The organism is Bacillus sp. AFS012607, from assembly GCF_002558005.1.
In the GTDB taxonomy this organism is placed as follows: domain Bacteria; phylum Bacillota; class Bacilli; order Bacillales; family Bacillaceae_G; genus Bacillus_A; species Bacillus_A thuringiensis_S.
In genome coordinates, this window is the sequence record NZ_NTVM01000045.1 from 1 (window position 1) to 57,671 (window position 57,671).

Consider the following 57,671-nt stretch of genomic DNA (forward strand, 5'->3'; position numbering starts at 1 on the left):
CGGGCCTGTTATCCCGGTTATTCCAGTTGCTCCCGTTGGACCTATTGGGCCTGTTATTCCAGTTACTCCCGTTGGGCCTGTCGGACCTGTTGCTCCACTTGCTCCCGTTGGTAGAGTAAATGAGGAAATCGGTGGCAATGTCGGTCCTATTAAACTCGAATCCAGTGAACTAGCAGATAGATTTTTAGAGTTTAATCCTTCCCATTTCTTTTTCCTCTCCATATATCTCACTCCAAATAAAAATCATTTCTTAATTAAGAAAATATTAATTGTACAAAATATGATATATACAAGATGTACTATTCCAAATAAAATATTTTAAATAAAAATATTTCCTTAAATATACAAAATTCTTTTATAAAATTAACTTTTGTAAAAAACAACCAATATATTAAATAATCAATTCTGTTCATATATGGTAAAATATATCCATCGCTGATATGTCCACCTATGTAATTTTCATAGCAGCAAAATTACAACCAGACTTATACAACATGATTCAAAACAAATGAAGGAGTGTTTTAAGTGAAAGGACATATTCGAAAAAGAGGAAATAAATACTGTATCGTTATTGATATCGGTCCTGATCCAGAGACAGGAAAAAGAAGACAGAAGTGGTTTTCTGGATATAAGACAAAAAAGGAAGCACAAGCCGATGTGGCAAAGAAGATTACAGAGTTGAATGAAGGAACTTTTATAGAACCATCTAAAGTTACGTTAAAGGATTATCTAAATCATTGGCTAGAAATTAAAAGTATGAGCATAGAAAAGAGTACCTTTGCTGGCTATAAGGCATTTATCAACCAACATGTTATACCTAGTATAGGAATGGTTGCGCTCCATAAATTAAATGTTATACACATTCAAAAATGTTATAAGACTGCGATAGATAAAGGGATTGCAAATAATTCTATTCTTCTTATGCATAGAATTTTAAAGAGCGCTTTAAACCTTGCCGTAAAACAAAATGTTATCTCTCGAAATCCAGCAGATTTTGCTGAGATACCTAAAAAAGAAAAAACCCCTATCCAGACTTGGACAGAGGAAGAAGTAAAAAAGTTTTTAGCTCATTCACAAGAATCACGATATCACATTGGGTATCTACTTGCAATAACTACAGGTATGCGTCTGGGAGAAGTTCTAGGTTTACGATGGCAGGACATTGATTTTGAAAAACATACTGTTACAATAAATCAAACATCTGGTCATGATAATAAAATCAAAAAAACTGCAAAAACAAATTCATCAAAACGCACAATTCCTGTACCTAATGAAACAATAGCAGCCTTAAAAAAACATAAAATTTTAATCAATAAAGAGAAATTAAGGTTTGGTTCTGCCTATCTAGATCAAGATTTAATAAATTGTAATGAGTTTGGAAGAATAATAAAAAGAGCACATTTCAGAAAAAGTTTCATTAGGATGACACACAAAGTAGGTATAAAAGAAATTAAATTCCATGATTTAAGACATACACACGCAACTCTACTATTGAAACAAGGAGTTAACCCTAAAATCATCAGTGAGCGATTAGGTCATACAGATATTTCAATGACATTAAGTGTCTATTCTCATGTTCTACCGAATATGCAAGAAGAAGCTGTAAAAAACTTCGGTAAAAGTATCTTTGGATAACTCATGTTTGCAAAATGTTTGCATTTCATCAAAAAAAGTCAAACAAACATTGTCATATCAAGGTTTGTTTGACCTATCATCTTATATTCTTGATAAAATCTCCGAATCCCTATTGAAATATTTAATAATGGAGCGTTCTCACCACCACGGGTTATGCATTCGAATCGATATACATAGGAGAAAAAATCTTGTGTTTTTTCATCTTTTATTGGCCCTGACATCGCCTCACAAATATTTTGTGATCTAAGAGGAGAAAAATAGATTTCTTCTGCATTTGTATTTTCTAAATATATAGGACGCTCACAAAAAATATGTGAGATTAAAGCGGGCACCCACTTAGAATACGTTTCATTATCATGTAGTACTGGCAAATTAGAAATCAAATCGGATTGCCATTCATATTTTGGTGGCTCTACTAATTTATTTGGTTTCCAATCATGAATAATCTCATACCAACTTTGAAAAATATAATTGAGCTGCTCTTGTTTAATAGGTTCTTTTGATACAATCCATGGTGTATTTTCATTTAATACGTACGGATTATGCTGAATAAACAATATATCAGAAAACATATCATACAGTCTTTCATTCAAACGTTTCAACTTACTCGTTAATAAAAACGTCTTATAATGTATCTCTACGATGTCCAGCCATTCAATAGGAAAGTATATAAATGATACCTTTTCATTTAAAAGAGGTTCTACTATATTTTCAAATGTTAACAACCTTAATTTTTTCATAAAATGATTCTTTCCTTTCTTCAGTTGTCTTGATTATCAAAAAGCTAGAACAAAAGTTACTTAATCTAATCCATTTAAACAAAGTATTTAAAAGAAAAGTAAAAACTATCTACATAAAACATTATCAAACCGACTCTTTTAAAAATTAAAAGTAATTATTATCTACAACACCTCTTAGTATTCGTAATTTAATACATTTGAATTATATAATATATATAATATATTGTACTTATCATTTACAATAACTTTACAGAAAAACCAAAAAAGAACACCTTAAATCGGTGCTCTTTTTACAAATATCAAGCGTTATGTAGTTGAACATATAGATAACATGAACCCTCCAAATGAAATTACTCCTAGTAAACCTACTATAAATCCTGTTAAACAAATACAATCAGCAAGACAAATAGAAGACTGCGATAATGGAACGAATGACCTACTTGTACTCGACCCATATTGTTTTATTTTTTCATAATTCATATCTAACATTAAATGTAGACATGTTACACCATCCTCAATAGTATGTAGAGATTCTTTTTCTAATCGCCCCAATAATTTACTATCAAAAGAAACTGATAGAGGATACTGCTTATCTAATTTTATATTTTGATAAATTAGTTGCAAACGAGATAATATATTATTTTTCTTCTTTTCAGATGTTACTGTACATTTCATATTATTAAATTCATTTAATAACAGTGTCAATTCATCTCTTTTTCCGTATAAATCTTTAGCTATTTTTCTCTTTACTTTATACGAATGGAAAATAGATTTTAGTTCAACCATATTCATACACTTCCTAATTACATATTATTTACCCAATTATTTTATAGATAAACAGTACTTTTTAATCTTATTTAAAATACACTCAAGCAACTTATTTTACTATCGATTAACATTACATTAACCTTACACGGTTGTAATAAAATCATTAGCTAGAAGGAAGCAATGCCCAAACTAGACAGATATTTAATGATAAAACCATAAGAAAAAAACAATGATTAGATTTTAAATCTAGTCATTGCTTTATCCATCACATCTTGATTACACCTATATATCTTATTGTTACTCTTTCACTTGAATGATTGAATATATCCATTAATAATGACTATATTCTTTGTCGGCACGTACATATATAAAACTAATGTTTTTTAATTGATAAGGTGAAACTTTAATTAGCCCTCATCCATCGGGCTTTTATGGGCAGCCGGCCACCTAACTTCTCTTTGCTCTCGCTGAATTTTTTTAGGGTCTTACTGCCCGGCAAATAGCAGGATAAATGCAATCAATATTCATACGTTATAATAGTACCAGTAGTATCAGTAGTACCACTAAAACCATTAAAACAGTTAGAGCAACCGCCACAACCTCCGCAACCAAAACAACCGAAGCAACCAATACAACGGAATCCGCCACAACGACCTCCGCCACAACCGCCACAGCGACCACAACCCCCACAGCGACGAGCAGCATCTTCAATATAGTAATATGGATATTGATTTTGCTGGTCCCAATAGACAATATTTCCAGATCGGTAATCATTAAGGCTTAACGCTTGTATTTCTTGTTGAAACTGATTCATTTTCATAACCTCCGTTTATAAAATACAACCTCATTGATGCTTCCCTATATTTCTGTTCGTTACATCTAAGTAGAAATAGCGCTATAAACTAAGTTCAATACGTACACCAACAAAGTATGACTTATCACTAGATGATGCACCTTGTTCATATACCTATTTTTACTATGGGCTCATTTTTATAAATAGAAATTATAAAATATAAATTCTAGCGTCATATCTTCATACTTACTAAGCTCAATTAATTTCTCAATAATCACGCGGACAAATCCTATATATTTCCATATATCACTTAGATTTTCTTGTACTGTAAATGCCTTTGCTATAACACCTCTAAGTAACCGGTTTCTATGACGGTTAAGAAATTCCTATAAAGAAAAAAGCCCTAATTAGGGCTTTTTATTCTATTTCTCCAGCAAAGCTCTCTATGAAATTTCTAATTGAAAAAAGACACACTTAGATTGATGCGTCTTTTTGTGATGCCTCTTTTGTGAAATCATATAATGCAATTGCGCCTAAAAGAACAAGTATACCTTGAGGAACATCTAGTAAAATAGTTTTCCAAATTTCTGGAATTACCCATTTAATATCTGCTGCTGTTTCAAGATATGTTTGGAAATAGCTGATTGTAAAATTAATTATCCCTAAAAATACAAACAACGATAAACCAAATCGAATTAATTTCTTATTTGTAAACATATAACACCTCTCAAAATTCATTGGATATTCCTGCTTTTGCTTCTTTATATTTACATATCTCTATATTTGATTTTAACACACAAAGAACTCAAAAAAATACAATATGCAAATTTGCATATTGTATGAACAGCACTTCATGTTAACTTAGAAATTCCTGCAAAGAAAAAACAACTCCGTTACAGCTAACAGCTCGGGTTTCTTTTCTTATTTAACTTCATACCACCAACATTTACGTTCTTTAATTGTAAAATAAATGTGACAGAAGTTTATCCAGTTAATGCGTAGACAATTAAATGAGCTAAATTATCGATATTCTATTTCACCATATCCGTAGCACTAATGACTTTACGCAAATTTGACAAGAAAAAATATAGAGATAGGTATGATCCATACCTATCTCTAACATTACTTCTATTCTTTATCCAATTACGTCTTTTACGTCTGTATCCACTGGCCACTTTTCTAATGTATAAGCCATTTCCCAAAATGAATATTCATATTGACTGCTAATAATAAAATGCTGTTTCATACGCTTGCGGTCTGCCTCTGTTACTTTTTCAGCAATAGTATCTAACCGTGTAATTTGTTCTTCAACTAGCGTACGGAACCAATCAGATCCATAAGCAGAAATCCATTCGTTATAAATTGGCTCTTCCGGCTGACATTCTTTTAAACGTTCCCCAATTTCGTAATACAACCAATAGCAAGGTAAAATTGCTGCAATGATATCTCCTAAATGCCCTTCATACGCAGCACGATACATATGTGAAGTATACGCATATGCAGTTGGCGCAGGAATAAAATTATCTTTTTCTTCTTTTGTTATCCCTAGCTTTTTAGCAAAATTCTCATGTAAAGATAACTCGGCCTCATATGTATTTTGAGCATGATGTGCCATACGAGCTGTCGTCTCTAATTCAAGAGCTTTTGCAGCTCCTAAAGTTTGTACTCTAGCAAAATGACTCAAATAATATGAATCTTGAAGCACATAATAGCGAAAACTAGCTAAATCTAACGTTCCTTCACCAAGTTTTTTTACAAAAGGATGGTTAAAACTCGCTTCCCAAATTGAATCTACTTCTTTACGTAATGATTGTGAAAAAGTCATTTAAATCCCTCCAATAATGTATAAAATATAAGTATTTATCCACAATTATTAAAGCTGTAAAATAAAAAAACTTTCTTTACAGGCGTAAAGAAAGTGAAATTGACAGTATTTATTTACTCATTAAATAGCAACGTCTTTCCCACTTCCCTACGCTGGCATTAACCAGATCAGGTACTAAGAGTCTCAAAATCACATTTGATCTCAGCCTATAAAAGGCCCCCCTAGTGGATAAATATTTTGTTTTTATAATGTATTCATCATAGCATACTTCGTGAAACTGTCAAAAGAATTAGTTATATAATCCCCTTAAAACCCTTCTTCTTTTCTAACTTTTAATGATGTTTCAATAATCATATCTAATAGTTTGCTATAACTAATTCCCGCTGCTTCTGCACTTTTTGGCAATAAACTTGATTGTGTCATCCCTGGTAATGTATTAATTTCCATTACATATGGAATTCCATCCTTCACCATCATATCAACTCTTGCATAAACACTACATTTTAATGCTTTATAACAAGCCAGTGACGCTTTATTTACACGTTCATTAATTTCCGCTGGAAGTTCGATAACTTCCTCAACTGTACTAGTATCATCATATTTTGCATTGTAGTCAAAGAACTCGGCTGCATGTCGAATTGAAACTATAGGTAACTGTTTTCCATCCAGAATGGAACATGTAATTTCATCACCTTTTATATACTTCTCAATTACTACTTCAGAATCCCATTCAAATACAGTTTCTAGCATTGAGATCAATTCATTTTTATTGTAAACGATTTTCACCCCGACACTCGATCCGCCAGAGTTTGGTTTTACCACTAATGGAAATCCTAACTTATCTAACTCATCAAGCTTTAGATCCTCCATTTTTGTAAGTTCAATCCAATCTGGTGTTTCTACACCTTCATAACGTAAAATCTTTTTCGAAATATTCTTATCCATACATATACTACTAGATAACATATTACTTCCGCTATAAGGAATCCCTAAACTCTCCAGTGTTCCTTGAACTGTCCCATCTTCTCCATATTTCCCGTGTAATGCGAGCAACGCAAAGTCAATGTCTTTCGCTTTTTCAATTAAATCCATTTTTTCATTTAATGTAATTGGGACTATTTCATACTTATTTTTATCTAAATGAGCAATCATTTCATTCCCTGTCATAATTGAAACTTGTTTTTCAGACGATACCCCGCCCATAATAACACCGATTTTCATTTTCTCAACTCCAAATTTCATTTTTTAATGTATCACCAATTATTTTAATTCCCCGAACTATTTCTTCTTCTTTCAAGCGCGAAAACCCTAATCGGAAAGTGTTCGCCCCTTCTCCATCAGAGTAAAAAACATCTCCAGGTGAAAACGTAACGCCTTTCTCATAACACTTTTGTAAAAGTGTGCGGGCATTCATATGCTCTTCTAGCTCTATAAATAAATGAAGTCCACCATCTCCAGTCATTCTTTTGAAAGGAATGAACTGATTACACGCGCCGACAGCTAACTCATATTTTTTCTTATAAACCGATCTTGCCTTTTTTAAATATTTCTCAAAATATCCCTCATGTAAATATTGAAATAGAACCGCTTGATCTAACGTAGATGTGTGGATTGTTCTTGCTCTTTTTACGCTTTCTAAATAATGAATCAGCTCTTTATCTGCAATAATCCAACCTACACGTAAACCAGGGAAAAGTACCTTTGAAAAGCTACTAATATAAATCACATTATTGCCAGCTCCAGCAAAAGTTAATAAGGGAGCTAAATGTGAACCTGAATAACGTAATTCTTCATTAAATCCGTCCTCTATAATAGGAACCTTATATTTCGAGAATAACCTCATCAATTCCGTTCTTTTCTCTGAACTCGTAACAATACCGGTTGGATTATGATAAGAAGGAATTAAATAAGCAAAATCAAAATCTTTTTCACGTAAGCTTTTTTCAACTTCATTCGTATCAATACCATCCTCATTCATATCAATCCCATGAACTTCAAGTCCATGTAAACGGAACAGCTTTAGTGCAGCGTGGTGAGTTGGATTCTCACAAATGACACGACCGGATTTTTTTGATAAAGAAGAAAGTACAATATCCAATCCTTCTGTAAATCCATTTGTAATTAGAATATCTTTATTCGAAATGTCTACACCTTTCATTTCCATGTAATGAAGTAAATAATTCATTAACGGTTTATATCCCTTTGCATATCCGTAGTTCAATACGATGTCCCCTTCAATGGACATACGAGTAAGAAAAGCTCTTTTGAAGTTTTCAACATCAAATAGCTTCTCATCCGGGGCTATACTATTAAAAACAATCATTCCCTTTTCCCAACGAACACCATGTTTCATTAAATCTAATTCATCCGCTAATGCGGTCACTGTATTAAGTTTATTTTTCCAATCTATTTCAACAGACGAAGTGTTAGATATATCTACCTTCGCAACAAAGTTCCCTTTTCCTTTAACTGCATAAATGAGTCCTTCTTGCTCTAAATCTGCATAAGCAGCAAGTACAGTGTTTCTACTCACACTTAGTAATTCACTTAGTTCCCTTGTTGATGGGATTTTTTGATTCCCGAGCAAGTGCCCTTTCATAATCATCTTCTTCAAATAATCTTTCAATTGAATATAAACGGGACGATCTTTAACAACTTTAAAATCCTTAAACAATTCCTTACCCCCTGCAATCATTTTTGCATATTTATTTCATTCACAAAAGGTCCACGACATATGTATTTTTTATAAAGGGCGGTACGGTCTTACAAGTCTTTTCGATATAAGTTAATTACATCTTTTAAAGCTGCAGCTGCAGCGCCTCGTGGATTAGAAGCCCCACCAATTGTAGTAACTTGTCCCATCGTATCTGTAAAGAACGTAATTCCTTTTTCGGTCCCATTTACTTTTGCTAACGGATGATCTTTTTCTATTTCGCACGGTTCAACATTTAAATTCACATTGCCACCCTCATCCTTATATATTGATGCTATTAATTTAATAATTTTATGTTGTTCCTTAGCATTTTGTATTTGTTGTTTTGTAACGTGCTCGATTCCTTTTATATGTATATCAGTAAGTGTTTTCTCTGTTTCCATTAAGCTGTTTGTCAAAAGTAACAATTTACACGCACTATCTGAACCACTTATATCTAATATAGGGTTTGTCTCAGCAATTCCTTTATTTTGCGCTTCTTTCAGTGCTTCTTCAAATGTCATATCTTCCTCATACATTTTCGTAAGAATATAATTAGTTGTTCCATTTAATATTCCTTCTATTTTTTCAATACTGCAACCGGCTAAACTAAATTGTCCGATATCTAGCGTCGGTAGTGCAGCGGCTGTTGCACCGCTATATCGAATTCGTACATTTACGCCTCTTGCTGCTTCATTTATTTCTCTCCAGTTTGTAACGAGTGCACCTTTTGAAATTGCTACTATATCCATCTGTTTCTCAATCGCTTGTTTCATATATTGTTTCCCTGGATTTCCATCTTTAAGATTTGTAACTGTTGATTCTACCAATACAGTACCACTTATGCTAGTTGTTGCACGTTCCTTCGGATGATACTCTAAATATTTTTCAATTGCAGCGGTACCGCCACCATACATCAATAAATGATGAAGAGATAAGCCGTCTTCATTATGTATTGCAATATTTCTTCCTAATACGCCACTTACAACTAATTGAATCCCATATGTTTCATATATATATGAATACTTTTCATTTAATAATTTTATAAACTCTCTGCCTACTGTTCCGTATCCTGATAATACAACTTGAATCTTCATAATATCCCCCCATATTTTTCTACCAAACCCCTCTTTCAATATAATATAAAGCGCTCTCGAATTCCATCGAGAGCGCTTTATTATTACTTATTTCGGTAAACGTGATAGCTTTTCAGCAATTGTTCTATAAAACTCTTGAATGCTAGAAAAACCTAACGAGTCTGAAACACTTAATCCTACCATGTCGAGATGATCCCAATTCGCTTTCGTTTCGATATGATTCCATTTTCCAACCTGTAATGACTCATGATTATTTACAGCAACATTAGAAATTGGTGCAATCATAGAATTGGTATTTACTACACCATCATTTTGCCACCAAGAAGTATCAACTAACGGACGGTTTTCTTCATATCTCGCATAAGAACCTAAGAAAAATGCATTCCCCATCAACACTTTATTCATCGTTATATGAGGCAAATGTAAACCTGTAATAGGTGCTGCTTGTGATGCATGTCCACTATAAGATAAGTAATAAACATCCGGTTGCGTCTTTACCCAATTATTTAACTCCTTTGCACCATCTGTACTTAAATCCCATTGACTTATATCTTTTGTATTTTTCCAAAGTGAACTATTTAGAATACGATTACTATATTGGAAAAAGGACTCTCCAGCAATCTTCTTTATACCCCATTGATCCAATTTAAAATCATATAAAGATAAATTATTGTTTCCTCCAAAGCTCGCAGCTGTAATGAGTAAATCTTTAACGAACGGCAGCAGAAGACTACCATCCGCAAGTGTTGTACCGTTGTGAGGGGTTGCTAATGTTGTAACACTATGAACATATGATTTTCCGCCTTCAAATAGTGGTGATATTTTGGTGTCTGGGTGATTTTTCGCATAATTCTTTTCTTCAAAACTACCTTCTTTTAATAGCTGTACTAATGTTCTAATCGTTTGTCCACCCATGCTATGCCCAACTAAATGAACTTTATTTGTTTCACTCCAATTCGGCGTAAAACCACTATAAGTTCTGCCAAAACGATTATGTCCATGTTTCTCAGCATGCGAGGCACCATAGTCTACTGTGCCACCGCTAATTTGCGCATACAATTCACATGCACGATCCCAGTTACTAGAAACAGGTCCAACAGCTGCGGTATGTACCGTATAACCATTTCGTTTCAAATCTTCCTGTATATCATGAACACCACCCCAATACTTTACGCCAAGCATTTCTTCTCTACCCCATCCAGCAAATCCATTCACCAATATGATAGGATAATTATTTGGTTGCCTCTCTTCAGCATATGATATTTTCGCTACGAATGAACATAAGGTCACTAATGCGAAAAAACATATTTTTAAAAATAACTTCCCCATACTTTCTCCCCCTAATAAAACGTTTACATTTTTCTTCTAAAAATTAACACAATGTTTTAACAACTTAAACATAATGTAAAGTATTTTATATACGTTGTATATATAGAAAACATATACAATTGTTGATAAATATTAATTCAAGTGAACATTTACTTTTTACAATACAACTTGTAAATCTGTTTATTCGAATTTATAATTAGATATAGTTTCCTCATGTTAAAAAGATTTAAAAACCATAAGAAAACTAATCTCATTGCTTGAAAAGGAGGAAAAAGCATGCAAATCGGATCAAATATTCATACATTATCTCAACCTACTAAAATAACTCCATCTACTCTTGAGCATAATACTATCTCTTCTACTAAACTGGAAAGTAAGAAAGTAAATGATCCTATCAAGTTTGATATTCGTTCATCTGAAAAAGAAATGAAACAGCCTGAGCATAAATTTAATGAATTAGATTTATGGAAGATGTTAAAGGATAAAGGTGTTCCTTTATGGATCATCCTTGAAATGCTACAAAAGGCTCGTAAAGAAAAAGAAGCCCAAAATAATTCAGTTCAAAATTCAAATGCGATTGAGGAAACAAACGAGACTCGATTAAATGAAGTAATGTAAAGCATAATATTTGATTGGTCTACAAACTAAAAAGAGTTCGGGGGTGATAAAGTTTCTATCAACCTCGAACTCTTTTTTTATGATTTTTCTCCAATCGTTACAAACTGGAAAGATACTTTTCCTTCCAAACCTTTAATTAGTTTTTTTACTTTAACATTTTCATTAACCAATGTATTATCTGTCGACATTTTAGGTTTTTCGTCACCTAGAGATTTTTTCAAATGAAGAAGATGCATTTTCATTTCATTTGCCTTTATTTCTTTATACACACTATTTTTTGCTACAATCATATACCATTCCGTTGAATATTTACGATTGTTACCTATCCAGGCATCACTATCGTATGTAACAGGAATCTCTTCCCCTCCTATTTTAATACTTTTCATAGTCTTATCGTCTTCACTTGTAAATAATAGTGACCCTTCTTTTGGGAATTTCGGTAACGTATCTATAATATAATTGGAGCCATTATCTTGTTTTCGAAAAAGTTTTTCTTTAATCAATGCTTGTGCTGTAGATTCATTTAAAATTAAGACATTTCCATTTCCAACTTCCCCTTTTTTCACAGAAAACACTTCATTTTCTTCCGTAATTTCCTGATAACGATTAATAATTGGTGAAATATTATTTTCATCTCCAATAATTAATACACCGTTTGCAGGAAATGAGTTGTCCTTTTTAGAACATGCACTAAAGCTTATTAAAAGTATTATAGTTAACATAAAAATAGTTAATATTCTTTTCATCACGATTCCTTTCATCATACAGTTCATTTTTCCACATACTTTAGTGTAGTCTTACAAGCTAATAAATTCTATTGCTCCATAACCTTATAAAGCTTTTGCAGGTAACGCCAACGGGTTATAAAGAAATATAAAACTTGTATACATATAAATGAAATTAAAATAACGATAGAGCTATTTATGATAGAAAAATCGACTAATTGCTGTAATGCTATATAAGCAACTACAGTATGAATCACTGCAACGAAAATTGGTAAAAAGAACATTAATAATAACTGCCTCGTTACAACTTTTTTCAACTCACCTTTACTTAATCCCATTTTCGAAATCATTTTATATTGCTGTTGGTCGCGATCCAAATCTGTATATAATCGGAAATAAATAAAACTAGCGGCGAATGTAAAGAAGACGATTCCAACTAAAATACTTACCATAAGTAATAAACCATTCTTTTGCTTTGCTTCCAACAAGTTTAATGTTAAAGCTTCAAAGTAGAAATCTCTGTCCCTAAGATTTTTATCGAATATACTCTTTAATTGATTTGAAATCTCTTTCGTTTTTATCCAATCATCTACAACAAATCCGTAAGTACGATATGGAATTTCTTTATTAACTGGATCACTAGTAAGAGGTATTCCATCATATACCTGATCTTGAACAGCGATATAAATAGTTCTAGAATCATGTGGTAAAACTAAATTTTCTACAGCTTTTTTCACATGAAATGTCTTTGTCCAGTCACCTTGAATGACTTCTATATTCTTTTTATACTCGCCATTTTTAAATTCTTGTTTTTGTGATACGACTCCAGGAATTAATAAAATTTCATCTTCTTTTTCAATTGTTTCTTGTTGATAGCCTAGTGCTTTAGCAAGATCGTTGTATTCACTTAACTTCATTACATTTACGCCATTTTCTGTGTATATATATGAAGATGAAGCCATTCGATACGGAATATTAGCATCAGAAAGGTGTTTTTTTATAATAGAAAGATTTTTATTCAATACTTTGTCATTTTCAAAACTTCCATACAAAAATGTATACGGATTTGTCATCCTTACCAAATCCCTATTTCCAATTGCGGCTGTTGTACCAATTGCTGTAAATGCAACTGCTGAAACTATAGATACTATAAAAAACATCGTTGCATTATCTTTCATACGGTAAATTAATTCAGAAAATGTTAATATATTTGTTCTCTTTAAAAAGAAAGATTCTCTCCTTTTAGCAAGATGCAGTATATACACGCTACACTGTGTATATAAAAAGTACGTTCCTATAATTACTAGAAGCACACCTATTCCAAGCGTAATAAAATTGGTACTTGGTATGAAGCGAAATACTGAAAAATATCCATACCCTATACTAATTAAAGAAAGTATCGATAATAAAACTGAAGATTTCGGTTCAGGTTTTGGCTTTTCCTCTGCTCGAATAAGTTCCACAAGTTCCGTTACTTTTATCATTTTAAATGTAAATAATGAAACAATTAAAAACAAGAAAAGAAATGTAATAACTGTTAATAATACAGCCTGCACTGGTATATAAAAAGGTAAACCATTATTAATCATTAATACACTTGCACTTATCAATAAGACTAGTTTAGAAAATATGAGTCCAATGAAAATCCCTATACAAATTGAACCAAGTCCAATCAACATATTTTCAATTAATAATAATTTCTTAAGCTGTCTCATTGACATACCTTGCATCATTAAAATACCAAATTCTTTCTTACGCGTCTTTAAAAACGAACTAACTGAATATAGAATGAAGAAAAATGAAAATACAAAAATCAATCCTTGCGAAACTGAAAATCCCAATGTACCAAATGCACTTATTGTTGCACTTGTCGATTTCAACTCACCTTGTAAATCAGGATGAAATAATAAAAGAGCATACGTAAAGAAAATCATAATAGAAAATGCACTACTTAAAAAATGGCCAGCATATGTACGCTTATTGCGAAAAATATTATTAAATGCGAACTGACGAAAAGTCATGCCTTTTCCCTCCTAACAAAGAAAGGACATCCATAATCTTTTGATAAAAAGTTTGCCTACTTTCACCACAATAAATTTCGTTATATAGTTGACCATCTTTAATAAAGATTACTCGGCTGCAAAAGCTCGCTGCATACGGATCATGTGTAACTAACATCATCGTTGCTTTTTCTTCTTTATTTAGAGTATCAAGCATCTCCATTACATCATTTGAAGATTTAGAGTCTAAATTCCCTGTTGGTTCATCTGCAAGTAACAATTGCGGCTTATGAACGATCGCACGAGCAATTGCTGTTCTTTGAGCTTGTCCCCCTGATATTTCAAACGTTCTTTTACTCAATATATCTGTAATGTTTAATTTCTGTGCAATCTCTTCCACTCGTTTGTTCATATCTTGCACAGAAACACCATCTAAAGTCATCGGCAATACGATGTTTTCTTTTACAGTAAGTGTGCTAAGAAGATTAAATGATTGGAAAACAAATCCTAATTGTTTTCTGCGGAATAACGCTAATTCTTCTGATGATAATTGGAAAGGATTTGTACCATTAATAAATATTTCTCCCGATGATGGAGAATCAATAGTAGATACCATATTTAATAACGTTGTTTTCCCACTACCTGACGGGCCCATAATTCCTACAAATTCACCTTCTTGAATTGATAAATCAATATCTACTAATGCTTTAAAAGGTACTTTCCCTCTATATACTTTACTAATACTATTTGCCTGCAAAATTTCCATTTATATTCTCCCTTCATTTCCACCGCTCACTATAGAGTGTAAATGAATTGTCTTACAGCTCATATTGATTCATCTTTCATTTATCTTACACGCTTGTAAGATTTCTAAAAAAACTGATAATAAACCTATTTTCAATCTATAAACAAAGCATATCTATCTTATAATATTTGCATATTGGTTTGAATTACAATGCTATTTTCTAATCTTAATTTTATTAATATGAAAAGACCGATTTTTATCGGTCTTTTTACTTTCAAATATTATATTTTAACTGCTGTATGTAGTTAAAGCATATTTGAGTTACCCATTAAATACTATTTCACTTTATAATAACCTCTGCAAAAAAAATGAGTGCTTCGGTTTCATTGCAATCAAAAACGAATTGTAAATATCTGAGGCGGAAATGAATGTGTTTATCCAACATATAAATAATAAAATTGATTTAATATTTCCTGATACAAAGAACGACATCATGGCAGGTACTACTGATAATACAATAATAGGCAAGCTCATAAAGACCCAAAATCTCGTTTTGGATAAGACTGCATTTGTATTTAGCCCAAAAAACCTTTTACTAAATGTTAAGCTAATATCCCCTTTTTTACTTATTACTAAAATGTGTAAACATTCGTGAATGATAAAGATTAAGGTACCTATGCGGGATAAAATGAATATAAAAAAGCTTAGAGTTTTAGCTCTAAGCTTTTTTATGATTTCGTATTAATTCCTTTTACTGCACAATATTTTTTATCCATTCAGATTTACTCAATACATAATGATTATATAGTTGATTTGCTATCTTGTGTTCACTCAAATAAGTAAACCCGCATTTTTTAATAACTTTATTTGATGGTACATTGTTAATTAAAGTAATTGCGTTAAGGACAATTAAATTTGTTTCTTTAAACAAATAGTCAATTAAGCCTTTAGTCGCTTTTGTAGCATAGCCATGATTTTGATGTTTATTTGAGATAGCATACATTATCTCTCTGTTTGGTGAAGGGAGTTCTTCTTTCATGCCTGTGCAGCACCATCCAATGCATTCATTTGTAGCTTCCTTAAATATTCCTAGCTTTAACATATGATTATCTATGTTATTCGTAGTTTTCACTGCCTCAAGAAATGCTTTGTTTGCTGGTATTTCATAATTTGCAATCCAATCCACCCTTTGTTCTTTCGTCGATTTCCAGTCTGGTAAAAACTTTTCTATTTCCGGTTGATTGGCTATTTTATAAATACTTTCTGCATCTTTGACCATAAACCCTTGCAAGTATATATCTCCACAATCTATTCTAAATAACTTAGTTGAACTCTCTTCTCCCATGTTAATTCCCCTTACTTACGTTATAACGCCTTTATCTGCTTCGTAAGTTCTATAAATCGTTCATCAAGTTCTTTATATTCTTTGTCGTTAGAAGTTAAAAAGCTTAATTTCCCTAATACTTCTTGTCTCTCTGTTTCTAACGTTAAACGTAGCTCTTCAATATTATCTCTTGTTTTAGTAGGTTCTTCTAGCTGCTTTTGTATCGTATTGTTTAAAAACACGAGTTTTATGTTAGTTGTTTTCTCTAGAAAATATCGATCGTGAGAAACAATTATTAATGTTCCGTTATACTCAGCTAATGTATTTTCAAGTTGTTCACGTGAAGGTAGATCCAAGTGATTCGTCGGTTCATCTAAAATGAGTACATCTTTTTTATCTAAAATATAAGCCATTAGCTTACATTTTACTCTTTCTCCCATACTCATATGCTCAATCGGCTCTTTCCATTGAGAAGCTTGGAACCCTAAATGTTTCATTAAATTTTGGACTTTTCCTCTTTCTTCAAACGTCTCTTTAAAAAATAAATCTTCTGGCGTTTTGTCCAGTGGCAAATCAAAAACCTCTTGTGTTAAATAACCGATGTTTGCAGATGGTGAAATCCATATTTCTCCTTCAGCAGTTTCCGCTCCCATAATCATCTTCAGTAATGTTGTTTTCCCGCTACCGTTTGGTCCAACAATTGCAACTTTCTCACCGTGCTGAATTGTAAAATTAACGTTTTCAAATAATGCTTTTCCATTAAATTCTTTTTTTAATTGCTTTACTTCTAAAAAGCGTTTTCCTACTTTTTTACTCGCTTGAATAGAGAACTCAATTGAATACTCTTCTTTCACACGTTCTACTTTCGTTTTCTCCAGCTCTTTTTCGAGACGTTTTCTTTTTGACTTCACTTGCGCATCCATTCGTTTCGCTTTTACACGATAAAACTCTTTAAAACTTTCTTGTTTTGTAGACTGCGCGTGTGCCTTTTGTGACCATGAACTTAATTCTTTTATATGTGTTTCTACTTGTTCTATCTTTTTTTGCTGCTTTTCATATTCTCGCTGCTGCGACTTCCTTCTTTGCTCACGTGCTTTCATGTAGCTTGTATAATTACCACTATGGTCAATTAATTTTTTGTCCTCAATTGACCATATTTTTGTTGCAACAACATCTAAAAAATATCGATCATGCGATACAACGATAACTGTACCTTTCATATTTTTTATTTGTTTAATGAGAAATTCCGTACTCATTTCATCTAAATGATTTGTCGGTTCGTCTAATATTAAGACATTAGGATTTTTAGCAAATCCTTTTGCTAATCGAATTTTTAACTTTTCACCACCACTTAAAGTATGAAAATCGTTCGTTGGCACGCCCCATTTCGCAAGCAGTTCTGCTTCTTTTGCAATTACATCGTTACTAATAAAAGATTCTATTTCTTGCTCAACATATGCGGTTGTCATATTCATTTGCTGCCATTCAACAATCCCTTTTGAAGGCTCAATCTTTCCATTTATTAATTGAAGTAACGTTGATTTACCAGCACCGTTTTTACCAATTAGTCCGATAACATCCCCTTGTTTTACTGTCACATTCATTTTCTCTAACAACATATTTTCTTTTATTTCAACATAAACATCATTTAATTTTAATAGTTCTTTCATAATACCGATCCCTTTCATTAAGGGAGAATAAAAAAATCCTCCCAAATAAATTTGGCAGGATTAGTCGTTAAAATATTTACACCCAAATAAGCTATTACGCAACATAAATAGCAATACCGTTGTATGGAAATCGGGCAGACTAATCCTATTTTTTAGAAATTGAAATTTATTGAATTTCAACATTTAAAAATAAGATTAGTTAATCATTGTCCACCCATCATTCCTTTCCCTCATTAGTAACCATATTGTACCATAATAGTACTGTATGAGTAAATGCAATTATTTGTGCTGCTAAAAAAGATTGCTTTCTTTTAAGGTCTATTCATTATTTCTTCACTTCATATCGAACAAGTATCAGCCACATTTGTTGTACTACTTGCTTTAGCTTTCCCTAGCAATAAAATTGTAAGCATTCCCTCTTATATAAATTTTATATAAATTCATCATAAATCATATATTATACATACTAAATTTCAGTTCTTATAATAAAGGTATCATTTTTAAGGGGTGGTTCTACAATGGAATTTAGTAAACTAGGAAACAGTGGATTAACAGTAAGTAAAATCGCATACGGGAACTGGATAAACCATGGTGGAAAAGTAAACGAAGATACTGCAAATGATTGTGTAAAAGCCGCACTAGATGTTGGAATTACAACGTTCGATACTGCTGATGTTTATTCGGACACGATAGCTGAGGAAGTACTTGGCCGATCTTTGCAAGGTATACGCCGAGAAAGTATAGAACTATGTACAAAAGTATGCCATCCGACCGGTCCTGGAAAAAATGATCGTGGATTATCAAGAAAACATATTATAGAAAATTGTAATGCATCGTTAAAACGATTACAGACAGACTATATCGATATTTATTATGCACATAGATTTGATATAACAACTCCTCTTGAGGAAACAATGTTAGCTTTCTCAGATCTTGTAAGACAAGGTAAGGTTCTCTATTTAGGCGTAAGCGAATGGACATCAGAACAAATTACCCGTGGTGCAGCACTTGCACGCGAATTGAACATTCCATTTATCGCTAGCCAACCTCAATATTCGATGTTATGGCGAGTTATTGAAACTGATGTGATTCCAACATGTCAACGTGAGGGACTTGGCCAAATCGTATGGTCGCCACTTGCACAAGGTATTCTTACAGGAAAATATCAACCTGGTAAACCATTACCGAATCAATCGCGTGCTAACTCCGATGCTGGAAAACCGTTTTTTGACAAACTCGTGCAACGTTGGATGAGTGATGATGTGCTTACCGCTATCCAGGAAATTAAACCTATCGCACAAGAAATTAACCTTACCTTATCTCAACTCGCAGTTGCTTGGGTATTACAAAATCCAGCTGTTTCTTCTGCAATTATTGGTGCTTCAAATCCGGAACAAATAAGAGAAAATGTAATTGCTTCTAGTGTTAAATTGCAACCTGAAATTATGGATCAGATTGACAGTGTATTAAAAGGTTTCGCTGAGTATGATACTAGTAAAACAGGTTGAATCATGAGTAAGTTTTATCTATAAATAAACACCCCTTGCCAACTTCCCACAGCCCATCCTATAAAGATGGGCTGTGGGAAGTCATATAAACCTCTCTAACAACTGTTAAAAAGTTCTTTAACACGACAGACTTTTCATCCTTCCTCCATCCAGCATATAAATTTATTTCCGGTGTATTTTCTAGAATATCTTTATACATCACTCCTGATTTTTTATAGCTTTCCACCGAGGATGGAACGACAGAAATCCCCATTCCAGCTGCAACTAAGTTTACAATCGTTTGCATTTGAACTGCTTCTTGAACAATATTTAAACTTACCCCATATTTCCAAAAGTAACTAATAATTAAATCATAAAAATTTGTACCGAAATGACGAGGAAATAAAATGAATGGTTCCTCCACTAATGATTTGATTGAAATATTAGGTAACGAAACGAAAGGGTGATTTTCATGCAAAACCAACTTTAAACACTCTTCAGAACAAACTTCAGAAGATAATATTTCATTATTTTGCTCCGAACGAATAAATCCAATATGAATTTGTTTTTCGTAAAGCGCTTTTATTTGTTGGTCTGTTGTCATCTCACGTAATATGAGCTGAATTTTTGGAAAACGTTCTCGAAATGTTTTTAATATGCCTATAACTGTTTCTGTAGAATCGACAAAACCGATGATTAAATGCCCGATTTTCCCTTCATCTGCAAGCTGTGTTTCTTTAATCGTTCTATCTACTTGAAGTAATGTTTGCCTAGCACCTTCTAAAAAGACTTTCCCCGCCTCGGTAAGCTCAACCATCCTTTTTGTCCGGTGAAAAAGTTGAACTCCTAATTCTTCTTCCAATTTTCGAATTTCTTGACTTAAAGGCGGTTGTGCCATCATAAGACGCTCTGCTGCACGACTAAAGTTTAATTCTTCTGCCACCGTTATGAAATATTTCATTTTACGAATATCCATTTCAAGCCTCCTATCATTCGCAACTTCTATAAGATTCTATTTTTATTATAAAAAATGGTTCATGTATGTAGTCTTACATTTATTCTTATTGGGTTCATTTTGCCTCTCTTATCTATAGAATATTTCATTCTCCAATGTTATCAAGGGTACAAAACAAGGCTAAAAAACTTATCTCCAAAGTTCTTTAGCCTTGATTACTTTTTACACATTAAAAAATATTACTCGCACTACCGTACCTTTACCAACTTCTGAATGGATTTCCACACTATGTCCTAATTGTTTTGTAATTTCATATACAAGATATAGCCCCATTCCTGTTGATTCTTTAAAATCTCTACCGTTTTCTCCTGTAAAGAAAGGTTTGAATACTCTTGGTAAATCTTGCTTCGGTATACCTACGCCATTATCAGCAATTTCAAGTATAACGGTATTACCTTCCTTACAAGCTTTCATTTTAATCTTTTCTCTACTACCTGATGAATACTTAATCGCATTCGATAGTATTTGTCCGATTAAAAACTTTAACCATTTCACATCACTTTCTACAGTAATGTCCTTATCAATTTCAAGCTCTGGATATACAAAATTCCGTATAAAGAAACGTTTATGTTCATGTACCGAATCATTCACTATTTTATGTAGTTGTACCCTTTCTACATAAAAATCTTGTGTGAACGCTTCTAATCGTGCGACATATAGAGCCATTTCCAATCCCTTTTTTAATCGGTCTGTTTCCTCATTTATACTTTCAAAACGTGAATCTACTTCATCCTGTGTAATTAATTCTATTACAGATAAAGGTGTTTTCATTTGATGGATCCACTGATTCATAAAGGTTAAATGGTCATTATTTTTTCTCTCTTGTATTTGCAGCTGATTTTGATAATGTCGATATTGCACCTCAAGTAGTTCTTGAAGAGCAGCCGATACAGCTGCAAAATCAGATTTTTGAACAGATTCATCTAAAGATTGCATCGGGTTTGCTAGGCGCTCATAAAAAGAACGATGTGTAAAATAACGAAACACTAAATAACTTCCCATAAAGAAAACACCTAGAAACATTGCGTATAACGCCGTTGTAATATGATTATGCCCATCAAACCAATATACGAGAAATATAGCTAGTAGTTGAATTATGGTAAAGCAAATAACTGGTATATGATCACGTATAAACAACCTTATCATTTTTCTATACCATTATCCCAAGTAATGTGCAATCTATATCCAACACTACGAATCGTTTCAATCGCACCTTCTATATGTAACGTTTGTAACTTTTTACGCACACGTGTTGTATTTACACTTAATGTATTATCATCAACATAAGATTCACTATCCCATAATTTATTAAGTAACACTTCTCTACTCACAACACGCGGATAATTTTTCATTAATGTCTCTAATAAAATAGCTTCGTTTCTCGTTATATCAATTTCGTCGTTTCTAAGTTTCAATACAAGCCTTTCAGGATATAAACAAAGGCCTTGTTGCTCAATCATTCGCTCTTCTAGTTTCGGTGCATAATCTCCATATGCACGTCTTAAATGACTACGAATTTTCGCCACTACAACTTCATAATGAAAAGGCTTCGGAATAAAATCATCGCCACCGTTTTCTAACGCCATAACTTGATCCATCGTGCCTTCACGGGCCGAAATGAATAGTATCGGACATGTTGAAACTCCGCGAATTTGACGACACCAAAAGTACCCATCAAAACTCGGTAAATTAATATCTAATAAAACTAACTCTGGTTGTTCTTCTAAAAAAATGTTTAATACATTTTGAAAGTCCGATACAATAACTCCTTGATAACCATATTTCGCAACATGTGTCGATAATAGTTCTGCAATTTTCATATCGTCTTCTACAATCATAATTTTGACCATTATTGAACTCCTTTTTAATCCACAATCTCAAATATACTTATATAAAATAAATACTACCTCTTTTCACAAAATCAGTAAATTAAAAAAAGGATGCTTTTATACGAAAGTATCCTTTTTCGTCCCTTATCTATTTAATATGAAATTTACTAAAAGTAAATCCTAGTTTCTCCACATAATCCATTCCTAGTTCCATACGCGCTGTTTTCAGCGGATCCACAACTTGGCAAACTTTTAAATTACCTGCTGCCGATAATAAAAGCGTTGCATCAGCTTTAGACATTGCTAATTCTTCATGTAAAAATGTCACCATATTACGTACAGCACGATTTGCTGCATCATCTAACAATTTCTCTGAAGCAATCGTCATCATTTTTTCTTTTTGAATAGCCATTGGTAATGGCCATTGTTTTCCTTTTATCGTTTGAACTGTTACCGTTACCTCACCAGCAACCTCTACACCACTAACACCAATTTCACCATCACCCATTGCTGCGTGTAAATCACCTAATGCTAATAGTGCTCCTGGGACATTAACTGGTAGTAGTAGTGTTGTTCCTTCTTTAATTTCTTTACAGTCCATATTCCCGCCGTGATCATGCGGTGTGCCACATGAAATGCTCTCTTCTTTCGGTGCAGTACCAATTACCCCAATCATTGGATTAATCGGGATTTGTAGTTCACTTGAAAACAAAACATATTCATTATGTATTGGGACAATTTTCACTGTATTTTCATTTAACTCATCACCCATTACACCAAGGTTTGCACCTGTAGTTAAAACGCCCTGCTCTGCAATTTCAATTTTTTCAATCGTTACGACTAATATATCGCCAGGTTCTGCTCCTTTAACATATACAGGTCCAGTCGCTGGATTAATTCGGTTCCAATCTAATTCTTGTAACACAACATCTTCAGAATCGATTTGATTTTCAAAGCAATCATATGTTTCAAATACAAGACTGCTCCCAATTTCTACTTCCATACACGGCTTATTTTCTGGTGACATTGAGTAAATGATATGGTCTTTATGAATTCGATACATAATACCTCTCCCTTTTATATTTATCTACTATTACTAATTAGCTTTTTTTATACAAGCTCCTCTTAAAATTAAATGTTATTTTCATGTAAAAAAGCACGCAGATTGTTTTATAACATACACTCTTTACTATAACAGAAAGGTGGTATCACTATGCCCCTTATTCCATACAACGAAAGTGATGTTGATTTACTAGCTCGATTAATTCGTGCTGAAGCTGAAGGCGAAGGTCGCCAAGGTGAGGAGTTAGTTGGATGCGTTGTAGTAAACCGTGTATTTTGTGATTGCTTAGATTTTAAACAACTCCGTACCGTACGAGACGCTGTATATCAAAGCCCCGGCGGATTTGAAGCAGTACAATATGGATATTTTTATCAACGCGCTCGTGAATCAGAAAAAGAAATCGCACGAAAAGTTTTACAAGGTCAATGGCGCTGGCCTGCACGATGGGCTCTTTGGTATTTCCGTCCAGTTGGAGCTTGTCCGCCTGAATGGTATAATCAGCCATTTGTAGGACAGTTTAAAAGCCATTGTTTTTATGAACCAAGTGGTGATGAATGTCCGAAAATGTATTCACGATAGTAAAATTTGCAACGCAAGTACTTAGAAATTTTGGTACTTGCGTTGCTTTTAACTGTGTTTTAGAAATCTAATAGTGTGATGAAATTTTCTATGCCTACTACATGTATTAATAATGGTATACGAGGACCATTTGATTGATTCATAATGAGCTTATATATAATAGTGAATAATTGTTTTTGATTTTCTTTCATTATTTTTTTATTTTCATGATGACAAATCGCATATAATTGCTCCATTAAGTGAGAGTAATCTTTGTTAGAACGAAGTATATCGCAAACTTCTACTAACCATTCTTTCTGTCTTTCATCCAATGTGTTGTAAAACTCTGTATTTCTCTCTTGATTTACCGCAATTAATTTTTCAGATTGAAAATTTCTTATCCAATACTCTGTGCGATTACTCACCGCTCTCATTTCATCTAATGCATAGCTCCTATCTATTTTCTTTAATATCCCCTGTAAAATAGTTGAATCAAAATTTAATAATGGTAACGTTCCTGCTACTTGATTAAATTTCGGATATTCTTTAAACCCGATAGTAACTCTAGAAAGTTTAATTGCATCAAGTAAATCTTCATTTTTGAGCGTTTTATTTTCATAACTATCTTTCAATCGCTCATATTCTGTATAATTGCGAATCACATCTTCATCAAGACCGATATGAAAAGCTGCGTTTGGTCTATATTTTGCAAACATAAACAGAATTACTTCTGGTAAATACACTTTTAACAACTCACTAGGTGTAATACTATTTCCTGAAGAACTAGACATTTTTTCATGATTGCCTTTAATTCCAATAAAATCATAAGCAACATAATGAGGAGCTTCACGATTGAATATTTTCCTTGCAATTTCTTTTGATACATTATAACTACCCGTTTCTGATGAATGGTCTCTGCCACCCGGCTCAAAAACAACCTCCTCTATCATCCATCTCATCGGCCAATCGATTTTCCAATTTAGTTTCATTTTATTTGTATTTAATACGGATAACTCTTTTTCATTTCCGCATTCACATTCATACCGGATTGTTTTTAATACTTCATCAAAATGTGTAATAGTTGTTGTATCTTTCCCGCACCTCTCACAATATAATGTAGCTGGATAAAAGCTCTCTCGCTCTTCTTCACTACACTCTCCAGTTTTAAAATCCATTAAAATATCATATATATCTTTTCGTTTATACAAAGCCTCTAATATATTTTCGTTATACCTTCCGCTTCTATATTCATCATGTTGATAAATAAATTCCACTCCAATTCCAAATGCTTGAAGCGATTTTTCAAACTCTTTTTCAAAATGCTCCGCATACGAGTTATGACATCCATACGGATCTGGAATATCACAGTATGGCATACCAATATACTTTGCAAAAGATGGATCAATATTTTTTGGAACTTTTCTAAACCTATCATAATCATCCCACGAAAATATAAAACGAGTCTTTTTCCCTAAATCTTGAAGTGCTCTTACTACGAAATAAGTCGTTACGATTTCACGAAAGTTCCCAATATGAACAGAACCTGACGGACTAATTCCAGATGCACAAACAAACGTTTCTTTATTTGGATGTTTCCTAATTAATTCATGTGCTACTTCATACGCCCAATGCATATATTACTCACCTCAATTATTTTTTTGTTTTCTAATTTCCAGTTTTATGCAACAAAAAAAACTCTCACCCCCAAGATTATTCATCTTGAGGACGAGAGTTGTTAGCTTCGCGGTACCACCTCAGTTTGTTAATATGTCACCATACTAACCTCTTCAGGTACGGCAAAATATGCTTATACCCTATCTCTATAACGGGAGAACCCGTCGCACCATCCCTAAATAAATTAGTTCCTTGCGCAGCTCCAAGTCTTTTTTCGTTAAGATGTATACCGCTCTTTCTCAGCTACCAGAGCTCTCTGTACGTATTCTTTCTTAACTACTCTTCTCTTCTATGCCTTAAATATTAGTTTTTTAATATGATAATTTATAACACTTTTATTGTCAAACTTTTCCCAATCGAAATCGTAAAATTATCTAAAAAAATTCTTTATCGCTTCTAATTGAATTTTGTGGCTACACTCATCACAACAATATGCCCCTTTTGGTTTCTCTTTAAATCGCTTATATTTTTCACTACCTTCGTAAACACGAAATATATTCTTACAAGAAAAGCAAACAATTTCATAAAACATCATATGCATTTTCCTCTCCTTGTTTATACACTTTTTTAATCACTTGTGAGAAGGTCATTTTTCTACATTATAAATTTTAATATCCTTTGACTAAAAGGTTTACCTCTATTCTTATCGAATTATATTAATATCTTATAACGCGAGGTGAACATCTTGTTCAGTAATATAGAATTAGTTTTAGATGCTAAAGCAAGTTTAGCTGAAGGACCATGTTGGAATGAAAAAAAGCAACTTTTATATTGGGTTGATATTATGGAGAGAAAATTATGCATATACAATCCTACCGCTAATACGAACCGAGTAATTGCTCTCAATCAACAAATTGGCTGTGTTGTTCCATATTTAGAGGATGTACTACTCTTAGCTATGGAAAACGGCTTTTATTCTATTAATGTAAATACAGAAAAACTGACACATATTTTTGACCCCGAACAACATTTAATAGAAAATCGTTTTAACGATGGAAAATGTGATCCCGCTGGTCGTTTCTGGGCAGGTACTACAGATACATACGGTATTAATGCTGCAGGTTCCTTATATTGTTTACATAATAATTTGAGTGTAGAGAAAAAAATTTCACATGTAAATACTTCAAACGGAATGGCTTGGTCACCTAATCATACATACCTTTACTTTATAGATACACCTACTAAAAAAGTGGTTCGCTATCAATATAATATACGTACTGGAGAAATTCATAATCCAAGTGATGTAATCATTTTCTCTGAAAATGACGGTCTACCTGATGGTATGACAATTGACGAAGAAGGTTGTTTATGGATTGCACATTGGGGAGGTTCAAAAATAACTAGATGGAATCCCTCTACTGGAGAACAAATATTAAGTATTCCAATTCCTGCGTTATATGTAACATCATGTACGTTTGGTGGGCCTAACTTAACTGATTTATATGTTACAACAGCCAGAACAAGAATGACGGATGACGAATTAAAACAGTATCCACATGCTGGTGGTATTTTTCGAATTCAAACAAATGTTAAAGGCTGCCCCACCTATTCATTTTGTAATGAAAATATTGGAACTGACACAATATGAACCGTATCGATTACATAAGACAAGAAGAAAAGGAATATCACGATCTTTGCTATGAACAATATAAACTATTTGAAACTGGATCTTGGCTTCACAAGCCGGTTAAAACAGTTATGGATTTAATGGACTACTTTGAAGAGAAAAACAAATTACAAGTGCTTGATCTTGGCTCTGGCGTCGGTAGAAATAGCATTCCAATTGCACAAAAGATTAAAAATGCTAGCGGAACTGTTACATGTGTTGATTTACTTGATTCCGCTTTAACAAAGCTACAAATTTATAGCAAAGAACATGACGTATTCGAGGTTATAAAAACAGAACAAGCAGCAATTGAAAACTATCATATTAGATCTAATACTTATGACTATATCGTTGCAGTATCAAGTTTGGAACATGTCAAATCAGAAGAAGATTTTAAAAATGTACTCCAATCTATGAAAAGAGGTACAAAAAACGGCGGTATTAATTGTTTAATTATTAACTCTAACATACAAGAAATTGATTCAATAACGAATGAAGAATTAGAAGCTTTAATTGAAATTAATCTTTCAACCGAAGAAATGATAAGTGCTTTAAAAAGCATTTATAAAGAATGGAAAAAACTAAAAGTTGAAATAAAGGAATTAGCTTATAATATAGTTCGTAATGAAAGACACGTTCAATTAAAAACAAATGCCATTACGTTTGTCGTTCAGAAATAACACTATAAAAAGTAAGAATATTTCCTCATATATTCATAGGAATACCCTTACCTTTTATTTTGTTATTAGTTTTCGCATCATCTAAAATATAATTTTCATTCGAAATACTACTCAGCTATTAATTGAATTCATTAACTGGAAGAAATATTCCACTTCATGAGTCTCATTCAATTTATACCATGAATGAAGTGTATCCGGCGCAAATACATCTAATTTCCTTAATACTTCCATGGCAAATTCTAGAGGTGCTACACCCGATGCAGTAATAAGATTTTCACTGGATGCTACAGGTCCTACTTCATAAAAATTTTCTCCTTTATAAGTAGGACAAACCATTTTCATATAATCTAAATTATTACTTGTGTGATTTATAGAATCCAAGTAACCGTAATTTGCAAGACCTATAGTTGCACCGCAAATGGCAGCCACAATTGTACCAAGCCTTAAGGCTTCACCAACTTTTTTCAAAATAGGTTTATGTATTTCTTCACTCCAAGTATTCCCTCCAGGTAAAATTAATAGATCGTTACTCTCAAGGATACATTCATCTAGGGAAATATCCGGCTTTATATTCAAGCCCCCCATTGAAATAATCGTTTCTTTATTTATTCCAACTGTTACTACTTTAAAAGGCGCTACATCTTTTTTGAAATATCTTCCTGTATTAAGTTCAGCAATTAAATGTCCGTATTCCCAATCAGACATCGTGTCAAATACATATAGATATGCTTTTCTTGTTTGCATTCAATAACACTCCATTCATATACTACAGTTTTAAATAAAAAAAAGTACTCTTTTCAAGTTTAACATTTTATGCAATATTTATGGTTTAAAATTCCAAATAAAAGAGCACTTGTTTCCGCAAGTGCTCTTTTCGGGGATTTTGAGATACCCTATTAACGAAAGTTAAGGTTACTTAAAGTTAAGAGGTATTTATACTATATGCTTGTCCTTTATATTTGTGCATAATCAATATATAAATATCTTTAGAAATATTTAAAAACTTTTATTTATAGTTCTTTCTGGCATTTTATCATTAAGAAATTTATTGAAGGTTTATTCTCCATGTTCTTATTTGGTTCATCAATTTCGGAAACTTGTACTAGTCCATATTTATTAAAATCTCGTTTTATAGATTCAGAATTATAGAAGAACATTTTTACGCCTTCCATTATTTCGAAATAGTCTTTATCCAACTGTTTCCCCTTCCCAAACATTGGGGCTTTTTGAGAAACAGTTGTGAAAACCATATATCCACCTGGTTTTAGCTGATTATAACAACCTTTAATAAATTGCTCTCTCTCTTGCTTATTCAACAAATGTAGAAGTGCATGACTATATATACCCTCATATGATTTGTTATCAAAAGGCATCTCATTTACCGAACCGTGATAGATACTAATATCTTCTAGGCCATTTTGCATTGCTAAATTAATGGCTGTTTTTGAAATCTCAATACCTGTTACATTTATACCATTATCGATAAAAACCTTTGCATTTCTTCCATATCCAATACCAGGAACTAATATATCCTTAACGTTCTTTTCAAGGAAAAAATCTTTTGTACAAATTGCAGATTCTGTAGGTTCAAATCCCCACATCGTTTGTTTTTCAATAAAACTTGATTCCCAAAATTCCATTATGTATCTATCTCCTTATTTTCAATCCATTTTTAGTATCAAATTAAAAGCATTTTTGTATTTGCTATACAGTTTTTTCTTCTACTCATACCACTTACCTTAGTCATCGTAGCTCCATTGAATATAGCATAATAATAAGCCTATATCTAATATAAAGATTGGTTAAAAATCTACCCTATTTTATTAATCCTTACGTTTATAGAAAATAAAAAAACAGCCAATATTTTTATGGTAGTATTGGCTGTTTCTCATGAGAAATTATCTTTTTATATTGTACCGATCTAATACTTTTTCTAACATTTCTAAAGTTATTGGTTGTGCTTCTTTTATTAATTGATAACCAATACGCCCATTCGGTTCCGCTGTAACTTGCTGTAAACTCTTTACGTCATGAATCCCTTTTTCTCTTAATTGCATATAAAGTTGTTGTTCCGACATTTTTGCCTGCATCAAATTCTCTTTTACAATCTCTCCGTTTTCAACAATTATAATGCTACTTCCATTTAGGAATTGTTCCACCTTCCTTGATTTCAATTCAAAGAAATGAATGATAAGTAATATGCTTGCAAATATGATAGCCGCAAATATAGATGGGACTACTTTTCTACTTAATACAGGTTCTACAATAATACGGCCAATTGATACAACTATAATGATTTCAGCTCTTGTCATTTGGCTGGCAGATGTACTACCTGTCATTTTCAAAACAATTATTCCAGTAAAAGTTAATATAATACTTTCCAAAATTATATTCATAACTACCCAATCCTTTAATGGTGTATTTTACTATCATTCCCATTAAAGGTGTGTTTTACTTACCTATTAAGTTGTTAAATCCTTCAGACCATGATGGAAATAAAGGTATCCAACCATACTCTTTACGTGCCTTATTATTGGAAGCTCCTCTTTCCCAACTATTTTTCCCATCTTGAACTTTAGGCTGAGGTGCCCCTATCGCTGCTGCATATATTGGTAACCATTCTTTACTAGTTGCTGGATAATTATCTACAATATTTACGATTCCTGAAGGCCAATTAAGGGCTAGCATAGTAGCTCTTGCAGCATCTTCAACATGTATAAACGAGCTTATCCCGTCTGATGCAATAATCTCATTATTACCATCAGAAAGTATACATATTTGTCCATTAGTTTTAAGAGCTTTTTGCAATGCATGAAATCCACTATTTGTAGCAGAACATTCGAAACCATAATTATATGTTTCTATTATTTTTTCTTCTGAATCATATATGTTTTTCGCACCAAAATTCTTTGCAAAATCTCTTCTATTTTTATTAGGCTCAACAACATCCACGTGCTCAACGCCTACATAGTATTTTAAGAAATAACAAGCGAGTAAACCAATAACTCCCATTCCAGTTATAAGTACTTTTTCATCCTGTTGCGGGTTTAGTTTCAATACTCCTTTAGCGGCATCACACGAAAGAATAGATAATAAAGCAACTTTAGGTTGTATAGAACTAGGCACTCGAATTACTTTATGCCCCTTAACTATCCCTATTGTTTCATGTCCATAAAAAAACTACTTTATCGCCTACGTTTACATGTGTTACTTTATTACCAACTTCAATCACTTCACCATAACTTTCATATCCAGTTTTTCTTGGATAAAAAGGATTCGTATCCGTAACATCGGATCCATTATACTGTGGTAACTCGGCCCCAATGCTTATAGCTCCTGCAATTGTTTTAACAATAATTTCATCGTCCTGTACGGATCTAATTTTACCCGGTTCCCACTTAAGTTGTTTCGCACCTTCTAAAACTAACTTATACTGTTCCATTCATATCCTCTCACTTTATAAAAATATATTCTCACTAAATTTCAAACAATGTATAATAGATTCATCCAAAATTAAAGCTATAACGTTGGCTAGCACCCAACAGTGATAACATGATAATTGAATTTGATGGATATAGAATAAACGAGTATGTTATTGGCCGTAACTGTTCTATTAACGAATTAATAACGATGTATTTAAATGTAAGAAATGAAGAGATATCTAATGAGGATCTGCTACGCTTATTTTGTGTACGATATTATTACAAAAAAAATCCAAAGTTACTACAAGAAGACGTCACTAGCAATGTTGTCATTGATTTAGATACGGACTATATTTATACCCCAAATAGATAACAGTAAACTAGATTGATTAGTATTTATGATTCAGCTAAGTGTTTAATAAAATAAGTAATTGCCCAAATTAATGTCGCAAATTGAGTGACAAAATACATTGTCCATTCAAAGCCAGTCAGTTTTCTCTCTCGTTTAACCTTCTTTAAGTATCTGTAAAATATGAGTGTACTTAAAAACATAAGTAACAATGATAATTGCTGTAAATCATCGACTATACGTACCGCCATAGACTCCATCGCCCTCCTATTCAAAATAAAAGCTATACTTTAAGAGTATCATTAATTGGTAGTTTATTTCCATTTTAAACACTTATGTCATAAATAAAAAGAGCACTCAGCTATTGAGTGCTCTAAAAAATATTAATTAAACTCAGTTCCTTGTAATGGTTACATGTAATTCCCCTTACTTTTTATAACTCAGTTCTATTACTTGTGGTATATACTTACTATCATATTTTCTCGTATAGATTTCTCCATCTGGAGTAACTAATTGTAAAACAATCTCACCACAAACCCCATCTAGTATTTCAAATTCACCTTGTGCATTTGAAATACTGCGTTCCTTACTTTCTTCAATTGAATCTTCATATATTTTCACATTAGATATAGGTTCGTTATTTTGATCTACGATAATACCTCTTGAATACTTACCAACCACGATGCATTGGTCATCTTTTTTATAATATTTAGTCACAACTATAGCTCCAATTATTATAGCGGCACACACAAACAAGAGAATTATTTGGCGCCTCACAACAAACCTCCTAATTCAAATTATTCTTTTCTAAACTGAAAATTCAAGTGTCTTGATTGGTTGATTTCCTCAATTACTTTACGAATACCTTCTTCAATCTTATCTTCTTTTACATTCGAAACATTTAACTTTAACAGTTTTTCTTTAGGAAAATTCCTCATATAATTCTTATCAATAGTATCGACACTTATTTGCATGTCACCTAATTTTTGTATAAGTGTTTCTGTAACTATGTTTTTCTGCATTTCTAAACAAGTGTGTATTCCAAATGTGTTTTGTCTATTATATGTAAATAATGATTGATCTTCATTTTGCACTTTTTCTAATGTTTCTGCTAGTTTTATTGATCTATTGTAGTAGGAAGAATTAATTTTACTTTTATGACGTTCAAACATACCGCTCTTTATATAAATTTCTAAAGCCGCTTGAGAAATCATCGGACTATCAATATCTAGTATCTTTTTGTATGTATAGAAAGCATTTGCAATGGATGGTGGGATGACTGCAACTCCAACCCGTAAACCAGGAAAAATAATCTTCGAATAACTTTTCAAATATATGACATGACTACAATTATCCAAGCTATATAACGGATCTGCTTTTGAATCAGTTTCTAAATCTGCTAAATAATCATCTTCCACTATAAATACATTGTATTTCTTAGCCAATAGTGCGATTTTTTCTTTCTCATCTTTAGAATAAGAAGTTCCAAGCGGATGATGATATCTCGGTATCGTATAAAAGAATTTTATTTTTCCAGTTTGAAATATTTGCTCCAATTCATTCAAATCGATACCTTCATTCGTACGTTTAATACCGATTACAGGAACTTTATTTATTTCTAGATAATCAATATATAGATGATATGTTGGCTGTTCAATTAATACAGTTTCATTTCCATTCGGAAATGGTATAGAAGTTAATATAGCAAGCGCCTGCTGCACACCTGACGTTATAAAAATATTGTCTTCTTTCGTGAACACTTGATAATTTGCCAACTGTTTTTGAATGACTGGAATTAAAGATGGTAACCCTTTCGGTGTTCCGTATACGAACAAATCATTTTTATAAGTATCAATAGCCTTATTAATGCAATGCTGAAAATCTAAATATGGGAAAACATCTGGATCTGGTGCTGAAGAAGCGAAATCAATTATCTCGTTATTTTCTATGGTACTCCCAGATTTCTTAACAACGTAGTATCCACTTTGAGGGACAGAATATATAATGTGACGCTTTTCTAATTCATGAAGCGCACGTATAACTGTTGCCTTATTACATTCATATTGCGTAACGAGTGACCGTATAGACGGTAATTTCTTCCCTTCTTTTATTTCTCCATTTTGAATCATATTTTCTATGTCATTTAAAATATGTAAATACTTATACATATTACACCTCCTCCAGCAATTCTATATTTAATTACATCGGTTCTCTATTCATATAGCATTCATTCCTCAATTAGTTAATTTTCCGATCATCTATATCGTAAATCCCAATAGCATATGAATCATTTTCAATCCATTTCTTTACTGCTTCTGTTTTAAGTACCCCTTCAACTTCTTTTTCTATTTTCTGTCCAAGTTCTCTCGCCCCTACTTCATCATCGCTAAGCTTAGTTTTTATATCAATGGTAACAGGTTGATTCTTTTTATAATTTATTTGCTGAATACTAAACCCTTCATATCCATTTTTTCTGAATACGTCATCAAATATATGTCCAAAAACTTGATTCCATCTACTCTCTGCCTTTACAACTTCTCTATTTCTTTGAGTTATATTGATTTTATAAGACGTTACACCTTGTATCACCAATCTTTTATTAATATCATTTTTTATTTCGTTACTATCTTCGCTATCAGCAATCTCTAAATCTAATATTCTTTCTTTTTCATCTCTTATAGCAGCACTAAAAAAAGATTCCTCCTTTACCGCGGCTGTAGCAATATCCATCACTATAGACTCTTCACTTTTAGCATCTTCAATCTCATTCTCACAGGCACATAATAAAGTGAAACTTTAATCATTGGGGGTTTTGTTCATCCCCAATGATTATTAGTTGAACCAATCGGGCTTTTACGGGCAGTTGATCCCCCCACCTAACTTCTTTCGCTGAATTTTGAGGTGGGGATCTTACTGCCCGTTAATGCGGGATAAAACAAGTGGAAATAAAAATACAAGTAACTTCTTTCCCTTTCTCATGCAGCACCCCTCCATATATTTTCATTTACGATAAACTTTTTACTTTGACATATAAATACCTTCTTTAATTATTTAAATTTAACATTATTTCACATTTACCCCACTTAACAAGGGAATTACAATTAATAAATAGAATATCTCTATGAATAAATAAAAAGTGAGGGATATATAATGCAACGTGTAAATACGATTGATATTAGTAATGTACTACAATTGGAAAAAACTCTTTCGACTTTATTAAATAAAATGATTTCTTCAAAACTAGACCTTGAAAATTGGTTAAAAGAGCAGTCAAAAGTAATTTGGGACATCGAAGAACAATTAAGATCACATTACATCGCCTTTCAATGTAATACGGATGATGAAGAAATAAAGGATACTTTTGAACATGATCAACAATTTGTAAAGCCACTTTTAAAGCGGTACCAAAATTTATTGGATAATAAATATTTAGAGTCACCTTTTCGAATGGAATTAGATTCTAACGTATATGGTTTATTAGATACAAAAATAAAAAATGCTCAAAAGTTATTTTGTGAGGAAAATATCGAATTAGAAATACAGGAAGACAAATTAGTCACAGAGTACTTTGAAATTACTGGAGGATTAAGTGGAATTTGGGACGGAGAAGAAAAAACGATAACAGAATTACAATCCTATTTACAAGATTCGAATCGTGACACCCGTAAAAAGGCAAAAACCATTATTTCTGAACAATTTTTATCTGTTGAAAAAGAACTCCAAAACATATTAAATCAATTAATTGAAATTCGCCATCAAAAAGCAAAAAATATTCAACTAGAGAATTATCGCGATTATATGTTCAAAAAATACGAGCGTTTTGATTATTCAGCGAAAGATTGCTATGAACTAGCTGAATCCATAAGTAAGTATGTTGTGCCTCTTAAAGATAAAATATTGCTAGAGAAAAAAGATAAACTGCAAGTTGATACGCTTCGCCCGTGGGATGTATCAGCTGTAACTCCAGATCAAAAAGTACTTAAACCTATTGCAAATGAAAATGATTTAATTGAAAAGAGCACTCATATCTTTAATAAACTAGATGTTGAATTTTCAGCACTTTTAAACCGAATGTATAAACACAATTGTCTTGATTTAACAAGCCGCAAAGGAAAAGCAGCTGGTGGCTTTTGTGAGTACTTACCAGCTTCACAATTATCTTATATTTTTATGAACTTAAATTATACACAAGATGATATTGTCACTTTTATACATGAAATGGGTCATAGTATTCATAACGAACTCATAAAACCATTAAAATTACGACAGTATATAGAAATTCCAGCTGAAACAGCTGAGCTAGCCAGTATGACAATGGAGTTATTCTCGCTTAATTATTGGGATACCTTCTATACAGACAAAAAAGATTTAAAACAAGCAAAAATTAACTTCTTTAAAGATGTTATTTCATATTTACCTATTATGCTTATTGTCGATCAATTTCAACACTGGCTGTATGAAAATCCAAGTCATACTTCTGAAGAAAGAAATGAAAAATACTTACAACTTCAAAAACATTATCAGTCTAGCGTCATACATATTGATGGCTACGAAAACTGGATAGCAACGAGTTGGCTACCTGTACTCCATATTTTTGAAGTACCATTTTATTATATTGAATATGCGATCGCCCAACTTGGTGCATTACAAATGTATAAACAATATAAAGAGGATCCTAAGCAAGCGCTAGAAAATTATAAAAAGGCATTATCACTAGGAAGCTCTCAATCTATAAAAGAAGTGTATGATGCAGCCGGTATTCGTTTTGATTTTTCTGGTGAAACAATTAAAGAACTAATGCTATTTGTAGAAAAAGAATTAGAATTACTTGAGCAATTATAAGAAGAAAGCTGCACCTATATTTTTGGTGTAGCTTTCTTCTTTATTTTATTAATCAGCTCTATGTACTGAGTATCTCCATATCCGATTGTTGGAAAAAGATAAAACAACTTTATTAATAATTCACGAGTTGATAAATCTTTATTTTTAGAGATGAATTTCATTACTGCATTATCTTCTGTTAACATTTCTAAAAATAAGTCTATAGCCTGATACATTACAGGTGGTACCTTATGAGAGGTCTTTTTATGGTTTACTAATACTTCATTGTATATAGAAGAATAATTCCCCAATTCAAGTTCAATTTGATTTACTTTAAATTTATCCTCTCTAAAGCTATTTAAGTATACCTTCCCTTCATAAGCAGACTGTTCAAGGTGAGAAAGTATGGTAAGTAGGTTCATTTGGCAAAACATATCTTCACCAAACCATAGAACAATACATTTATACTTTTTCGTAAAAAGGTTTTCTAACGGATCTATAACCTTTTTTATATAACTTTCTACTAAACTGTTATGTCCTTTCGCTCTTGTTTTAATAAACTCTTCATTAAAAACTTGAGTAGTAGCCGAGTTCACACACATTGCCTCATTAAATGGTGCATAATCAGAATCACCCATTAGCTTTTCGTTTTTAAATTCTTCATACATAACTTGACCATTTAATATGTTAAGTACCTCTTTATCAAATAGCTCACTCTTCCTATTTCGTAACTGCTCAACCTCTATTTTTCTAGAAATATTCATATTAAACGCCCCTTCTTTATTTAAATTTAGTTTAACAAATGATTGAATAGGCATTTTGTTAAGTTGGTATTCTCTTGGATTCATTCCAAAAACATTTTTGAAAGCTCTACTATAAGCCTCTTGGGAAGAGTAATCGTAATCCAATGCGACCTCAATTATCTTCCTACCATTCTTTAAATCTTCCGTAGATAAATACAACCTTCTAAGAAGAATATAACGTCTAATACTGAAACCCATTACTTGATGAAATTTAAAAGAGCAATAATAAGGAGAATACCCCATGTAACGAGATAATTCATCTAATGAAAATCTCTTTTTTAAATTGCTCTCAATCCAATTAATCATCTGCTGTATATGTTTATTCATTTCCTTCACTCCTTATTTAAAAGTATAGGAGAAGTGCGTTTCTTTCTTTTGATATTTCTTGTGTTTTATAACATGAGCCTTTCTCTAAAGTCTTTATAATCTATATATAAGTATTAATTTTATATTTTTTCATCTATCTTATTTTGTCATACCTTCTATTCATTTTTCAATTTAGCGTTAATGAGTATGTTGGCAACACCTTACTAATTATTAAAGGTCAATTTACATCATATTTCATTTTAAAGGATTTCAAAAATTAAACACGAATTTTATAAAATAAAATTCTTTTAATTCCCAAGTTAAAAAATTAAGGTTTGGAAAGGACGTTTCAATGAACAAGCTAGAAAAAGAAATACTTCAATTCATAAATGAACAGTATCCGTTGAATTTTATTAACATTAAGCCAATAACAAATGAGATGTATGAATGTCTTACAGAACAAGGTACATACTTCAGTAGAATTACAAACTACAAAACATATGAAGAACAGATAGAGGAAGTTTTATATCAAAATGGTTTAGGTGTTCCACCAATAATCCCTTCATTACAAGGGAATTTTGTAGAAAAATTCACATTAGACAAGGAGATTTTTGCTGTATTATATAAAGCTGCTCCTGGTATACATTTACCAAGGTCTGAATGGAATTCTAATATATTTAAAAAACTTGGTAAACAAATTGGAAAATTACATCGTATATCTAAAAGCTTTGAAAAGATTAAACCAGTAAAACATATAAACGATTGGTATGAAAATGAAGAATATAATTTTCTTAAATATATCCCTAAAGAAGAAAATACAATAAGAGAAATTGCATCTGACGTTTTAACTTCCATAAAAGAGCTACCAAAATCCCCTTCAAATTACGGCTTAATACACGGAGATTTATGGTTAGAAAACATTTTAGTCGAAAATAATTCAAACTTAACAATGATAGATTTTCAAGACTGCGAAAAACATTTTTACATATTCGATTTAGCCGTTCCTATTTATAGTGCAATAGAATATTCATTTGCTGGAAATGGGAATATCGTTGACTATGAGTATTCTATTACAAAAGCACTATTTGAAGGCTACCAAGAGAAAAATGAGCTACCAAAAGAGATGAAAGACAAGTTTCCGTTATTTATTAAATTAAAGGAGATTTTTGAATATAGCTTAATGCATATGTATTGGGATAAAGATGAATTAACGGAGGAACAAGTACGGATTATGAACCTTTATAGGATGAAGATCGAAAATAAGAATACCTATATCAATATTTAAGAATACTGTTGTTTAACTACAAGGAAACTTTGGTTAAACAACAGCATTTATTAATTAGCTGACAACCTTTTTTATGACTTATAAATACTGATTCAATAATCTTTTCAAATACACTTCATTTTGCGGTGATACTTTTTCAGAAAATCTAGCTGCAATAATAATAGGAGCCCATTGAAAAACTTCATCTCTTGATATGCCGGTACGACTGCAATATATATGTAAATACATCTCAGCTAATTCTACCGAAGATTGTGAGTACAACAAGTATGTTCGAAATACATCTGCGCGAATATCACCTGAACTAGCATCTACCCAATCTATAACTTTCACTTTCTCTTCCTTACTCAAAATCAAATTAAATGGATGAAAATCTCCATGACATAGCCTAAAATCAAATGTAATAGATTCTAATTTTTGTAATATATCCTTCTTTTTGCGTTCATCCAATTTATGCACAGATTTAATTTGACGCTCTAACCTTTCCCTCATTAACTCCATTTCATCTGTATTCACATGTATAGCATGGATCTTTTTTTGCTCATTAACACAAAGGCCGATATAACGCTCTGCCTCATTTAAATTATTAAGCAGAAGATCACCAATGTTGTCCCCTTTTACATGTTCCATAATAATTGCCTGTCTATTTTGTATCTTTGTCACTTCGAATACGTTTGGAACTGGCAGCCCGCATGAATAAGCATATTTTTGTTTTTTTGCTTCATTCATAGACTCTGTATCTGGGAGGTAATCTTTAAATAATTTTACAACCTTATCATCAATTAAATAAATTTCTGCAGTATTCCCTTTTGCAATTGGATTACCTAGATTCACTTCATTTCTCTCCTTAAAATAAGTTTGAATAACGCTTAATCCTTTTCTTTGCATTCACTCTAATCATAACGAAAACCTTCTTCACGAAGATATAAAAAACTTACCACTTTCTATCCTTAAATAGAAAGTGGTAAGTTTAGTTCTTTAGGAATATTGGAATGAAACTCTGGTGTATACACAATAGAAAATGAATATCCCTGCTCAATAAATGATACTTCATTATGTTTACATTCAAAGGGAACATTATTTTTCTTAAAGTTATTTTGGATGTGCTGTAAAAATGCTGAATCCGGTGTTCCAAAAGAAACATGAACTTTCGGTGGTAAAGCTTTCATTGCGATTGGAATCCAAGGTCTCTGCCACCAAGTCGCGACGATATATGCAGTGCCACCTATAACAAAGTTAAAAATATCCCCATCTTCCATCGTTTTCATATTTAGATTTGATTTTAACCATTCCGTAAAAACAGGTACACTTTTAACAGGAAGACCAATTTCCCTTACGTATAAAATGTTTAAAGGTGAGTGTGGTACTAATACATCTTCTTTAACATAACTATGCGCGATAATTTCGAGAAGATTTCCATCGCCATCTCTGAAATATAAGTTGAATCGGCCGCTCTCTTCATCAATTGTATGACCATCTTTCCATTTTACAATGAGTAATCCAGACTTTTCAAGCCATCTTGCAACTTCATGAAATTTTGAATATGGAATCTCAAAAGCAAAGTGCGCAGGTGCAATTGGTTCATATAATTCTTGAAAACTAATTGTAGTGTACGGTGTTACTTTAAATTGAATAAATGATTCTGTTTCTTTTTTTATTGGAAAAGATAATATGTCCCTATAAACTTGTTTTACCCCTTCTATGGAAACCGTTTGTAATTTTATATCTAATATATGTGTAATCACGTTACATTCCCCCTTGTTTCTTATTATCTATTCGTATTGTATTACACTTATAAATAGATAAAATCAAACGGAAGGATGGATTTTTCATGTAGAAACTACAACTTTAGTATGAATATGTTAGCTCCAATTATTTTTTATTTCTGCTATAACAATTTCTGGTTTATCCCAGTACAACATATGTGTAGTATCAGGAATTACTTTTACTATACTGTCCGTTTTCTCTTTAAAAACATTTACTGTCTTATCTCTATAATCCGCCCAAACTTGTGGGACTGTAGCTCGAAGTAATACAATATTAGCCGGTAGCTTCTCATATATATCTATAGTTTCATCTTTATGCATACCTCTTATTATATTACTAGCTGTATTTCCCCTGGCATGCCACCATACTTTATTATCCATTTCGATCCCTAGATCCTTTACAGCAATTTCTATAAATCTTAAACTCGTACTACCTAATCCATGTAAACAAAAGATAACGGGCTTGTCATTATTCCCCCATTCAGTAATATGTACATTTATTTTTTCATTGCTAATATAGTAACGTTTCAAAACATTTATCCTCCATATTTTGATTTTTTAATTTACACTTTATTTATTTCTATTATTTTCAAGTATTTCCTGTATTCTTTTCCACACAAAAAGCTGCTTTTCTTTAAATGAAAAGCAGCTTTTACACTAAAATATATTATAATTTAACAGCAATAATCATAAATCTTTTTGAATTAGTACGAATCCCTTTTTCAAAACTATACGTATCAATGAACTTTTGTAAAATAGTAAAATCCTCTTCCTGTTCTCCGAATCTAGGAATAATAGGGGTATGTTTTAATAAGAAAATGAGATCTTCAGACCTACTGTAATAATCAGTAACATCATATTCACGTACTTGCACGAGATCAAATCCTGCACTAATAAGTTCATTCATATACTTTTCTTTTAAAGTACCATCCCGTTCACCTAAGCATTGCCCTCTACCAAATGCTTCTTTCAGGTTTAATTTATCATTCTCACTTACTTGTTGTGTTAAGAAAAAGGCACCCTTTTTCATTACTTTCGCTAACTCAGATGCCAGAAACGGGGCATGACAACTTGAAGCAATATCAAAATGTGCATGTGGAAATGTTAAAGCTTCAGAACCCATTTGAAGAAACTCAACATTTTGTACACCTGATTTTTTCAAGTTAGAATGTGCCGTTGCAATCATGCCGTTAGAATTATCAATTCCAATCAACAATTTAGCTGATGATGCTATGTTAAGTACATTTTCTCCTCCCCCTGTACCAACATCAAGTAAAATATGTGATGGTTTACACCTTTCTTTTACCTCACTATAAAAGTCCCATGTATCTCCTACAGTTTCACATTTTATTTTACTAAAATCCCATCCATTTAATCTTCCTACTTTATCATAGAAGCTTTTATACTCTAATTCGTTCATCTTATTACTTCCCCTTTGTAAAAATAAATTAAATATGTATAATAACCTACGACACTCCTTAATTATATATTATAAATTACAAATTATTAAAACAATATTTCCCTTCACACTACAATAAGTTTACATAACATTTTTATGGTTTATCTTTATCTATATATTCTAAATGCCCTCTTCCCCAACTACACATACTATCCAAAACAGTACTGACTGTTTTTCCATGTTCAGTTAAGCTATATTCTACTTTAGGTGGTATTTCTTGATAAATTTCGCGTTTTATTAGTTGATCTTGCTCTAATTCACGTAATTGCTTCGCTAACGTCCCTTGAGATATATCTGGTATCAATCGCTTTAATTCACCAAAACGTTTCATTCCATCTGTTAGCAAAATAAACAAAATGAGTGGCTTCCATTTCCCACCGATTATTTGTAATGTTGCTATTACCCCTTTTAACTTCGGTTCTTGTAAATCCATTTTTCTCACCTCTCCTCAGATATCATAAAGTGAAACTTTAATCAGTGAGGGTTTTGTTCATCCCAAACTGATTATTAGTTGAACCAATCGGGCTTTTACGGGCAATTGATCTCTTACCTAACTTCCTTGCATTTTCCTAACTTTGAGGTGAGAGTTTTACTGCCCGTTAATGCGGGATAAACCATATTTAGCGATTTTTCCAATTACTTATCCGCATAAATAGCGATTAGTACGAAATTTACGACTATGTACATATAAAGTGCGTACTTTTCACTTGCTCCCTTTTAGCGAATAATAAAAGCATAGCACAGTTATATTCTAAATTTTTTATTAAAGGAGTGGCTAAAATATGTCTATTACTACATTAGAAAATAGTCGTATTGTTATCATTGGCGGGAGTTCTGGTATTGGATTGGCAACGGCAAAACAAGTAATTGAACAAGGAGCACATGTTATTATTGCAGGGCGTTCGGAAGAAAAATTAAAAGTTGCTAAAAAATTAATAAATAGCAATCATCTTCAAACTTATATATTGGATAATCAAAATAAAGAGCAATTACAAATTTTTTTCAAGACAGTTGGGAACTTTGATCATTTATTCACACCGGGAGCCTCTTACACACTTGGACCAATTACCTCTACAGAGGAAATTGCTGAAAGTAGCTTCATCGGAAAGTTTTGGCCTCAATATTATGCCGTAAAATATGCAATTCCTTTTCTTTCAAACTCTGGATCTATCGTGTTAATGTCCGGTGCATTTAGTCAAAGACCACTTAAAGGCGCACCTGCTTATGGAGCTTGCAATGGTGCTATTGAAAGTTTAGGGAAGGCTTTAGCTGTGGAATTAGCTCCTATTAGAGTTAATGTGGTTTCTCCTGGAACAATACAAAAAGAAAATGAACAAAATGAAAATAGACTAGTTGCTTACGAAGCTTATAAATCTCTTTCACTTGTACAACGAGCTGGATATAATGATGAAATTGCACATACTGTCCTATATTTAATGCAAAATAGTTTTACTACGGGTAATGTATTGTTTCCTGATGGAGGGTACACATATCATTAAATTATTTAAGACAAAAGCCCCTTATTACGGTGGCTTTTGTTGCTCATTTAAACATTGCTGAAATTTCCAAATAGATGATTACATTACTTTAGTACCAACTGGTTGGTTTTTAGATGATTCATTACAATCCGCTCATTTTGTACATTTGCAAATAAAATTGTGCTAGTAGTTGACGAATCGAATCTCGAAGTAATTTGTCTTGATATTTATGGATAAGTTTCCAAAGAAAAAAGGCATATAATTAATGCCTTTTTTCTTTATCATTATTTAACTGGATAACAAACTTCTGTAACCCACTTATTAGGATCCGATTCCATCGCTGGGCTCACATGATAAATATTAAACATCGGGCCTGCTAATTTGTAACCTTCTGTCTCAATCCATTTTGCCGCAGCCTCATTTACAGCTGTCATCTGTTCATAACTTCCATTAACTGTTATAGAAGCTATATTGGTTGATTTCATATTTTTAAATGTAACGTCTTTTGTATTTTCGTGCTTACCTAGAATACTTAGCTGTATTTCTATATCTACATCATTTTCTTTGTATTCACGATCATGGAAAACCGCAATACTATAACTCGGATGGGCAATACTAATATTTTTCATTTGAATTTCTTGCATTAATACACTCCATAAATCACCTTCGCAATTATACGATGGAATAATCTTTCTAACACTAGCTACAGTTCTTTCTGGAATTTCTTTTATTGAAACATGATAATTCATCTCAACAACATCCTCTCTCATCGTTTTCATTGAGTCTTCGAGGAGACGTAATTGTTTTTGGAGGTTATTCATGTCTTCTTTAATTTGAGCACTACGATTAAAAAATTGCTCTTTTATGCTATCTATATTATCGCATTCTATTATTTCTTTAATAGTAGCAATATTAAACCCCATAGCTTTTAACGTTTGAATTTGATTTACTTTTTTTAATTGGTCTGCTGAATAAAATCGATATCCACTCTGCTCATCGACTTTTACTGGTTGTAATAATTCCACTTTATCGTAGTGTCTCAACATACGTATACTAATGGAAGATAGTTTCGAAAAATCCCCTATTTTAAACATGATTTCCTCCTATAAGTTACATCTACTTTGAAGCTCAACTTCATCATAAACAATGACATTATGTGAGGGTCAACTATTTTTAACGATTTAAATAACAATTTAACATGTTATATTTATATAATTAAAAACCTATATTCCTGTTTTTATGACTACTGCAATTGATAACCATTAGTTATTTTTCTCAAGACATTCATAAACCGCCATCATATCTCGTTTATCCAACTCACGAATACGATTAAAAATTGGTATTTGCCCAACAGCTTCTGTTAATAAGCTCTCATCCACAACATCACTAACTTTTCCAGTTAACCACGTTTGTACATCCACGCCCTCGACAACTTCTTTTAACCCTTCGTCATTAATACCACTTGCATTACAAGTTACACATGGAATTGTTAGTTTAAAGACACCATCATGTAGATTATCTTCGGTTATCACTTTCTTACCTTTACAAAATGGACATGGATTACTTTTTTTAATTTTATTAATTTGGGTAACTATTTTTTTGTATCCAAACGCTTCGTATACATACGTAAGTTTTTTATATTTACCATTTGTGAAATACTTATCTATAATGTTTTCTCTCGTTTCATAAACATTAGGGAAATCACAAACAGTTACTTGATTATTAACACTAATGGATTCGATATTTCCTTTTATTTCACCCCAGAATGGTAAGACATTTTGTAACACCATTTCATAGTTTGAAAAGCTTGCTTGTTCTAATTCAAACATCTTCAGTGCAACTTGTGCTTTTCTTGGCAATAAAGAAACATCTTCTGTCAATACCATATCGCCACCAACAATAGACTTCAATTTAACAAGTGTCGGTAAATCACCAACTGTTTTCACTACTTCATTAATAGGCTGATTAATTATTTCACGAATATCTACGTTATCAAATTTAAGTGGTTTATGATGATTTAAAACCGTCCCCTCGCAAATTGGACATTTCATCATTTTTTTTGAACTTTTAATTTCTTCTTTAATAGGTGCTTTTGAAATAACAATATATCCACCAATAATTGTATTAAATCCTACCCATGTTCTGCGTGTCTTTCCTTTTTTATCATAAAATGATTTTTCAAAATACCCGTACCAAAACGTATGCTTTTCTTCTTCTGACATATCATTATAGCTCTTTGACAAATCGTGATCAAGCTCATTTTTTATTTCTTCGAATAGAAATTCTATTTTTTCATGCTGATAAAATTTTAATACCTTCATGATTTCTGGATCGAATAGCCCATCCCAAAATGGAACACTTTTATCTTGAATGGCAATATCTTTATCAAAAACTTCAATTTGAAGACGTCCAGAACAAGATGGACAATGATTGTCCTGTGAATAGAAATCAAAACTTCTCGTATCTTTATTAATTGGATGAGCAGCTACAATATGATTAATTAATCCACCAATCTCATATAAGAAACTATATTGACTATATAAATGTCTTTCAAGATCAATAGCAATAACAGGTGCGATTGTATCAGATTCATATTCACCATAAATTAACCTAGCCATTGATGATAAACTTTTTAAAATACCGCCCTTATAAATATTTTCGGCATTTTTAAAATAGTTAATATGATTTTCTTCTAAATAGTGAACCCCTTTTTTCTGCTTAAGCATTGAAGAGATGTGTATTTTCTCTGTGCTATTCACATTACTTTTTTGACGATAGTAATCCTCATGATTGACAACATCCAAATGCTCTATAGATTCATTCTGCCTTTTTCCAAAATCAACTATATAATCAGAGCTTTCTAACATGTAACGATTATGCTCAATCATAATGATCGAAACTGATTCATCTTGCAGAATACCTCTAATACTATCGATAAATTGATTCAAAATATTTTGTGATAAACCTTTTGAAGGCTCATCAAAAATAAATAATGTATGTGGATTTCTAGTGTTTGCAAATAATTCCGAAACTAAATGAACACATTGAAACTCACCTGTCGATAATGTTTGTGTTTTTCTCTCTAATGTTAAATAGCCAAGCCCTAATTTAATTAGTAGGCTCAAACGTTTATAAGCGATATCTTCATTTGGAAGTTCATCAATAATATCCTCAATCGAGCGCTCAAAAATATCATCAATGTCTTCACTATACTTTGTCAGTTTCTTTTTAATATCTAGGAAAGTTGCTACAGTTGATCGACTTGTAATTGATTGATTTCGGTCTTGTCCTACCATAACTAATTTATCTTTTGGATATCGTTTCAAAAAATCTGTAGCTAGACATTCGTTGACAAGTGTAGATTTCCCACATCCTGATTCTCCTGTAACTGTTACAAGCCTGTTTTTAGGAATTTGAAACTCAGCCATTTGGATATTACGGCAATATAAATCATAGAATGTATAATATTCTGTTGGTATTTCTTTATTTCGATCCCACAGTATTGACTTTGGTCTTGGTGATTCTTCCACAATTTTCCCGCCATATTTTCCGCTACCAGATCCAAAGAACAATTGATCATCAGTTGTATCTAGTACTGTATCTGAATGATCAATAAGCCAAATTTGATTTTTACACCCTAATCGTTTAATCTCTTCTAAAATTTGTAATAAAGTTTCATGATCAAGTCCAACTGAAATCTCATCAATAATAATTACAGCATTTTCACTTACTGCCATGAATTCGGCCAAATAAAGTCGTGTTAACTCTCCACCTGATAACGTACCCATAATTCGATTTAATGTTAAATAACCAATGTTCATATTAATAATATTTTGCAGTATATGCTGTTTTTCTTCACTAATATTTAACTCTTTTGCTAGTGAAAGAATAGATTCAATACTTAAATCATTAATATTTGAGATTGAATGTGGCTTGTCCAACAAATCAATTTCATGTTGTTCAATTTCTTCACTATAACGTTTTCCCTTACATTTTTTACACTCAACATTTTTTGTAGTACCACGGCCTTTACAACCAGTACACCAGCCTAATTGATTATTAAATGAAAAGACCTCTGGAGAAAGATTAAATACCTCAGCAAGTTTTTCCCGAACCTCTGTAAAAACACCAGTATGAGTACCAATCGTTGAACGCGGATTAGACGAAATCGATGATTTTCCTAGAAAAAGTACTAAAGGTATTTCTTCCATCTTAATGGCACTAAAATTTGTTTCCATAATGTTAGGAAATAAATATTGATATTCAGCCTTTGGCAATAAAGAAACTAATCGTTTTTTTGATTCTTCACCAATTGTTTGGCAAAAAGTTGTTTTACCCGATCCAGATAAACCAGCAATTCCAAACGATTTATTAAACGGTATAGTTGCATCTAATTTATTTATGTTATTAGCAATTAATTGATTTACTTTCATATTAACCTCTATTCTTATTTATTCACAAAAGCATTTTTACAATATAATAATTACATAATGAATATTACCTATTATGCAATTATCCTCTCACTTCATGAACTTATCCTTGTATATTTCAAACCACTGTTGCCATTCATCTTTAGAAAATTCTTTCTCTTCTCCTTCTAAAACGTAAGAAAAAAGATTTAAACAAATATGCCAACCAGCTATATCTCTCGGTGTATGATCTGTTAATTCATGAATGTACTCTTTTAGGAATAAAAGAGTACCATTTTCCTCTTTATGTATTTCAAATCGGACACGGTCTTTATCCCAAGTAAATTCAAGTACTGAGTTTAGTTGACACTCTAAAATATCAATGTTTATGAATGAACCGTCCATCATGTCGAACTTTATTATTCCACCAGTTTTAAGGCTTTCAATCTGTAAATTGGACATCCATTTTTTCAGCTTACTGTTTTCTGTTAATACAGACCAAACTTCCTCTACCGTATATGGAAATTCGCGTTCAAATTTTACAATATATCCACCAGTTAGTTTCCCAATTTCAGCTATCATTTTAATTGCCTCCTTATATAGAATATATGTTCTCATCTCATTTTACACGAATATAAATATAAAATAAATATTTATGTCAGCGAAGTGTTAATTTAAAGTGAATGGTGCTGAGAAAAACTTAAATATTTTCTAAATCGAGTTATATAATATTGAAAATTAAATATAGATTTGCGTACAAATAAAAAAGCCGCATTTGCGACTTATGAAATCATAGGATTAACTCCTGTTTTGTTGAATGATTAACGCTTAATCGCATCGACAATTAGCGATGGAAAACCAAGTTTATCGCCTTTATTTCTAGAATCATACCTTTTCGAACGGAAAATAACACCGTCGTTTGCATCCCATTCGTTGTAATAAAACCGACCATTTTCATCACAATATTCAAGTAAAACTACCTCGAATCCAGCAGTTTCAAACATTTCCGTTAATGTTATATAATTATGAACGATTTTATGACTTGCTGCTGGATGATCTTTCGGACCGGGTCCCCCTATTTGAACTATATTTTGATATGCCTCATCCTGAAAGAATGCATCAGGGACTCCGCACCGAATATGACCAGATGGTTTTAAAAATTCATAACAAATTTCAGCTGCTCTTACACCTTCTTAAAAAGTAAGGTGTTCCCATACATGCTCAGCTAAAATAGCTGAAATAGAGTTGTATTCAAATCTTTCTTCCCACGTAGCTTTATCTAGTAAGTTAAGTTCATCTTCTTGCGTTTGAATCCAACCTGGATTATTATTAAACACTCCAGCTCCGGCAACTACTTTAATTTCGTCTTGTTTTATTGCCACCATGTTCACCTCTTAAATATTTTAATTCATTAATATATTCTATGTTTACTATTATCCTTCCTCCTTTAACAAATTTAGTACCATGAGTCCAGTACAATACCGAACTCATGTCCTAAAACTCTCTAACGCAACGATCTGTCTAACTCTATAAAATTAGTTCATAATATACGATTTTTCTTACAGAAATATAGCACAGCAAACATTAGCATAATACCAATTACGTAAAAAATTGTTGTTCCGCTCCCACCAGTATTAGGAATTACCCAATTATTCTTCGCATTTTTCACTGTTATTTTTTGTGTCTTTACTGCTTCTGTAATTTCTATTTCTATTGGATCCCTAAGTAACATGTATCCGTTCGGTGCTTTTATTTCTTTAATCGTATACTTTCCAATTGCTAATTGGTTGGAAATTACCTTTCCTTTTTCATCCGTTATTAATCTACTAACTTCTTTCCCTTCTTTATCTAACACTTGAAATACAGCGCCTTTTAGCTTTAATTCACTATCCTTATCATCAACTTTTTCAATTTCAAATTGCCCAGTCGGATCTGGCAATTTCTTATTTTCTATTTTAATTTCTACTACTGTATCTTTTTCTATTTTTACAGCTATTTTTTCTTTTAATAATTCATAACCTTTAGGTGCCTCTATTTCCACTAGGGTATAGTTTCCTATTGGTAAGTCCTTTGATATCATTTCTCCTTTTTCATCTGTTATTAACTCTCCAACTACTTTTCCTTTTGAATCTTCTATATGAAACTTTGCTCCTGCTAGTTTTTTATTTTTATCACTTATGTCTACTTTCACAAGCTTCATTTTCCCCATTGGATCTGGCAATTTCTTATTTCCTATTTTAATTTCTACTACTGCATCTTTTTCTATTTTTACAGTTATTTTTTCTTTTAATAATTCGTAACCTTTAGGTGCTTCTACTTCCACTAAGGTATAGTTTCCTATTGGTAAGTCTTTTGATATTACTTCTCCTTCTTCATTTGTTACTAGTTCTCCAACTATTTTCCCTTTTGAATCTTCTATATGAAACTTTGCCCCTGCTAGCTTTTTATTTTTATCACTTATGTCTACTTTCACTAACTTCATTTTTCCTATTGGATCTGGCAATTTCTTATTTCCTATTTTAATTTCTACTACTGCATCTTTTTCTATTTTTACAGTTATTTTTTCTTTTAATAATTCATAGTCTTTTGGCGCTTCTATTTCTACAAGGATATAGTTTCCTATTGGTAAGTCTTTTGATATCGCTTCTCCTTCTTCATTTGTTAATAGTTCTCCAACTATTTTTCCTTTTGGATCTTCTATATGAAACTTTGCTCCGACCAATTTTTTATTATCATTATTACTATCAACTTTTTTTATTTTTACTTTTCCAGTACTAGGCTTGTTCCAATGTTGCCAGTTAAATTTGAAATTGTGAAATTCAAATCCACCAGTTTGTTGTACCGCACCGACAAATGCTTGTCCATTAATCGAACCGCCTTTTGTTTCTAATACAGCATTGGGGGCAAACACACTACCAACGACACCATATCCCTCTGTTATAATTTTTTTCGCATTTGGAAAAACCCAAATCACTTTCCCATATAGCTGAGTAAACGGGGAATTAGGAGAATATGGTTGTGATGTAGGAACTATATCTGTAGCCCTTCCAATATTGTTCGTGTCATATAGAATAGACCCATTTTTAAATGTAACCTCTGTTGCATCCGAATACATAACAATAAAATCTTTGTCCTTAGCATTTGGTAAAAATACATCTCTTATATCTAAATTAATTTTCCCTGTCAATTCTGATGAAACATAAATATTAGGATTGTTTATATCTTTTCCGATTCCATGACTCATATTTGGAATTGGGGTATTTGTTTTATATTGACCTGCATTTTTACTGACTTGGTTCACTATATTGCGAAATTCATTAAATTTCGCGTCAATTTCTAGTTTTTCTTTATAAACGATACGATCATAAGAGGATTGTATGATGCGATCTGGATCACTCTCTTTTGTCATTACTACTATTCCGTTTTGAATGATAAAAGATTCTTCTCTTGATTTCTTAAATTTTCCAGACAACAACAAGGACGGATATCCCTCATCAACCCATTTTTCACCTACTATATTAGATGTTCCCGCTGCAGCACCTACAATTGTATACCCCGATGCATCCATATCACCTTGAACTGCAGTTGCTCCTTCAATGTCGCCACCTATTGCTTTATGGTTACCAAAGACAACTGCATTATAACGCGATATATCACCTAGACCTTCTAAGTTTGTCGTGGATCCATATACTTCTTTTGGTACATATATGACAAAACTTACACTTAACATTAACAAAACAATAAAATGAATACTTACCAGCTTTAATCGTAGCCTCAATTCCTTTGTTCCCACCTTTACCGTATTTTTTCTATAGTCGAATAAAATGACATATTCACCAATGAGGATTTACTTCATCTTTTATATACTTTATATACTTTCTTTACTTATCTCTGAATTTCCGGTCCCACTTCCCATTAATGCAGGATAAATAAATACATTCTATCGAGTTAACCTTTTCTTATAAATTACGACTAGAAACACACATAACAATAGGATTGGAACTATTACAGTCCACTTATTAAATATAAATATCTCTGTACTCACTTTTTGTTTTTCTTTCCCGTTTAACTCCACACGCACACCTCGAACTAGCAACCTATTGGTGTTTACTCCATAAGGCGTACACGTAATTAAAGTTGTATAATCTTTATTTTCTACAATTTGTAGATCGTCCGTTTCGTGTGGTAACACTACTTTAATTTGATCTACTTTATAAGCAAGAACTTTGTCTAAAGAATGAATATAAAAAAGATCTCCTTCACTCAACTTATCTAAATCTGTAAATAATTTTGCTGATGGTAAACCACGATGCCCTGTTAAAATAGTGTGCGTATTTTCTCCACCTATCGGGAGCGAAGAAAAATCTAAATGACCTATCCCGCGGCTCAATACTTCCTCAGATGTCCCTTGATAGATTGGCAGTTTTATATTAATTTTCGATATTTCAATATACCCCATTACATCTCCTAAATTTAACGCATCAGCATATGCTTGATGATTACTTTTTTTTTCAGAAAATGGATCAGTAAATGTTTTCGTGGAAGTGTGAACTTGTTTATTATATTCGGCTGCTTCTTTTTCCCTACGTTCGACTTCTTTCTTTTGTAATGCTTTGATATTCTTATCGTAAGAGCTAATCTCAGAATAATGTGCACGAGTCGCCAACCAATTACTAATAGTAGGATATAAAAAAACACCTAATCCAAATAAAAAAATACCTCCCAAAACAAGATTTCGTTTCATATTTCCACCTCTGTATATGCTTAAATATCGAAAAGAGGGAAGCATTTTGCTTCTCCCCTTTTCCCATAGTTACATGTTCCTAAAATCTTAATTATTAGCAGACTTTTTTCTAAAGAAAACAAATGCCGCTGTAACCATTAACGTAAGACCTATTACAGTAAAAAGAGTCGTTCCTATGCCACCCGTTACCGGAAGAACCCATCCACTTTTATTATTTTCAATCGTTAATTTAACCGTTTGATTATTTTCGCTAATCTTTACATCAATGGGATCTTTTAATAATTGATAAGAAGCTTTTGTACCATCTTCTTTTGTATATGTTGGAGCTTTCGTTTCGAAAATTTGATAGTCTCCATATGGAATGTTAGACCATTTAATAACACCATTTTCATCTGATACACCTGTTACTTCTTTTCCTGCTACAACAACTATTTTTCCATTTTTATCTTTAAGTACAAACTCTGCACCTTTTAATTTATTCTTATTAGCACCATCAATTTTTGTTAACTCAATTATTCCAGTTGTTGGAACAACAACTACAGGTTTAGATTCCTTTTCTTCAATTACATCATTTTTATTTGTAAAATCAATTTTTGCTGTATTTAAAATTTCCGAACCAGATGGTACTCCTTCTTTTACTTGAGATTTAATTTGCAAATGAAATTCTTTTTTACCATCTAATTTTGTGAAATCTTTTACTGTAGCTGTTACTTTTTGACCTTCTATAGCTACCTCTACAATGCTTGCATTTACTTCTGCTCCATCAATTTTCACGATTGGCTTTCCTTGAATCACTAAACGATTATCCAAAGTATCTGTTACCACATATTTTTTGTATTCCTTAATGTCTTCTGGAATTAATGTTTTAATATCATAATTATAATTAGTTAACGGATTGATTGGTAACGCTTCCAATTTTCCGTTAATCTTTTTATCAATTATTGGTTCTTCATAGTTTTTCACTTCTAATTTAACTACTGTACCAGAAGTAATAGTTCCATCTTCATTAATTGTTCCGGAGTTCTTAACAAAAAACTCACGTTTAGTTGGATCTATTACATAGCCTTTCGGAGCTTTTGTTTCTTGGAAATAGTATTCTCCATACACCAATCCTTGCACGCGAATATGACCATTAGCATCTGTTACTAACTCTTTTTTCACTTCTGTACCGTCTTTTTTAAATAAAGAGAATACTGCACCTGCTAATGCTTTTTCATTTACACCAGTTTTTATTAAATCCACTGCACCACGTTTAACCTCATTTTTAGGATACATGTGAACATCATAGTTTAGCACCTTACCCTCTTTATTCGTTAATGGGATATCCACTGTATACGTATTGGGATTTAGATTAACATGTGGAGGTCCTGCCACTTCTTTCACCTCATAACGTCCTAGTGAAATATCTTTTAATACAGCTTGTCCGTTATCATCTGTTACTACTTGCGTTGGAGTTGCTCCCATTACAGGTTTCACATCTTCTTTCACGATTTTCCCATCGTTTGAAATTTTTTCAAAAGACGCAACCTTTTTCACTTCAAACGTTACACCTTTTAATGGTTTCGCATCTTTTGACACCTCTTGATTTGCAGAACCGTCACCTTCTAGTCCCTGCGCTCCATCTTTTTCTTGTTCATACTTATGAATCGTTAAAGTACCTTTAGATGGTGAATCTGCCTTTACTAATACACTAGACCATGTAGAAAATGTTAAGAATAACACTAAAAGCACACTAAATATTTTTTTCATTTCTCTTATCCCCTTTACTACTTCTATCATTTTAAAAATCTCTTTATTACTATTACCTTCTTAAAAGCAATAGTGTGCCAAGTATCAGATTTAAACGAATAACATAAAACATATTCGTCCAACAATCCATTGTTTACAATCACTTATTCACATTTCTTATCTTCTATTATTACGTTGTCTCTCCACATGATATATGTAATTTTCTCCCCTAAATTACACTTATATCTCTACTTCAAAAATCATTACATTTGTTACATAATAGCTTTCACTGCTAATTTCGACTAGTCACTTACTGTCAATCTATTAATTTCTCACTTCCTATCCCTATTTAAAATCCAACCTTAATCATTTTTAATACATATAAGTAATAACCAACAAATAAGTGTGACGATTCATATTTTACGCTACTGTCCAAAACTATTACCTGTATATTCAAATAATATGTGCTATTCATGTTAAATTATGGTATTATTCTTAGAAGTTTATAACTTTTATTTATATTTTTTATTAATAAAGGTTTTCCGTTTCTACTTATGAAAAAAGGAATATATGTTTATTTAACTATTACGCATAACTGTAAGGAGGAAGAATATGACTAAAAAGCTCAGTCTAGTTGAGATAGAGTACATTTGCAATATGTTTTTCCAATCTTTTGAAATTCCAGTTTGTTTTTTAGATTGTAACAAAAATATCCTTTTAGAATTCACATCAAAAAATGATTCACACTTGTTGTATACATCAAAAATAGAACAGTTACATGTGCTTTTTCAGAGAAATGATACATATAATTCCCCCATCTTCAGAACTCACGAACATCTAGGGCACTTCATTTTAATTCACATAAAGAGCGATTATATGGTGAACGGTACTGTTATTATTGGGCCCTTGGCACATGTAAATTTTTCTACAAGTAAAGCGGATAGTAAACTTAATTTTATTCCAAATTATAAAAGAACAAGAGACCATTATTTTTCATTGTCAGTCAAAGATCAAAATTTCTTTGTAAATATAGCAATATTGTTCTATAACATTCTCTATAAAAAAAATTCAGATGTAAGCACATTTTCAAATAACAGTGACTCACTTCATATAAGTCATAGCAGAATCTTAAACGAAGATGTATATATTTCAATGCAAAAAGACGAATCCATTTATCATAATTTATATATAGAGCAGCAACTACTTGGTTCTATAGAAAACGGGGATAAAGAAACCGTGCTCAAATATTATTACGAATTCCAACAAGAGACTCTTTCATCTTTATCTTCATTCCATCAATTAAGACGTCATAAAAACATTTGTATTTCATCCATTACGCTCGCCACTAGATATGCGATAAAAGGGGGTCTTCCATCTGGGATAGCTTACAAAATTTATGATTTACATATTCAAAGAACAGAAAATTTAAAAGACAAAGAATCTGTTTGGGATTTATTAAAAAATGCTTTTTGTACCTTTGCAGACCGTGTAAAGGCACAAAAAACACAGCAACATTCACAGACTATTGCTATTTGCAAAAACTACATTTTTAAAAACATTTACAATCCAATATCTGTTAAACAACTTGCTAAATTTGCAAATGTGAATTCAGATTATTTATCTATATTATTTAAAAAAGAAGTCGGTATTTCATTAATTGAGTACATTCAACGTGAACGAATCGAAGAAGCAAAGAAATTATTAACTTTCACCACCTATCCCTTATCAGACATATGCGCTTCGCTTAATTTTAGCGATCAAAGTTATTTTACTAAAATTTTTAAAAAATTCACCAATGAAACACCTGGTAAATATCGAAAATCTCATGTTGTCATTTAGAGTGACACTTCCATTAAAGCAAAGTGTTTTCAGTAACTTATCAATGGCAAATTAGAAGTACTCCTATATTCATGAGCTATAGGATTTATGCTATTTTCAAATCAAAAAACACGTTACTATTCTCATTAAAATAAAAGAATAGTAACGTGTTTTATATGTAATATAGTTCTGTAGACAGAATAGTATCCAACTGCAAATTTTTATAAAGGCCAAATGTACCGCTTAACTATTAAAATCTTAATAAGTAAAAAATCCATATTTCGTTTTATTTACTTTCTACTTTATTTCTTTTGAATACTGAACTCTTTTCTTCAAACGAATAATCCCTACTATTATTTTTGTATCTTTCTAAATTTGCGAATCAAAGTGAGTACTGTACCTGTAATAATCATCAATATGCCGATTGCTGCACTGTTAGTTGTACTTACACCCGTCTTTGGCAGCTCCTTATATGTATATTCTTTTTTATCTGTATTACTGTTATTTGAGATACTATTGCTATTTGTCTTATTAGCAAGACCATTAGGTTTGCTAGTTTCTTTATCTTTCACTAATACTTTTTGTATTGTATTTACCTCATTACCCACGGAATCTCTTACACTATATATTATTTCATAAATACCAGCTTTAGTTGTATCTATAGTTCCTTTATACGCTACTTTAGAAGTAAGATCACCGTCTTCTTTGTCAGTAGCCGATACTCCTATCAACGGATCAAATTGATCACCCTCAGTAATCGAAGTTGTAGCAGGTACTTTTAGTATTGGTTTTTCATTTTTAATTTCTTCTCTAACTTTGACCGTTACAGTTTGCTTCGCCGTTACTTCATGACCTTTAGAATCTGTAACCGTGTACGTTAATACGTAAGTACCGGCTTTTGATGTATCTACTTCACCATCGACTTTAATTTTAGAAGTGAGATCACCGTCTTCTTTATCGATAGCTAATACTTCTGCCATTGGAACAGATGAATCTCCTACATGAAGTATCGCTCCAACAGGCACTGTTAATTTAGGTTCTAAATCTGATATTTCTCCATTTCCCTCTACAATTACAGTCTGTATAGCCGTTGCATTCCCGCCTTTAGAATCAACAACCAAGTATTCCACAATGTATGTACCTGGTTTTGAAGTATTTACATCGCCTTTATGCTTTACTTTATTTGTTAAATCACCGTCTTCTTTATCAACAGCTTTTACATTTCTCATTGGATCAAACGTATCTCCTACACGTAGTGTAATCGTAAACGGTACAGTTAACTCTGGAGCTTGGTTTTCTGCTGTTTTTTCGTTTTCTTTCACTTTTTCTATAATTTTTGCAGCATCAAAAGCATTTTGGACTGCTTGAACTTCAATTGAGTTCGTTCCATATTTATTAGTTGCCACTTTAAGG

54 protein-coding genes, 3 pseudogenes, 1 riboswitch and 1 other annotated feature (1 of these 59 running past the window's edge) are annotated in these 57,671 nt (G+C 32.1%); of the genes and pseudogenes, 11 read left to right on the forward strand and 46 right to left on the reverse strand.

Features of this window, described 5'->3' with window-relative positions:
• Positions 1 to 222: exosporium leader peptide-containing protein (locus tag CN409_RS29295; protein WP_176520513.1), on the reverse strand; the 222-nt coding region annotated here is incomplete at its 3' end.
• 303 nt (positions 223 to 525) lie between these two features.
• Between CN409_RS29295 and CN409_RS29300 the strand changes: the two genes are divergently transcribed.
• Positions 526 to 1,635: a site-specific integrase gene (locus tag CN409_RS29300; protein ID WP_097982077.1), complete on the forward strand. Its 1,110-nt coding sequence runs from the start codon at positions 526 to 528 to the stop codon at positions 1,633 to 1,635.
• Positions 1,636 to 1,673: 38 nt separating this feature from the next.
• Here the strand turns inward: CN409_RS29300 and CN409_RS29305 are convergent, their stop codons facing one another.
• The 10 genes and pseudogenes from CN409_RS29305 to CN409_RS29345 all read right to left on the reverse strand — a co-directional run bounded on the left by CN409_RS29305 (position 1,674) and on the right by CN409_RS29345 (position 10,879).
• Positions 1,674 to 2,375 carry a pPIWI_RE module domain-containing protein gene (locus tag CN409_RS29305; protein WP_097982076.1) on the reverse strand — a complete coding sequence of 234 codons (702 nt, stop codon included), beginning with the start codon at positions 2,373 to 2,375 and terminating at the stop codon, positions 1,674 to 1,676.
• A 306-nt stretch (positions 2,376 to 2,681) separates the two neighbouring features.
• Positions 2,682 to 3,167, reverse strand: coding sequence for a hypothetical protein (locus CN409_RS29310; protein WP_025989040.1), 486 nt, complete (start codon positions 3,165 to 3,167; stop codon positions 2,682 to 2,684).
• 209 nt (positions 3,168 to 3,376) lie between these two features.
• Positions 3,377 to 3,508, reverse strand: a pseudogene (locus CN409_RS31630) (site-specific integrase); the annotation flags it as partial.
• Positions 3,509 to 3,660: 152 nt separating this feature from the next.
• The gene (locus CN409_RS29315) at positions 3,661 to 3,963 is read right to left on the reverse strand and encodes a heterocycloanthracin/sonorensin family bacteriocin (protein WP_082199992.1); all 303 of its coding nucleotides are present in this window, start codon (positions 3,961 to 3,963) and stop codon (positions 3,661 to 3,663) included.
• Positions 3,964 to 4,410: 447 nt separating this feature from the next.
• Entirely contained in the window at positions 4,411 to 4,674 is a 264-nt protein-coding gene (locus tag CN409_RS29320; RefSeq protein WP_002082716.1) for a DUF3937 domain-containing protein, read from the reverse strand.
• 397 nt (positions 4,675 to 5,071) lie between these two features.
• On the reverse strand, positions 5,072 to 5,761 hold the full coding sequence (tenA, locus tag CN409_RS29325; RefSeq protein ID WP_000144509.1) for a thiaminase II: 690 nt from the start codon (positions 5,759 to 5,761) through the stop codon (positions 5,072 to 5,074).
• Positions 5,762 to 5,888: 127 nt separating this feature from the next.
• Positions 5,889 to 5,994: riboswitch (TPP riboswitch) on the reverse strand.
• A gap of 73 nt (positions 5,995 to 6,067) precedes the next feature.
• Complete coding sequence (locus CN409_RS29330) at positions 6,068 to 6,982, reverse strand: D-alanine--D-alanine ligase (protein ID WP_002082718.1); 915 nt, start codon at positions 6,980 to 6,982, stop codon at positions 6,068 to 6,070.
• A gap of 4 nt (positions 6,983 to 6,986) precedes the next feature.
• Positions 6,987 to 8,435: a MocR-like pyridoxine biosynthesis transcription factor PdxR gene (gene pdxR, locus CN409_RS29335; RefSeq protein ID WP_000471637.1), complete on the reverse strand. Its 1,449-nt coding sequence runs from the start codon at positions 8,433 to 8,435 to the stop codon at positions 6,987 to 6,989.
• Positions 8,436 to 8,524: 89 nt separating this feature from the next.
• The gene (locus tag CN409_RS29340) at positions 8,525 to 9,550 is read right to left on the reverse strand and encodes a homoserine dehydrogenase (RefSeq protein WP_000701766.1); all 1,026 of its coding nucleotides are present in this window, start codon (positions 9,548 to 9,550) and stop codon (positions 8,525 to 8,527) included.
• Between the two features lie 87 nt (positions 9,551 to 9,637).
• Entirely contained in the window at positions 9,638 to 10,879 is a 1,242-nt protein-coding gene (locus CN409_RS29345) for an esterase/lipase family protein (RefSeq protein WP_000517058.1), read from the reverse strand.
• 276 nt (positions 10,880 to 11,155) lie between these two features.
• Between CN409_RS29345 and CN409_RS29350 the strand changes: the two genes are divergently transcribed.
• Positions 11,156 to 11,497: a DUF3914 domain-containing protein gene (locus CN409_RS29350; protein ID WP_001165517.1), complete on the forward strand. Its 342-nt coding sequence runs from the start codon at positions 11,156 to 11,158 to the stop codon at positions 11,495 to 11,497.
• Between the two features lie 77 nt (positions 11,498 to 11,574).
• Here CN409_RS29350 and CN409_RS29355 read toward each other — a convergent pair whose 3' ends face one another.
• The 6 genes and pseudogenes from CN409_RS29355 to abc-f all read right to left on the reverse strand — a co-directional run bounded on the left by CN409_RS29355 (position 11,575) and on the right by abc-f (position 17,961).
• Positions 11,575 to 12,258, reverse strand: coding sequence for a lipoprotein BA_5634 family protein (locus CN409_RS29355; RefSeq protein WP_231130553.1), 684 nt, complete (start codon positions 12,256 to 12,258; stop codon positions 11,575 to 11,577).
• Between the two features lie 53 nt (positions 12,259 to 12,311).
• Positions 12,312 to 14,243, reverse strand: a complete 1,932-nt coding sequence (locus CN409_RS29360) for an ABC transporter permease (RefSeq protein ID WP_086390325.1) — start codon at positions 14,241 to 14,243, stop codon at positions 12,312 to 12,314.
• Positions 14,218 to 14,988: an ABC transporter ATP-binding protein gene (locus tag CN409_RS29365; protein ID WP_000404445.1), complete on the reverse strand. Its 771-nt coding sequence runs from the start codon at positions 14,986 to 14,988 to the stop codon at positions 14,218 to 14,220. The genes CN409_RS29360 and CN409_RS29365 overlap by 26 nt, the downstream gene beginning before the upstream one ends.
• A gap of 314 nt (positions 14,989 to 15,302) precedes the next feature.
• A pseudogene (locus CN409_RS29370) lies at positions 15,303 to 15,663 on the reverse strand (DUF3267 domain-containing protein); the annotation flags it as partial.
• Positions 15,664 to 15,718: 55 nt separating this feature from the next.
• Positions 15,719 to 16,312 (reverse strand): GNAT family N-acetyltransferase, encoded by a 594-nt coding sequence (locus CN409_RS29375; RefSeq protein WP_000503550.1) that lies wholly within the window; start codon positions 16,310 to 16,312, stop codon positions 15,719 to 15,721.
• Between the two features lie 20 nt (positions 16,313 to 16,332).
• A complete protein-coding gene (gene abc-f, locus CN409_RS29380) occupies positions 16,333 to 17,961 on the reverse strand; it encodes a ribosomal protection-like ABC-F family protein (RefSeq protein ID WP_086390340.1) in 1,629 nt (542 codons plus the stop codon).
• 518 nt (positions 17,962 to 18,479) lie between these two features.
• Here abc-f and CN409_RS29385 point away from each other — a divergent pair.
• Positions 18,480 to 19,469: an aldo/keto reductase family protein gene (locus tag CN409_RS29385; RefSeq protein ID WP_000395976.1), complete on the forward strand. Its 990-nt coding sequence runs from the start codon at positions 18,480 to 18,482 to the stop codon at positions 19,467 to 19,469.
• Between the two features lie 58 nt (positions 19,470 to 19,527).
• On the opposite strand, the gene CN409_RS29390 is transcribed toward CN409_RS29385, so the two are convergent.
• The 4 genes from CN409_RS29390 to CN409_RS29405 form a co-directional block, all read right to left on the reverse strand.
• Positions 19,528 to 20,424, reverse strand: coding sequence for a LysR substrate-binding domain-containing protein (locus CN409_RS29390; RefSeq protein WP_000354655.1), 897 nt, complete (start codon positions 20,422 to 20,424; stop codon positions 19,528 to 19,530).
• A gap of 201 nt (positions 20,425 to 20,625) precedes the next feature.
• Positions 20,626 to 21,609, reverse strand: a complete 984-nt coding sequence (locus tag CN409_RS29395; RefSeq protein ID WP_002082724.1) for a sensor histidine kinase — start codon at positions 21,607 to 21,609, stop codon at positions 20,626 to 20,628.
• Positions 21,606 to 22,313, reverse strand: coding sequence for a response regulator transcription factor (locus tag CN409_RS29400; RefSeq protein ID WP_000238995.1), 708 nt, complete (start codon positions 22,311 to 22,313; stop codon positions 21,606 to 21,608). The genes CN409_RS29395 and CN409_RS29400 overlap by 4 nt, the downstream gene beginning before the upstream one ends.
• A 127-nt stretch (positions 22,314 to 22,440) precedes the next feature.
• On the reverse strand, positions 22,441 to 23,355 hold the full coding sequence (locus CN409_RS29405; RefSeq protein WP_000285670.1) for an acetamidase/formamidase family protein: 915 nt from the start codon (positions 23,353 to 23,355) through the stop codon (positions 22,441 to 22,443).
• Positions 23,356 to 23,505: 150 nt separating this feature from the next.
• On the opposite strand from CN409_RS29405, the gene CN409_RS29410 reads away from it, so the two are divergent.
• Positions 23,506 to 23,934, forward strand: a complete 429-nt coding sequence (locus tag CN409_RS29410; RefSeq protein ID WP_001128402.1) for a cell wall hydrolase — start codon at positions 23,506 to 23,508, stop codon at positions 23,932 to 23,934.
• 59 nt (positions 23,935 to 23,993) lie between these two features.
• Here CN409_RS29410 and lysS read toward each other — a convergent pair whose 3' ends face one another.
• Both lysS and CN409_RS29420 read right to left on the reverse strand, forming a co-directional pair.
• Positions 23,994 to 25,547, reverse strand: a complete 1,554-nt coding sequence (gene lysS, locus CN409_RS29415) for a lysine--tRNA ligase (protein ID WP_016098563.1) — start codon at positions 25,545 to 25,547, stop codon at positions 23,994 to 23,996.
• Between the two features lie 84 nt (positions 25,548 to 25,631).
• Positions 25,632 to 25,888: a binding site (T-box leader), on the reverse strand.
• Between the two features lie 69 nt (positions 25,889 to 25,957).
• Positions 25,958 to 26,128 (reverse strand): DUF2197 domain-containing protein, encoded by a 171-nt coding sequence (locus CN409_RS29420; RefSeq protein WP_000551042.1) that lies wholly within the window; start codon positions 26,126 to 26,128, stop codon positions 25,958 to 25,960.
• A gap of 144 nt (positions 26,129 to 26,272) precedes the next feature.
• Here CN409_RS29420 and CN409_RS29425 point away from each other — a divergent pair, with 144 nt between their 5' ends.
• Positions 26,273 to 27,175 (forward strand): SMP-30/gluconolactonase/LRE family protein, encoded by a 903-nt coding sequence (locus CN409_RS29425; RefSeq protein WP_097982075.1) that lies wholly within the window; start codon positions 26,273 to 26,275, stop codon positions 27,173 to 27,175.
• On the forward strand, positions 27,172 to 27,873 hold the full coding sequence (locus CN409_RS29430) for a class I SAM-dependent methyltransferase (protein ID WP_001079445.1): 702 nt from the start codon (positions 27,172 to 27,174) through the stop codon (positions 27,871 to 27,873). The genes CN409_RS29425 and CN409_RS29430 overlap by 4 nt, the downstream gene beginning before the upstream one ends.
• 111 nt (positions 27,874 to 27,984) lie before the next feature.
• Here the strand turns inward: CN409_RS29430 and CN409_RS29435 are convergent, their stop codons facing one another.
• From CN409_RS29435 to CN409_RS32480, 5 genes are all read right to left on the reverse strand, one after another.
• On the reverse strand, positions 27,985 to 28,617 hold the full coding sequence (locus CN409_RS29435) for a type 1 glutamine amidotransferase family protein (RefSeq protein ID WP_001194778.1): 633 nt from the start codon (positions 28,615 to 28,617) through the stop codon (positions 27,985 to 27,987).
• Between the two features lie 266 nt (positions 28,618 to 28,883).
• Complete coding sequence (locus CN409_RS29440) at positions 28,884 to 29,513, reverse strand: class I SAM-dependent methyltransferase (protein WP_000397582.1); 630 nt, start codon at positions 29,511 to 29,513, stop codon at positions 28,884 to 28,886.
• A gap of 258 nt (positions 29,514 to 29,771) precedes the next feature.
• Positions 29,772 to 30,269 (reverse strand): DUF421 domain-containing protein, encoded by a 498-nt coding sequence (locus CN409_RS29445; protein ID WP_001021412.1) that lies wholly within the window; start codon positions 30,267 to 30,269, stop codon positions 29,772 to 29,774.
• A gap of 55 nt (positions 30,270 to 30,324) precedes the next feature.
• The gene (locus tag CN409_RS29450; protein WP_002082729.1) at positions 30,325 to 30,999 is read right to left on the reverse strand and encodes a zinc-binding dehydrogenase; all 675 of its coding nucleotides are present in this window, start codon (positions 30,997 to 30,999) and stop codon (positions 30,325 to 30,327) included.
• 37 nt (positions 31,000 to 31,036) lie between these two features.
• Positions 31,037 to 31,315 carry an alcohol dehydrogenase catalytic domain-containing protein gene (locus tag CN409_RS32480; RefSeq protein ID WP_002162791.1) on the reverse strand — a complete coding sequence of 93 codons (279 nt, stop codon included), beginning with the start codon at positions 31,313 to 31,315 and terminating at the stop codon, positions 31,037 to 31,039.
• 110 nt (positions 31,316 to 31,425) lie between these two features.
• On the opposite strand from CN409_RS32480, the gene CN409_RS29455 reads away from it, so the two are divergent.
• Complete coding sequence (locus CN409_RS29455) at positions 31,426 to 31,668, forward strand: hypothetical protein (RefSeq protein WP_043333358.1); 243 nt, start codon at positions 31,426 to 31,428, stop codon at positions 31,666 to 31,668.
• Positions 31,669 to 31,691: 23 nt separating this feature from the next.
• On the opposite strand, the gene CN409_RS29460 is transcribed toward CN409_RS29455, so the two are convergent.
• From CN409_RS29460 to CN409_RS29475, 4 genes are all read right to left on the reverse strand, one after another.
• Positions 31,692 to 31,895 (reverse strand): hypothetical protein, encoded by a 204-nt coding sequence (locus CN409_RS29460; protein ID WP_000290889.1) that lies wholly within the window; start codon positions 31,893 to 31,895, stop codon positions 31,692 to 31,694.
• A 175-nt stretch (positions 31,896 to 32,070) separates the two neighbouring features.
• Positions 32,071 to 32,421 (reverse strand): hypothetical protein, encoded by a 351-nt coding sequence (locus CN409_RS29465; protein ID WP_001254188.1) that lies wholly within the window; start codon positions 32,419 to 32,421, stop codon positions 32,071 to 32,073.
• A gap of 20 nt (positions 32,422 to 32,441) precedes the next feature.
• Positions 32,442 to 33,812 carry an aminotransferase-like domain-containing protein gene (locus CN409_RS29470; protein WP_097982073.1) on the reverse strand — a complete coding sequence of 457 codons (1,371 nt, stop codon included), beginning with the start codon at positions 33,810 to 33,812 and terminating at the stop codon, positions 32,442 to 32,444.
• Positions 33,813 to 33,882: 70 nt separating this feature from the next.
• Positions 33,883 to 34,374, reverse strand: coding sequence for a DUF4030 domain-containing protein (locus CN409_RS29475; RefSeq protein ID WP_097982072.1), 492 nt, complete (start codon positions 34,372 to 34,374; stop codon positions 33,883 to 33,885).
• A 420-nt stretch (positions 34,375 to 34,794) separates the two neighbouring features.
• Between CN409_RS29475 and CN409_RS29480 the strand changes: the two genes are divergently transcribed.
• Positions 34,795 to 36,486 carry a M3 family oligoendopeptidase gene (locus CN409_RS29480; RefSeq protein WP_097982070.1) on the forward strand — a complete coding sequence of 564 codons (1,692 nt, stop codon included), beginning with the start codon at positions 34,795 to 34,797 and terminating at the stop codon, positions 36,484 to 36,486.
• A gap of 14 nt (positions 36,487 to 36,500) precedes the next feature.
• On the opposite strand, the gene CN409_RS29485 is transcribed toward CN409_RS29480, so the two are convergent.
• Positions 36,501 to 37,595, reverse strand: coding sequence for a helix-turn-helix domain-containing protein (locus CN409_RS29485; RefSeq protein ID WP_097982069.1), 1,095 nt, complete (start codon positions 37,593 to 37,595; stop codon positions 36,501 to 36,503).
• 331 nt (positions 37,596 to 37,926) lie between these two features.
• Between CN409_RS29485 and CN409_RS29490 the strand changes: the two genes are divergently transcribed.
• The gene (locus tag CN409_RS29490; RefSeq protein ID WP_097982067.1) at positions 37,927 to 38,859 is read left to right on the forward strand and encodes a phosphotransferase enzyme family protein; all 933 of its coding nucleotides are present in this window, start codon (positions 37,927 to 37,929) and stop codon (positions 38,857 to 38,859) included.
• Positions 38,860 to 38,937: 78 nt separating this feature from the next.
• On the opposite strand, the gene CN409_RS29495 is transcribed toward CN409_RS29490, so the two are convergent.
• The 5 genes from CN409_RS29495 to CN409_RS29515 form a co-directional block, all read right to left on the reverse strand.
• The gene (locus tag CN409_RS29495; protein WP_097982078.1) at positions 38,938 to 39,690 is read right to left on the reverse strand and encodes an aminoglycoside phosphotransferase family protein; all 753 of its coding nucleotides are present in this window, start codon (positions 39,688 to 39,690) and stop codon (positions 38,938 to 38,940) included.
• A gap of 116 nt (positions 39,691 to 39,806) precedes the next feature.
• Positions 39,807 to 40,601, reverse strand: a complete 795-nt coding sequence (locus tag CN409_RS29500; RefSeq protein WP_000627905.1) for a VOC family protein — start codon at positions 40,599 to 40,601, stop codon at positions 39,807 to 39,809.
• A 117-nt stretch (positions 40,602 to 40,718) separates the two neighbouring features.
• On the reverse strand, positions 40,719 to 41,153 hold the full coding sequence (locus CN409_RS29505; RefSeq protein WP_086391155.1) for a lipase: 435 nt from the start codon (positions 41,151 to 41,153) through the stop codon (positions 40,719 to 40,721).
• A gap of 136 nt (positions 41,154 to 41,289) precedes the next feature.
• Complete coding sequence (locus CN409_RS29510) at positions 41,290 to 42,042, reverse strand: class I SAM-dependent methyltransferase (protein ID WP_001003870.1); 753 nt, start codon at positions 42,040 to 42,042, stop codon at positions 41,290 to 41,292.
• 133 nt (positions 42,043 to 42,175) lie between these two features.
• Positions 42,176 to 42,514, reverse strand: a complete 339-nt coding sequence (locus CN409_RS29515) for a winged helix-turn-helix transcriptional regulator (RefSeq protein ID WP_000365520.1) — start codon at positions 42,512 to 42,514, stop codon at positions 42,176 to 42,178.
• A 349-nt stretch (positions 42,515 to 42,863) separates the two neighbouring features.
• Here CN409_RS29515 and CN409_RS29520 point away from each other — a divergent pair, with 349 nt between their 5' ends.
• Complete coding sequence (locus CN409_RS29520; protein ID WP_000029094.1) at positions 42,864 to 43,580, forward strand: SDR family oxidoreductase; 717 nt, start codon at positions 42,864 to 42,866, stop codon at positions 43,578 to 43,580.
• Between the two features lie 263 nt (positions 43,581 to 43,843).
• On the opposite strand, the gene CN409_RS29525 is transcribed toward CN409_RS29520, so the two are convergent.
• The 7 genes and pseudogenes from CN409_RS29525 to CN409_RS29555 form a co-directional block, all read right to left on the reverse strand.
• Complete coding sequence (locus CN409_RS29525) at positions 43,844 to 44,653, reverse strand: MerR family transcriptional regulator (protein WP_086391154.1); 810 nt, start codon at positions 44,651 to 44,653, stop codon at positions 43,844 to 43,846.
• A 168-nt stretch (positions 44,654 to 44,821) separates the two neighbouring features.
• Positions 44,822 to 47,992, reverse strand: coding sequence for an ATP-binding cassette domain-containing protein (locus CN409_RS29530; RefSeq protein ID WP_097982066.1), 3,171 nt, complete (start codon positions 47,990 to 47,992; stop codon positions 44,822 to 44,824).
• A gap of 87 nt (positions 47,993 to 48,079) precedes the next feature.
• Positions 48,080 to 48,550 (reverse strand): SRPBCC family protein, encoded by a 471-nt coding sequence (locus CN409_RS29535; protein WP_000559850.1) that lies wholly within the window; start codon positions 48,548 to 48,550, stop codon positions 48,080 to 48,082.
• 239 nt (positions 48,551 to 48,789) lie between these two features.
• Positions 48,790 to 49,350: pseudogene (locus CN409_RS32485) on the reverse strand (class I SAM-dependent methyltransferase).
• Positions 49,351 to 49,508: 158 nt separating this feature from the next.
• Complete coding sequence (locus CN409_RS29545) at positions 49,509 to 51,746, reverse strand: MSCRAMM family protein (protein WP_086391152.1); 2,238 nt, start codon at positions 51,744 to 51,746, stop codon at positions 49,509 to 49,511.
• A 162-nt stretch (positions 51,747 to 51,908) separates the two neighbouring features.
• Complete coding sequence (locus CN409_RS29550) at positions 51,909 to 52,712, reverse strand: class C sortase (RefSeq protein ID WP_079997319.1); 804 nt, start codon at positions 52,710 to 52,712, stop codon at positions 51,909 to 51,911.
• Positions 52,713 to 52,799: 87 nt separating this feature from the next.
• On the reverse strand, positions 52,800 to 54,461 hold the full coding sequence (locus CN409_RS29555; RefSeq protein ID WP_097982094.1) for an LPXTG cell wall anchor domain-containing protein: 1,662 nt from the start codon (positions 54,459 to 54,461) through the stop codon (positions 52,800 to 52,802).
• A gap of 591 nt (positions 54,462 to 55,052) precedes the next feature.
• On the opposite strand from CN409_RS29555, the gene CN409_RS29560 reads away from it, so the two are divergent.
• Positions 55,053 to 56,279 (forward strand): helix-turn-helix domain-containing protein, encoded by a 1,227-nt coding sequence (locus CN409_RS29560; RefSeq protein WP_000162841.1) that lies wholly within the window; start codon positions 55,053 to 55,055, stop codon positions 56,277 to 56,279.
• A gap of 332 nt (positions 56,280 to 56,611) precedes the next feature.
• On the opposite strand, the gene CN409_RS29565 is transcribed toward CN409_RS29560, so the two are convergent.
• On the reverse strand, positions 56,612 to 57,671 hold the final stretch of the coding sequence (locus CN409_RS29565; protein WP_097982093.1) for a M4 family metallopeptidase. 1,622 nt of this gene lie beyond the right edge of the window; only the last 1,060 of its 2,682 coding nucleotides appear in the window; its start codon lies off the right edge, out of view — the gene reads right to left on this strand; it ends in the stop codon at positions 56,612 to 56,614.

Coding starts and splice junctions, on each gene's coding strand:
- CN409_RS29530 (WP_097982066.1), bottom strand. CDS start 47,992: ATGAAAGTAAATCAATTAATTGCTAATAACATAAATAAATTAGATGCA.
- CN409_RS29485 (WP_097982069.1), bottom strand. CDS start 37,595: ATGAATAAACATATACAGCAGATGATTAATTGGATTGAGAGCAATTTA.
- CN409_RS29375 (WP_000503550.1), bottom strand. CDS start 16,312: ATGGGAGAAGAGAGTTCAACTAAGTTATTTAGAATAGATTGTGGAGAT.
- CN409_RS29410 (WP_001128402.1), top strand. CDS start 23,506: ATGCCCCTTATTCCATACAACGAAAGTGATGTTGATTTACTAGCTCGA.
- CN409_RS29535 (WP_000559850.1), bottom strand. CDS start 48,550: ATGATAGCTGAAATTGGGAAACTAACTGGTGGATATATTGTAAAATTT.
- CN409_RS29365 (WP_000404445.1), bottom strand. CDS start 14,988: ATGGAAATTTTGCAGGCAAATAGTATTAGTAAAGTATATAGAGGGAAA.
- CN409_RS32480 (WP_002162791.1), bottom strand. CDS start 31,315: ATGGAACAGTATAAGTTAGTTTTAGAAGGTGCGAAACAACTTAAGTGG.
- CN409_RS29315 (WP_082199992.1), bottom strand. CDS start 3,963: ATGAAAATGAATCAGTTTCAACAAGAAATACAAGCGTTAAGCCTTAAT.
- CN409_RS29555 (WP_097982094.1), bottom strand. CDS start 54,461: ATGAAAAAAATATTTAGTGTGCTTTTAGTGTTATTCTTAACATTTTCT.
- CN409_RS29400 (WP_000238995.1), bottom strand. CDS start 22,313: ATGGTCAAAATTATGATTGTAGAAGACGATATGAAAATTGCAGAACTA.
- CN409_RS29445 (WP_001021412.1), bottom strand. CDS start 30,269: ATGAATATAATTTTGGAAAGTATTATATTAACTTTTACTGGAATAATT.
- CN409_RS29480 (WP_097982070.1), top strand. CDS start 34,795: ATGCAACGTGTAAATACGATTGATATTAGTAATGTACTACAATTGGAA.
- CN409_RS29350 (WP_001165517.1), top strand. CDS start 11,156: ATGCAAATCGGATCAAATATTCATACATTATCTCAACCTACTAAAATA.
- CN409_RS29360 (WP_086390325.1), bottom strand. CDS start 14,243: ATGACTTTTCGTCAGTTCGCATTTAATAATATTTTTCGCAATAAGCGT.
- CN409_RS29550 (WP_079997319.1), bottom strand. CDS start 52,712: ATGAAACGAAATCTTGTTTTGGGAGGTATTTTTTTATTTGGATTAGGT.
- CN409_RS29490 (WP_097982067.1), top strand. CDS start 37,927: ATGAACAAGCTAGAAAAAGAAATACTTCAATTCATAAATGAACAGTAT.
- CN409_RS29345 (WP_000517058.1), bottom strand. CDS start 10,879: ATGGGGAAGTTATTTTTAAAAATATGTTTTTTCGCATTAGTGACCTTA.
- CN409_RS29560 (WP_000162841.1), top strand. CDS start 55,053: ATGACTAAAAAGCTCAGTCTAGTTGAGATAGAGTACATTTGCAATATG.
- CN409_RS29385 (WP_000395976.1), top strand. CDS start 18,480: ATGGAATTTAGTAAACTAGGAAACAGTGGATTAACAGTAAGTAAAATC.
- CN409_RS29340 (WP_000701766.1), bottom strand. CDS start 9,550: ATGAAGATTCAAGTTGTATTATCAGGATACGGAACAGTAGGCAGAGAG.
- CN409_RS29405 (WP_000285670.1), bottom strand. CDS start 23,355: ATGTATCGAATTCATAAAGACCATATCATTTACTCAATGTCACCAGAA.
- CN409_RS29515 (WP_000365520.1), bottom strand. CDS start 42,514: ATGGATTTACAAGAACCGAAGTTAAAAGGGGTAATAGCAACATTACAA.
- abc-f (WP_086390340.1), bottom strand. CDS start 17,961: ATGAAAGAACTATTAAAATTAAATGATGTTTATGTTGAAATAAAAGAA.
- CN409_RS29525 (WP_086391154.1), bottom strand. CDS start 44,653: ATGTTTAAAATAGGGGATTTTTCGAAACTATCTTCCATTAGTATACGT.
- CN409_RS29520 (WP_000029094.1), top strand. CDS start 42,864: ATGTCTATTACTACATTAGAAAATAGTCGTATTGTTATCATTGGCGGG.
- CN409_RS29440 (WP_000397582.1), bottom strand. CDS start 29,513: ATGGAATTTTGGGAATCAAGTTTTATTGAAAAACAAACGATGTGGGGA.
- CN409_RS29330 (WP_002082718.1), bottom strand. CDS start 6,982: ATGAAAATCGGTGTTATTATGGGCGGGGTATCGTCTGAAAAACAAGTT.
- CN409_RS29475 (WP_097982072.1), bottom strand. CDS start 34,374: ATGGATATTGCTACAGCCGCGGTAAAGGAGGAATCTTTTTTTAGTGCT.
- CN409_RS29310 (WP_025989040.1), bottom strand. CDS start 3,167: ATGAATATGGTTGAACTAAAATCTATTTTCCATTCGTATAAAGTAAAG.
- CN409_RS29470 (WP_097982073.1), bottom strand. CDS start 33,812: ATGTATAAGTATTTACATATTTTAAATGACATAGAAAATATGATTCAA.
- CN409_RS29390 (WP_000354655.1), bottom strand. CDS start 20,424: ATGGATATTCGTAAAATGAAATATTTCATAACGGTGGCAGAAGAATTA.
- CN409_RS29320 (WP_002082716.1), bottom strand. CDS start 4,674: ATGAATTTTGAGAGGTGTTATATGTTTACAAATAAGAAATTAATTCGA.
- CN409_RS29420 (WP_000551042.1), bottom strand. CDS start 26,128: ATGCATATGATGTTTTATGAAATTGTTTGCTTTTCTTGTAAGAATATA.
- CN409_RS29355 (WP_231130553.1), bottom strand. CDS start 12,258: ATGAAAGGAATCGTGATGAAAAGAATATTAACTATTTTTATGTTAACT.
- CN409_RS29460 (WP_000290889.1), bottom strand. CDS start 31,895: ATGGCGGTACGTATAGTCGATGATTTACAGCAATTATCATTGTTACTT.
- CN409_RS29455 (WP_043333358.1), top strand. CDS start 31,426: ATGATAATTGAATTTGATGGATATAGAATAAACGAGTATGTTATTGGC.
- lysS (WP_016098563.1), bottom strand. CDS start 25,547: ATGCATTGGGCGTATGAAGTAGCACATGAATTAATTAGGAAACATCCA.
- CN409_RS29395 (WP_002082724.1), bottom strand. CDS start 21,609: ATGATAAGGTTGTTTATACGTGATCATATACCAGTTATTTGCTTTACC.
- CN409_RS29510 (WP_001003870.1), bottom strand. CDS start 42,042: ATGAACGAATTAGAGTATAAAAGCTTCTATGATAAAGTAGGAAGATTA.
- tenA (WP_000144509.1), bottom strand. CDS start 5,761: ATGACTTTTTCACAATCATTACGTAAAGAAGTAGATTCAATTTGGGAA.
- CN409_RS29305 (WP_097982076.1), bottom strand. CDS start 2,375: ATGAAAAAATTAAGGTTGTTAACATTTGAAAATATAGTAGAACCTCTT.
- CN409_RS29435 (WP_001194778.1), bottom strand. CDS start 28,617: ATGCAAACAAGAAAAGCATATCTATATGTATTTGACACGATGTCTGAT.
- CN409_RS29430 (WP_001079445.1), top strand. CDS start 27,172: ATGAACCGTATCGATTACATAAGACAAGAAGAAAAGGAATATCACGAT.